Below are 56,931 nucleotides of genomic sequence, written 5' to 3' on the forward strand. Positions count from 1 at the left end.
GTGTCAGTGGAACTTTGGCAGCAGTGCGTGGAGCTTTTGCGCGAAGAGCTGCCAGCCCAACAATTCAACACCTGGATCCGTCCATTACAGGTCGAAGCCGAAGGCGACGAGTTGCGTGTCTACGCACCGAACCGTTTTGTTCTGGACTGGGTCAACGAAAAGTACCTGGGGCGCGTCCTTGAACTGCTGGATGAGCATGGCAACGGCCTGGCGCCGTCGCTCTCCTTATTAATAGGCAGCAAGCGCAGTTCTGCGCCGCGTGCTGCGCCGAACGCGCCGCTGGCTGCGGCCGCTGCATCGCTGGCTCAAGCCAGTTCCGCGCCCGTCAGTGCTCCGGCACCCGCGCCGGCTCCAACCCCGGCCAAGCGCGCGACGCAAAAAACCGAGGAAGTCAGCGAAGAGCCGTCCCGCGACAGCTTCGACCCGATGGCGGGCGCCGCCTCCCAGCAAGCGCCGGTGCGTGCCGAACAGCGCACGGTGCAGGTCGAAGGCGCGCTCAAGCACACCAGCTACCTGAATCGCACCTTTACCTTCGAGAACTTCGTCGAAGGTAAGTCCAACCAGCTCGCCCGTGCGGCGGCCTGGCAAGTGGCGGATAACCCCAAGCACGGCTACAACCCGCTCTTCCTTTATGGTGGCGTGGGTCTGGGTAAGACGCACTTGATGCACGCGGTGGGTAACCACCTGTTAAAGAAGAACCCGAATGCCAAGGTCGTGTACCTGCATTCCGAGCGTTTCGTGGCCGACATGGTCAAGGCGCTGCAACTGAACGCGATCAACGAGTTCAAGCGTTTCTACCGTTCGGTGGACGCCCTGCTGATCGACGACATTCAGTTCTTCGCCCGCAAGGAACGTTCCCAGGAAGAATTTTTCCACACCTTCAACGCCCTGCTTGAAGGTGGCCAGCAGGTCATTCTCACCAGTGACCGCTATCCGAAGGAAATCGAAGGCCTTGAAGAGCGCCTGAAATCCCGCTTCGGCTGGGGCCTGACGGTTGCCGTCGAGCCGCCGGAGCTGGAAACCCGCGTAGCCATCTTGATGAAGAAGGCCGACCAGGCCAAAGTCGAGTTGCCACACGATGCGGCGTTCTTCATTGCGCAGCGCATTCGCTCCAACGTCCGTGAGCTGGAAGGCGCGCTGAAACGCGTGATCGCCCACTCGCACTTCATGGGCCGCGACATCACCATCGAGTTGATTCGCGAATCCCTGAAAGACCTGTTGGCGTTGCAGGACAAACTGGTCTCTGTGGATAACATTCAGCGCACAGTCGCCGAGTACTACAAGATCAAGATTTCCGACTTGCTGTCCAAGCGCCGTTCGCGCTCGGTCGCTCGCCCGCGTCAGGTCGCCATGGCACTGTCCAAGGAACTGACCAACCACAGCCTGCCGGAAATCGGCGATGTGTTTGGCGGTCGCGACCACACGACGGTGTTGCACGCCTGCCGCAAGATCAACGAACTTAAGGAATCCGACGCGGACATCCGCGAGGACTACAAGAACCTGCTGCGTACACTGACCACTTGATGAACACCAGCGCAGCTTATTAAGGCAAGGGACTAGACCATGCATTTCACCATTCAACGCGAAGCCCTGTTGAAACCCCTGCAACTGGTCGCAGGCGTCGTCGAGCGCCGACAGACCTTGCCGGTACTGTCCAACGTGCTGCTGGTCGTCGATGGCCAGCAACTGTCGCTGACCGGTACCGACCTGGAAGTCGAGCTGGTCGGTCGCGTGCAACTCGAGGAGCCGGCTGAAACAGGTTCCATCACTGTGCCTGCGCGCAAGCTGATGGATATCTGCAAAAGCCTGCCGAACGATGCGCTGATCGATATCAAGGTCGACGAGCAGAAACTGGTGGTGAAAGCCGGCCGTAGCCGCTTCACCCTGTCGACCCTGCCGGCCAACGATTTCCCGACTGTGGAAGAAGGCCCGGGTTCGCTGACCACCAGCCTGGATCAAAGCAAGCTGCGTCGCCTGATCGAACGCACCAGTTTCGCCATGGCCCAACAGGACGTGCGTTACTACCTCAACGGCATGTTGCTGGAAGTGTCGACCGGTGTGATCCGTGCCGTGGCCACCGATGGTCACCGTCTGGCAATGTGCTCGATGCAGGCCGACATCGGTCAGCAGGATCGCCATCAAGTGATCGTGCCGCGCAAAGGTATTCTCGAACTGGCGCGTCTGCTCACCGAGCCGGACGGCAACGTCAGCATCGTGCTGGGTCAGCACCACATCCGCGCGACCACCGGCGAATTCACCTTCACCTCGAAACTGGTCGACGGCAAGTTCCCTGACTACGAGCGCGTTCTGCCAAAGGGCGGCGACAAGCTGGTACTGGGTGATCGTCAGGCGCTGCGCGAAGCGTTCAGTCGTACCGCGATTCTGTCCAACGAGAAGTACCGTGGCATCCGTCTGCAACTGGCCAACGGTCAGCTGAAGATCCAGGCGAACAACCCGGAACAGGAAGAAGCGGAAGAAGAAGTAGGCGTGGAATACAACGGCGGCTCCCTGGAAATCGGCTTCAACGTCAGCTATCTGCTCGACGTGCTGGGCGTGATGACCACCGAGCAGGTTCGCTTGATCCTGTCCGACTCCAACAGCAGTGCGCTGGTGCAAGAGTCCGACAATGACGATTCGGCTTACGTTGTCATGCCGATGCGTCTGTAATCAGCTGACTCTGGATGTCGCTAAGTCGCGTCTCGGTCACCGCGGTGCGCAATCTGCACCCGGTGACCTTCTCCCCCTCCCCCCGAATCAACATTCTTTACGGCGCCAACGGCAGCGGCAAAACCAGTGTTCTGGAAGCCATTCACCTGCTGGGGCTTGCCCGTTCGTTTCGCAGCACGCGGCTATTGCCGGTCATCCAGTATGAGCAACTCGCCTGTACCGTATTCGGTCAGGTGGAGCTCGCCGAGGGTGGCCACAGTGCATTGGGGATCTCTCGCGACCGTCAGGGCGAGTTCCAGATCCGCATCGACGGCCAGAATGCTCGCAGCGCCGCGCAACTGGCGGAGATCCTGCCGCTGCAGTTGATCAACCCCGACAGCTTCCGCCTGCTGGAAGGTGCGCCGAAGATTCGCCGGCAGTTCCTCGACTGGGGCGTGTTCCACGTCGAACCGCGGTTCATGGCCACCTGGCAGCGTTTGCAGAAGGCCTTGCGCCAGAGAAACTCCTGGCTGCGGCATGGTACACTTGACGCCGTTTCGCAAGCGGTTTGGGACAGGGAACTGTGCCAGGCCAGCGCTGAAATCGATGAATACCGCCGCGCTTACATCAAAGCCTTGAAACCAGTCTTTGAACAAACCTTGAGCGAACTGGTTGAGCTCGAAGGTTTGACGCTCAGCTATTACCGAGGCTGGGACAAGGACCGGGAATTGAGTGCCGTACTTGCCGGTTCCCTGCAGCGGGACCAGCAAATGGGTCATACCCAGGCCGGACCGCAACGCGCTGACTTGCGTCTTAGATTGGGCGCTCACAATGCCGCGGACATCTTGTCCCGGGGTCAGCAGAAGTTGGTGGTTTGTGCCTTGCGCATTGCCCAGGGGCATCTGGTGAGCCAGGCCCGACGCGGCCAGTGTATTTATCTGGTGGATGACTTGCCGTCCGAGCTGGACGAAAGCCACCGTCGCGCGCTGTGCCGCTTGCTGGAAGACTTACGCTGCCAGGTCTTTATCACCTGTGTAGATCACGAATTATTGAGGGAAGGCTGGCAGACGGAAACGCCAGTCGCTCTGTTCCACGTGGAACAGGGCCGTATCACCCAGACCCACGACCATCGGGAGTGAAGGCATTGAGCGAAGAAAATACGTACGACTCATCGAGCATTAAAGTGCTGAAAGGCCTGGATGCCGTGCGCAAACGTCCCGGTATGTACATTGGTGACACCGACGATGGCAGCGGTCTGCACCACATGGTGTTCGAGGTGGTCGACAACTCGATCGACGAAGCCCTCGCCGGCCATTGCGACGACATCAGCATCATCATCCACCCGGATGAGTCCATCACCGTTAAAGACAACGGCCGTGGCATCCCGGTAGACGTGCACAAAGAGGAAGGCGTTTCCGCCGCCGAGGTCATCATGACCGTCCTCCACGCCGGCGGTAAGTTCGATGACAACTCCTACAAAGTATCCGGCGGTCTGCACGGTGTAGGTGTTTCTGTTGTGAACGCGCTGTCCGAAGAACTGGTCCTGACCGTTCGCCGCAGCGGCAAAATCTGGGAACAGACCTACGTCCACGGCGTACCTCAGGCACCGATGGCGATCGTTGGCGACAGCGAAACTACCGGTACCCAGATTCACTTCAAGGCTTCCAGCGAAACCTTCAAGAACATTCACTTCAGCTGGGACATCCTGGCCAAGCGTATTCGTGAACTGTCCTTCCTCAACTCCGGTGTCGGCATCGTCCTCAAGGACGAGCGCAGCGGCAAGGAAGAGCTGTTCAAGTACGAAGGCGGCCTGCGTGCGTTCGTTGAATACCTGAACACCAACAAGACTGCGGTCAACCAGGTGTTTCACTTCAACATCCAGCGTGAAGACGGCATCGGCGTGGAAATCGCCCTGCAGTGGAACGACAGCTTCAACGAGAACCTGTTGTGCTTCACCAACAACATCCCGCAGCGCGACGGCGGCACTCACCTGGTGGGCTTCCGTTCTGCACTGACGCGTAACCTGAACAACTACATCGAGCAGGAAGGTCTGGCGAAGAAGCACAAAGTCGCCACCACCGGTGACGATGCCCGTGAAGGCCTGACCGCGATCATCTCGGTGAAGGTGCCGGATCCGAAGTTCAGCTCCCAGACCAAAGACAAGCTGGTGTCTTCCGAAGTGAAGACCGCGGTCGAACAGGAAATGGGCAAGTACTTTTCCGACTTCCTGCTGGAAAACCCGAACGAAGCCAAACTGGTTGTCGGCAAGATGATCGACGCCGCCCGTGCCCGTGAAGCGGCGCGCAAGGCTCGTGAGATGACGCGCCGCAAAGGCGCGCTGGACATCGCCGGCCTGCCGGGCAAACTGGCTGACTGCCAGGAAAAAGACCCGGCGCTGTCCGAACTGTACCTCGTGGAAGGTGACTCCGCGGGCGGCTCTGCCAAACAGGGACGTAACCGCAAGACCCAGGCCATCCTGCCGCTGAAGGGCAAGATCCTCAACGTCGAGAAAGCACGTTTCGACAAGATGATCTCGTCCCAGGAAGTGGGCACCCTGATCACCGCGCTGGGCTGCGGTATCGGCCGCGAAGAGTACAACATCGACAAACTGCGCTATCACAACATCATCATCATGACCGATGCTGACGTCGACGGTTCGCACATCCGTACCCTGCTGCTGACCTTCTTCTTCCGTCAGTTGCCGGAGCTGATCGAGCGCGGCTACATCTACATCGCCCAGCCGCCGCTGTACAAGGTCAAGAAAGGCAAGCAAGAGCAATACATCAAAGACGACGACGCCATGGAAGAGTACATGACGCAGTCGGCCCTGGAAGATGCGAGCCTGCACCTGAACGAAGACGCCCCGGGCATTTCCGGCGAAGCGCTGGAACGTCTGGTGAACGACTTCCGCATGGTGATGAAGACCCTCAAGCGTCTGTCGCGCCTGTACCCGCAGGAGCTGACCGAGCACTTCATCTACCTGCCGGCCGTGAGCCTGGAAATGCTCGGCGACCACGCCAAGATGCAAGACTGGCTGGCCCAGTACGAAGTCCGTCTGCGCACCGTCGAGAAGTCCGGCCTGGTCTATAAGGCCAGCCTGCGCGAAGACCGTGAACGTGGCGTGTGGCTGCCGGAGGTCGAACTGATCTCCCACGGCCTGTCGAACTACGTCACCTTCAACCGCGACTTCTTCGGCAGCAACGACTACAAGACCGTCGTCACCCTCGGCGCTCAACTGAGCACCCTGCTCGACGACGGCGCGTACATCCAGCGTGGCGAGCGCAAGAAAGCGGTCACCGAGTTCAAGGAAGCCCTCGACTGGCTGATGGCCGAAAGCACCAAGCGCCACACCATCCAGCGATACAAAGGTCTGGGCGAAATGAACCCGGATCAGCTGTGGGAAACCACCATGGACCCAAGCGTGCGCCGCATGCTGAAAGTCACCATCGAAGACGCCATTGGCGCAGACCAGATCTTCAACACCCTGATGGGTGATGCGGTCGAACCTCGCCGTGACTTCATCGAGAGCAATGCTCTGGCGGTTTCCAACCTGGATTTCTGATCCCGGCCGGCACCAACAAAAAGGCCAACGCATACGCGTTGGCCTTTTTTATTACCTGCTATTCACTCACCCGCCGCCACACTCTCCAACCGATATCCATACCCATAAATCGTCAGCAACTGCCAACCCCGATCCGCTGTCAGCCCGAGCTTGTTGCGCAGGCGATAGATGTGGGTATCCAGCGGTCGTGACGAGGCCATTTCTTCATGGGGCCAGAACCTTTCGTATAAATAGTCCCGTGACAGCGGCCGGCCGAGGTTGCTGAACAGGCAGTGCGCAAGCCGGTACTCACGCTCGGTCATCATGATCGGCTTGCCTTCGCGGGTGACGGTCAGCTCGGCGTCGTCGAACACCAGATCGTTGAAACGCAGAACATTGGCCACGCTCGGGCGTTGATGGCTGTGCCGACGCAGCACGGCGGTGACTCGAGCCTTCAACTCGTTTGGGCGAAAAGGCTTGCTGACGTAATCGTCGGCCCCGGCGTTCAGGGCCTGGACGATATCGCTCTCGCCGTCACGACTGGTGAGCATGATGGCGGCCGGTGGCGCTTCCATGTGCTCTCGGGTCCAGCGCAGCAGCGCCAGGCCGGTGAGGTCGGGCAGTTGCCAGTCGAGGATCAGCAGGTCGAAGGTTTCCCGGCGCAGTTGCCGCAGCAGGTCTTCTCCGCGTTCGAAACTGTGCAGCGACCAGGGCTGTTCGCCGGCCTCGGCCATTTGTTGCAGGGTCTGCTCGACCCGGCGCAGTTCGGCGGGTTCATCGTCCAGTATCGCAACGCGCATACGCGGGATTCCTTGTCGCTTGGGTAATGGGTGGTCGACACCGGCGGTTCGACCAAAGCAGTGAAAGTAAGCGGCACACCATGGGTCGAGCCGCTATGATTCTTCGGGTCTACGTCCTCAGACCTGTCGCCTATGAAACCATTCAACCCGCCCTGCCCTGTTTTCCATGATTAACCGACGCCGCCACGAAAGCCGTGTGCAAAGTCAGGTTCAACGCCTGTTTCGGCAACTGGTGCGCGAGTGGGTGTGGATAAGTCTAGTGCTGTTGCCGCTGACTGCATTGTTGTCGTGGCGTGCGCAGGTCAATCTGCATGACCCGGCGCCCGTCACCGGCGCGATGTTGTCAGTCGCTCTGGTGGCTTGCGTGTTGGGGTTACTGTTGTGGCGACCACGTCTGGCGATCTGGGTGACGCTGGGCGGGATTGCCTGCGTGCTGCTGACCAGTGCCGGCCTGGCTGAAATGCGGCGTTGGTGGTCGCCGACGCCTGCGGCGCTGGGCATGCTGTTCGGCTATCTGATCTGGAACTGGCGGCGCCTGAGTGTGGTGCTCACCTACTTCGGCTGGGAGCTATCGCGGCTGGACAGTGAGCCGAAGGTGTTTCCCGAACGCCGCCGGGCGCCCTTTTCCAGCGCCGACCGTTTGCAGGGACAGATCATGGCCCTTGAACAAGCCATGAGCCGCACCCGCGATACTCGCCGCTTCATCGCCGATGGGTTGGAGTATCTGCCGGTGGCAACGCTGATCAGCGATCCTCGAGGACAGGTCTTGTTGGGCAATCGCAAGGCCCGGAGTCTGTTCGATCATAATCTGGTGGGCGAAGACGTCCTCGATCAGCTGGCAAGCCTGGGTTATCCAGAGTTGTCCACAGAGCCACGCCCGCCGCTATCTGAGCTGCCTCTGCTGGAGTTTCGTGACCACAAGGAGCGCAGCCTGCGCCTCGAACGTGCGGCGTTGTTGCCGGTGGACGGTGACACGCCGATTGGCTGGTTGTTGAGCCTGACCGACCTGAGTGCCGAGCGCGCCGCCGAAGAACAGCGCGGTGTGCTGCTGCGCTTTCTGTCCCATGACTTGCGAGCGCCGCATTCAGCGATCCTCGCCCTGCTCGACGTCCACCGGCATCAGGCTGGAACGGATTCACCGCTGTTCGAGCAGATCGAACGCCAAGTGCGTCGAGCGCTGGAACTCACCGATGGATTCGTTTTACTGGCCCGGGCCGAATCCGAGGCCTATCAGTTCCAGCCGAGTCTGTTTGCGATGCTGGTGATGGACGTACTGGACCAGGCACTGCCCATCGCCCAGCAAAAGCGTATCGAACTGCTGAACGATATGGATGAGCAATCCCAGGAGCGTCTGGTGCTTGCAGATCAGGGGCTGCTGACCCGGGCGCTTTTCAATCTGCTGGAAAACGCGATCAAGTACAGCCCGGCCGGGTCTACGGTCAGGTTGTGCGTTCGATGCCACGATGACTGGCTGCATTGCGAACTGACCGATCAGGGCAAAGGTATCGGGGCTGAAGACCTGCCTGATCTGTTCAGCCAGTACCGCCGTTTTTCTTCGGCTCAAGGCATCGATGGCGTGGGATTGGGGCTGTCGATGGTCAAGGCTGTGGTGGATCACCATGGTGGGCGGATCGAATGCATCAGCGTCATCGATCAGGGCACCACATTCCGCCTTGAGCTGCCGCTGATCGCTGAAGAGCAGGCATAAAAAAACCGGCTATATCAGCCGGTTTTCTTACTTCCGAAAAAAACTTATGCACCTTTTACGGTGATTTATCAGCTTCAGAAATATATAAGTAAATCAGTCACTTAATCTTTGATTTCGACGCTTTTCCAACAATCCGTACACAGGTTATCCACAAAATCTCAGACAACCACCTGATCGTTGGCAGCAGGTGCCTGCGGAGCCGGTGGCAGCGAGCCCATTTCCCGTTGCGCCTGCTCGTTCCACGTTTGCACGCGGTCGTTCAGATCGGCGATGGCACGTGGGCCAGTGCCTTCGGCGTACATCGGCTGACCGATAACCACAGTGATCACACCCGATTTTTTACCCCAACCGATTTTCGGCCAGAACTTGCCGGCATTGTGCGCAATCGGCAGCACCGGAAGCGCCGCATTCACCGCCAACGCGCTGCCACTGCGGGAGAACTTGCCGATGGTGCCGTGGGGAACGCGAGTGCCTTCAGGGAAGATCAGCACCCAGACATTGTCCTTGAGCAGCTCGTCACCTTTCGCAGCGACCTGCTTGAGGGCGGCTTTCGGGTTGTCGCGATCAATCGCGATCGGCCGCAGCATGGCCATGGCCCAGCCGAAGAATGGCACGTACAGCAATTCGCGCTTGAGCACCTGGCTCAAGGGCGAGAAATAAGCGGAGAGAAAGAACGTCTCCCAGGTGCTCTGGTGGTTCGACTGAATCACGCAGGGCCGGTCAGGCACGTTTTCCGCGCCTTTGACTTCGTAGCGGATACCGAGGAACACCTTGGTCAACCACAAGGCGCAACGGCACCAGTACACGTTGATAAAGCGATAGCGCGCCTTGAACGGCAGAAAGGGCGCGATAAAAAAGCTCAGGCTGCACCACAGCAGGGACGTGGTGCCCAGCAGCAGGTAAAAGAGGAAGATTCTGATGGCCTGCAGTATCGACATGGCGACGTTTACCGTTACGGGCGATGCCCGACTGTTCAAGCGCACTCCCGATCAATCCCTGGTCAGGAACTTCAGAAGTACTCTAGTTGTGGATAAGTTCTGCGGCAATCGCCGCCAGATCGTCAAAAATCAGGGTGCCGACCGGCAAGGTCTTGGCCTGAGTCTTTTCGCCTTTCCCGGTCTTTACCAAAACGGGCTGTGAATCGACGGCTTTGGCGGCCTCCAGGTCACCAAGGCTGTCGCCGACGAACCAGACATTCGTCAGCGCCACGTTGTAGTGCTGCGCGATGGTTTTCAACATTCCCGGTTTCGGCTTGCGGCAATCGCAACCCTCGTCCGGCCCATGCGGGCAATACACGATCAGCCCGACTTCACCGCCCTGCTCTGCCACCAGTTCGCGCAGGCGCGCATGCATGGCATCGAGGGTGGCGAGGTCGTAGTAGCCGCGAGCAATGCCCGACTGGTTGGTGGCGACCGCCACCGTCCAGCCGGCCTTGCTCAACTGCGCAATCGCTTCGATCGAGCCGGGCAGCGGAATCCACTCCTCCACCGACTTGATGTAAGCGTCGGAGTCGTAATTGATCACTCCGTCCCGATCGAGAATCAGCAGTTTCAACAGCAATCCCTCAACCCAGCAGCGAAATGTCGGCAACGCCCAGGAACAGGCCACGCAGACGCGCCAGCAGCGCGTAGCGGTTGGCCCGCACATTGGCGTCTTCGGCATTCACCATCACCGCGTCGAAGAACGCGTCCACCGGCTCGCGCAGTGCAGCCAGACGTGCCAGCGATTCGTTGTACTGACGCGCCGCGGCCATTGGCTGTACAGCCTGGTCCGCCTGCTGGATCGCCGAGTACAGCGAGAACTCGTTGGCGTTGTCAAAGTACTTGGCCTGAACGTCGGTTGGCACGGAGCCTTCCACTTTGCTCAGCAGGTTCGACACACGCTTGTTCACTGCCGCCAGCGCTGCCGCTTCCGGCAGTTTGCGGAAGGCCTGAACCGCTTGCACACGCTGGTCGAAGTCCAGCGCCGAACCCGGCTTCAGGGCACGTACCGACAGGTAGGTGGCGACATCCACGCCTTCGTCTTCGTAACGTGCACGCAGACGGTCGAAGATGAATTCCAGCACCGCGTCGTTCAGGCCGGCAGCCTTGACCTTGGCACCGAACGCATTCACGGCGAACGCCACGGCGTCGTTCAGGTCCAGATCCAGTTGTTTCTCGATCAGGATCCGCAGCACACCCAGTGCCGCACGGCGCAGGGCATACGGGTCTTTGCTGCCGGTCGGCAGCATGCCGATGCCGAAGATGCCGACCAGGGTGTCGAGCTTGTCGGCGATGGCCACGGCCGCACCGGTCAGGGTGGCAGGCAGTTCAGCGCCGGCACCGCGTGGCATGTACTGCTCGTTCAGCGCCAGGGCGACGTCTTCCGGCTCGCCGTCATTGAGGGCGTAGTAGTAGCCGGCGACACCTTGCATCTCCGGGAACTCGCCGACCATTTCGGTGGCCAGGTCGCACTTGGACAGCAAACCTGCACGGGCAGCCCACGAAGCGTTGCCGCCGATGCGTGCGGCGATGTACGCGGCCAGTTTCGAAACGCGCTCGGCCTTGTCGTAGACGCTGCCGAGTTTTTCCTGGAACACCACGTTCTGCAGGCGATCGTTGAACGCTTCGAGCTTCTGCTTCTTGTCCTGCTTGAAGAAAAACTCGGCGTCGGTCAGACGTGGGCGAACCACTTTCTCGTTACCGGCGACGATCTGCTGCGGGTCTTTGGATTCAATGTTGGCCACGGTAATGAAACGTGGCAGCAACTTGCCGTCGGCATCCAGCAGGCAGAAGTACTTCTGGTTGTCCTGCATGGTGGTGATCAGCGCTTCCTGCGGCACGTCGAGGAAACGTTCCTCGAACGAGCACACCAGCGGCACCGGCCACTCGACCAGCGCAGTCACTTCGTCGAGCAGCGCCGGCGGCACGATCGCGGTGCCTTCCTGACGGGTCGCCAGTTCTTCGGTGCGCTTGCTGATAATCTCGCGACGCTCGTTGGCGTCGGCCAGCACGTAAGCGGCACGCAGGTCGGCCAGATAGCTCGACGGCGAACCGATGCGCACGTTTTCCGGGTGGTGGAAACGGTGGCCACGGGATTCACGGCCAGCCTTCTGCGCGAGGATCGTGCAGTCGATGACCTGGTCGCCGAGCAGCATCACCAGCCACTGGGTCGGACGCACGAATTCTTCCTTGCGTGCACCCCAACGCATGCGTTTCGGGATCGGCAGGTCGTTCAGCGAGTCTTCGACGATGGTCGGCAGCAGGCTGGCGGTCGGCTTGCCGGCGATGTTCTGGCTGTAGCGCAGTTTCGGACCGCTCTGGTCGATTTCGCTCAGCTCGACGCCGCACTTCTTGGCAAAACCCAGTGCTGCTTGAGTCGGGTTGCCTTCGGCATCGAACGCGGCCTGACGTGGCGGGCCGTCGAGGTTGATGCTGCGATCCGGCTGCTGGGTGGCCAGCGCGGTGATCAGCACAGCCAGACGACGCGGCGCGGCGTAGACAGTCTTGGTCTCGTAGCTCAGGCCGGCCGCTTGCAGGCCCTTGTCGATACCGGCGAGGAACGCTTCGGCCAGGGTGTTCAGGGCTTTGGGTGGCAGTTCTTCGGTGCCCAGTTCAACCAGAAAATCTTGAGCACTCATTGTGCAGCCTCCAGCTTGGCCAGTACTTCGTCACGCAGGTCCGGGGTTGCCATCGGGAAGCCCAGCTTGGCGCGAGCCAGCAGGTAGGCTTGGGCGACGGAACGCGCCAGGGTGCGTACGCGCAGAATGTATTGCTGACGCGCAGTTACCGAGATCGCCCGGCGTGCATCCAGCAGGTTGAAGGTGTGCGAGGCCTTCAGGACCATTTCATAGCTCGGCAACGGCAGCGGCTGGTCGAGTTCGATCAGACGCTTGGCTTCGCTTTCATAGAAGTCGAACAGTTCGAACAGCTTGTCGACGTTGGCGTATTCGAAGTTGTAGGTGGATTGCTCCACTTCGTTCTGGTGGAACACGTCGCCGTAGGTCACTTTGCCGAACGGACCGTCAGCCCAGACCAGGTCGTAGACCGAGTCCACGCCCTGCAGGTACATGGCCAGACGCTCGAGACCGTAGGTGATCTCGCCGGTCACCGGGTAGCACTCGATGCCGCCCGCCTGCTGGAAGTAAGTGAATTGGGTCACTTCCATGCCGTTCAGCCAGACTTCCCAGCCCAGACCCCAGGCGCCGAGGGTCGGCGATTCCCAGTTGTCTTCGACGAAGCGGATGTCGTGGACCAGCGGGTCCAGGCCGACATGCTTGAGGGAGCCCAGGTACAGTTCCTGGAAGTTGTCCGGGTTCGGCTTCAGGACTACCTGGAACTGGTAGTAGTGCTGCAGACGGTTCGGGTTTTCGCCGTAACGGCCGTCAGTCGGACGGCGGCTTGGCTGTACGTAAGCGGCGTTCCAGGTTTCCGGGCCGATGGCACGCAGGAATGTCGCGGTGTGGAAAGTGCCGGCGCCTACTTCCATATCGTAGGGCTGAAGTACCACACAACCTTGCTCGGCCCAGTATTGCTGGAGCGCGAGGATCAAGTCTTGGAAGGTACGCACGGCTGGCGTAGGCTGGCTCACGAAATTCACCTGTTTCTTGGGCTGCGATTTAAAGAGCGGGAGTATACCCGATTCAGTCGCACCTCCACCCCCTGGAGCCTTATGCCACGCTGCTTTTGGTGCAACGAAGATCCGCTGTACATGGCTTACCACGATCAGGAGTGGGGCACGCCGCTACGCGATGCGCAGGGATTGTTCGAGTTGCTTTTGCTCGAAGGGTTCCAGGCCGGGCTTTCGTGGATCACCGTGCTGCGTAAACGCGAGCGGTATCGCGAGGTGTTGTTCGGCTTCGACGTACAGCGCGTGGCGCAGATGAGCGACGCAGAAATCGATGAATTGATGCTCGATCCGGGGATCATCCGCAATCGCCTCAAGCTCAATGCCGCCCGGCGCAATGCCCAGGCGTGGCTGGCGCTGGAGGATCCGGTGGCCTTCCTCTGGTCGTTTGTGGATAACCGGCCGGTGATCAATCATTTCAAGGATCGCAGCGAAGTCCCGGCGATCACCCCGCAAGCCGTGGCCATGAGCAAAGGCCTGAAAAAGGCTGGTTTCACCTTCGTCGGTCCGACCATTTGCTATGCGCTGATGCAGGCCTCGGGGATGGTCATGGATCACACTCAGGACTGCGACCGCTACGCGCAGCTGGTCAACGCCGGTTAGAATGGCCGCCTCGCGCACAGCACAAGATCAGGAGTGACCTGTGGAAAAGTTTAAAGGCGCCATGCTGGTTGGCGCTCTGCGGCTGTTTGCCCTGCTTCCGTGGCGGGCCGTGCAGGCCGTGGGTTCGGCGATCGGCTGGATCATGTGGAAAACCCCCAACCGTTCCCGCGATGTGGTGCGGATCAACCTCGCCAAATGTTTTCCACAGATGGACCCGGCTGAACGTGAGCGTCTGGTCGGCCAGAGCCTGAAAGACATCGGCAAGTCCCTGACCGAAAGCGCCTGCGCCTGGATCTGGCCGGCCCAGCGTTCCATTGACCTGGTGCGCGAAGTCGAGGGCCTCGACATCCTCAAGGACGCATTGGCGTCCGGCAAAGGCGTGGTCGGCATCACCAGCCACCTGGGCAACTGGGAAGTGCTCAACCACTTCTATTGCAGCCAGTGCAAACCGATCATTTTCTATCGTCCGCCGAAGCTCAAGGCTGTGGATGAATTGCTGCGCAAGCAGCGGGTGCAGTTGGGCAACCGCGTGGCGGCGTCGACCAAGGAAGGCATCCTCAGCGTCATCAAGGAAGTGCGCAAGGGCGGTCAGGTGGGGATTCCCGCGGACCCGGAGCCAGCTGAATCCGCCGGGATCTTCGTGCCGTTCTTCGCGACCCAGGCCCTGACCAGCAAGTTCGTGCCGAACATGCTCGCCGGTGGCAAGGCCGTCGGGGTGTTCCTGCATGCCCTGCGTCTGCCGGACGGTTCCGGCTACAAGGTGATTCTGGAAGCAGCGCCGGAAGCGATGTACAGCACCGACACCGAAACCTCCTGCGCAGCGATGAGTCAGGTGGTCGAGCGTTATGTGGCGGCTTATCCGAGCCAGTACATGTGGAGCATGAAACGCTTCAAGAAGCGTCCGCCGGGCGAGGCGCGCTGGTACTGATCGGCGATGTGCAATTGTGGATAACCTGACAACACGGGTTATCCACAGCCGTCACGGCTTCTGCCGATCCAGCTTCTTCAGAAACACCGTCATTTCCTTCTCCGCCTGCTTGTCGCCATGGGCCCGGGCCGCTTCCAGCCCCTGCTCCCACGCCTGCCGCGCAGCCGCCAGATCACCCAGCGCCAGGTGCGCCTTGCCCAACAGTTTCCATGCTGCCGAGTACTTCGGATCGAAGCCGACACAACGCTGCAAATGCTCGGTCGCCTTCGCGTTCTCCCCCAGATCCAGATAGCCCTTGCCCAGGCCGAAGCGCAGCAATGAGTTATCCACACCCTTGGCGAGCATTTTTTCCAGGGATTCGATCATCGGTCTCGCCTCTTGGTCGGTCAGAAGAAGCTCAATCCCACGTGGAACAGCTTCTCCACGTCGCGAATGTGCTTTTTATCCACAAGGAACAGAATCACATGGTCGCCTGCGGCAATCACTGTGTCGTCATGGGCGATGATCACTTCTTCATCACGGATGATCGCGCCGATGGTGGTCCCCGGTGGCAGGGCGATGTTTTCGATGGCCTTGCCGATGACCTTGCTCGACTTCGAATCACCATGGGCCACCGCTTCGATGGCTTCCGCCGCACCCCGGCGCAAGGAGTGCACGCTGACGATATCGCCGCGCCGCACGTGGGCCAGCAAGGTGCCGATGGTCGCCAGTTGCGGGCTGATGGCGATGTCGATGTCACCACCCTGGATCAAGTCGACGTAGGCCGGGTTGTTGATGATCGTCATCACCTTCTTCGCGCCCAGACGCTTGGCCAGCAGCGACGACATGATGTTGGCTTCGTCATCGTTGGTCAGGGCGAGGAAGATGTCCGCGTCGGCGATGTTCTCTTCCAGCAGCAGGTCGCGATCTGAAGCGCTGCCCTGCAACACCACGGTGCTGTCGAGGGTATCGGAGAGATAACGGCAGCGCGCCGGGTTCATCTCGATGATCTTCACCTGGTAACGGCTTTCGATGGCCTCGGCCAGCCGCTCACCGATCTGCCCGCCGCCGGCAATGACGATGCGCTTGTAGGTTTCGTCGAGGCGGCGCATTTCGCTCATCACGGCGCGAATGTTCTCACGGGCGGCGATGAAGAAGACTTCGTCGTCGGCCTCGATCACCGTGTCGCCCTGAGGAAGAATCGGTCGGTCGCGGCGGAAAATCGCCGCCACTCGCGTTTCCACATTCGGCATGTGCTCGCGCAACTGGCGCAGTTGCTGACCCACCAGCGGCCCGCCGTAGTAAGCGCGCACCGCGACCAGTTGCGCCTGGCCCTCGGCGAAGTCGATCACCTGCAAGGCGCCGGGGTGCTGGATCAGACGCTTGATGTAGTTGGTGACCACTTGCTCGGGGCTGATCAGCACGTCGACCGGGATCGCTTCGTTCTGGAACAGTTGTTCCTCGCGGGTCAGGTACGACGCTTCGCGTACCCGGGCGATCTTGGTCGGGGTGTGGAACAGGGTGTGGGCAACTTGGCAGGCGACCATGTTGGTTTCGTCGCTGTTGGTCACCGCCACCAGCATGTCGGCGTCGTCGGCACCGGCCTGACGCAGAATGTTCGGCAACGAGCCACGGCCCTGCACGGTACGGATATCGAGACGGTCGCCGAGGTCGCGCAGACGGTCGCCATCGGTGTCGACCACGGTGATGTCGTTGGCTTCGCTGGCCAGATGTTCAGCCAGCGAACCGCCGACCTGCCCTGCACCGAGGATGATGATTTTCAACCCGTCACTCCATTGAATCCGTTTAGCCGCGCGCGGCAGCGATCTTGATCAGCTTGGCGTAGTAGAACCCGTCATGCCCGCCCTGCTGGGCCAGCAATTGGCGACCATGGGGCTGCTTGATCCCGGCCAGCGTGGCCAGATCCAGTTCCCGGGCACCCGGTGTGCGCTCAAGGAATGCACCGATGACTTCGGTGTTCTCGGTCGGCAAGGTCGAGCAGGTGGCGTAGAGCAGGATGCCGCCCACTTCGAGGGTTTTCCACATGGCGTCGAGCAACTCGCCTTGCAGTTGCGCGAGGGCGGCGATGTCGTCGGCCTGACGGGTCAGCTTGATGTCCGGATGGCGGCGGATCACCCCGGTGGCCGAGCACGGCGCGTCGAGCAGGATGCGCTGGAACGGTTTGCCGTCCCACCATACCGCCGTGTCGCGACCGTCGGCGGCGATCAGTTCGGCGTTCAGGCCGAGGCGTTCGAGGTTTTCCTTCACCCGCACGAGACGCTTGGCTTCCAGGTCCACCGCGACCACGCCGGCCAGCGCCGGTTCGGCTTCGAGGATGTGGCAGGTCTTGCCGCCCGGCGCGCAGCAGGCATCCAGCACTCGCTGACCCGGCGCGAGGTCGAGCAGGTCGGCGGCCAGTTGCGCGGCTTCGTCCTGCACGCTGATCCAGCCCTCGGCGAAACCCGGCAGGCTGCGCACATCAGCGGCGGCGTCGAGGATGATGCCGTCGCGGCTGAAGGTGCACGGCTGCGCGGCGATGCCCGCTTCCGTCAGCAAACCGAGGTAGGCGTCACGGCTGTGATGACGACGGTTGACCCGCAGGATCATCGGCGGATGCGCATTGTTGGCTTCGCAGATGGCTTCCCACTGTTCAGGCCAGAAGGCCTTCAGGGATTTTTGCAGCCAGCGTGGGTGGGCGGTGCGCACCACCGGATCGCGCTCCAGTTCGGCGAAGATCGCCTCATGTTCGCGTTGGGCGTTGCGCAGGACGGCGTTGAGCAGACCTTTGGCCCACGGTTTTTTCAGCTTGTCGGCGCAACCGACGGTTTCGCCAATGGCGGCGTGAGCCGGGACGCGGGTGTAGAGCAACTGATAGAGACCGACCAGCAGCAGCGCCTCGACATCGGCGTCGGCAGCCTTGAACGGCTTCTGCAAAAGTTTTTCCGCCAGCGCCGACAAACGTGGCTGCCAGCGGGCGGTGCCGAACGCCAAGTCCTGAGTGAAGCCGCGATCGCGATCCTCGACCTTGTCCAGTTGCGTCGGCAGGGAGCTGTTGAGCGAAGCCTTGCCGCTCAGGACAGCGGCGAGTGCCTTGGCGGCGGCCAGACGCGGGTTCATTGCGCGTCCACCGCTGCGCCAAGCACCGTGCCGATGGCGAATTTCTCACGACGGCTGTTGAACAGATCGCTGAAGTTCAGCGCCTTGCCGCCGGGCAATTGCAGGCGGGTCAGGCACAGCGCCTGTTCGCCACAGGCGACGAGCAGACCGTCCTTGCTGGCACCGAGGATGGTGCCCGGTGCGCCTTTGCCTTCGGCCAGTGTCGCCGCCAGCACTTTCAGCGCTTCGCCGTTGAGCGTGCTATGGGTGATCGGCCATGGATTGAAGGCGCGGACCAGACGTTCCAGCTCGACGGCCGGACGGCTCCAGTCGATGCGCGCCTCGTCCTTGTTCAGTTTGTGCGCGTAGGTGGCGAGTTCATCGTTCTGCACTTCGCCTTCCAGGGTGCCAGCGGCCAGACCGGCAATCGCTTGCACGACGGCTGGCGGGCCCATCTCGGCGAGGCGGTCGTGGAGGCTGCCGCCGGTGTCTTCGGCGCTGATCGGGGTGACGACCTTGAGCAGCATCGGTCCGGTGTCCAGGCCCGCTTCCATGCGCATCACGGTCACGCCGCTTTCGGCGTCGCCTGCTTCGACGGCGCGCTGGATCGGCGCCGCACCGCGCCAGCGTGGCAGCAGGGAGGCGTGGCTGTTGATGCAGCCCAGGCGCGGAATATCCAGCACCACTTGCGGCAGGATCAGGCCATAGGCGACCACCACCATCAAGTCCGGCTTCAGCGCTGCGAGCTCGGCCTGAGCGTCAGCGTTGCGCAGGGTCGGCGGCTGCAACACCTGGATATTGTTTTCCAGGGCGAGCTGTTTGACCGGGCTCGGCATCAGCTTTTGCCCACGACCGGCCGGACGATCCGGTTGGGTGTAGACCGCAACGATCTCGTAAGGGCTGTCCAGCAGGGCCTTGAGGTGTTCGGCGGCGAATTCCGGGGTGCCGGCAAAAACGATGCGCAGTGGCTCAGTCATGGGGGAGTCTCATAAAAAGAAAAAGGCTTGCCGCAGCAAGCCTTTGGAGAGGGGCATCAAGCGTTCTGGCGGTGCTGCTTTTCCAGTTTCTTCTTGATCCGGTCGCGTTTGAGCGTGGACAGGTAATCGACGAACAACTTGCCGTTGAGGTGGTCGCATTCGTGCTGGATGCACACGGCGAGCAGGCCTTCGGCGATCAGTTCGTAAGGCTTGCCGTCACGATCCAGAGCCTTGATCTTGACCTTCTGCGGGCGGTCGACGTTTTCGTAGAAACCCGGCACCGAGAGGCAGCCTTCCTGGTATTGCTCCATTTCGTCGGTCAGCGATTCGAACTCGGGGTTGATGAACACCCGCGGTTCGGTGCGGTCTTCGGAAAGGTCCATCACGACGATACGTTTGTGCACGTTGACCTGGGTCGCGGCAAGGCCGATGCCCGGCGCTTCATACATTGTTTCAAACATGTCATCGACCAGCTGACGCACTTCGTCGTCCACTACAGCCACAGGTTTGGCGATAGTGCGCAGACGCGGGTCCGGAAATTCGAGGATGTTCAAAATGGCCATAAGCTTGATTGCTGCACGTGTGAGGTAAAGTCGGGTCGATGGCCTGGCGGGTCCGAAGATGCAGGCTACCGTTGTGAAACGTAGCTCCTTGCTTTTAAGCATAGAGCAGGGAGCGAGCCACGGGGGCTCTGGCGTTTCACGCGAACGCACATAATAAAGGGATTCACCGCATGAGGAAATCACTACTCGCCCTGCTGTTTCTGGCCTCGGCCGGCGCCGCGCACGGGCAAGTGCAACTCAAGGAAGGTTTTCCACAGCAATACACGGTGGTTTCAGGGGATACGCTCTGGGACATCTCCGGTAAATATTTGCGCGAACCCTGGCAGTGGCCGCAGCTGTGGCGGGCCAATCCGCAGATCGAAAACCCCAACCTGATCTATCCGGGCGACACGCTGACCCTCAGTTACGTCAACGGCCAGCCCCGCCTGACCCTCAATCGCGGGGCGTCGCGCGGCACCATCAAGCTGTCGCCACGGATCCGCAGCAGCCCGGTGGCCGAAGCGATCCCGAGCATTCCGCTCAAATCCATCAACAGTTTTCTGCTGAGCAACCGCATCGTCGACAAGGTCGAGGACTTCGACAAGGCGCCGTACATCGTTGCCGGCGATGCCGAGCGGGTGCTCAGCGGCACCGGTGACCGGATCTTCGCCCGAGGCCATTTCGATCCGAATCAGCCTGTCTACGGCATCTTCCGCCAGGGCAAGGTCTACACCGATCCGCAGAGCAAGGAGTTCCTGGGGATCAACGCCGACGACATCGGCGGCGGTGAGATCATCGCCACCGAAGGCGACGTCGCCACCCTCGCCCTGCAACGCACGACCCAGGAAGTGCGCCTCGGCGACCGTTTGTTCAGCGGCGAAGAGCGTTCCATCAACTCGACCTTCATGCCCAGCGCTCCCACCACCGACATCAAAGGCCTGATCATCGATGTTCCGCGCGGCGTGACGCAGATCGGCGCGATGGACGTGGTGACCCTGAACAAGGGCAAACGCGATGGTCTGGCCGAAGGCAACGTGCTGGTGGTGATGAAAACAGGGGAAACCGTGCGTGACCGGATCACCGGTCAGCCGTTGAAAATCCCCGATGAACGCGCCGGATTGCTGATGGTGTTCCGCACCTACGACAAACTCAGTTACGGCCTTGTACTCAACGCATCGCGCTCGCTGGCGGTGCTGGACAAGGTGCGAAATCCTTAGCTGGCTTCACAAGTTACCAACAGACTTATCCACAGCTTGTTCCGAAAGGTTCGGGGCTTATAACGATCAAGGATGATCCATGATGATGCCTGTCTGTACGCCGGTTTCCCCTGCGGAACTGGAAGCGCGTTTGCGCCTGCACCGTTTGCCGGAAATCGGCCCGAAACGTTTTGCCCGGTTGCTCGAAGCGTTCGGCTCCGCCTCCAAGGCCATCAGTGCGCCGGCCAGTGCCTGGCGTTCGCTGGGTTTGCCGGTGGCGAGCGCCGAAGCTCGCCGTTGTCCTGAAGTGCGTGACGGCGCGAGCCGCGCATTGGCCTGGCTAGAGCGCCCGGGCCAGCATTTGCTGATGCTCGACCAGCCGGACTACCCGGCATTACTGGCGCAGATTGCCGATCCGCCACCGCTGCTGTTCGTTGCCGGTGACCCGCTGATCCTGGAAAAACCTCAGCTGGCGATGGTCGGCAGTCGCCGCGCCTCACGTCCGGGCATGGACACCGCCACGGCGTTTGCCCGCAGCCTGGCCGGAGCCGGTTTCGTCATCACCAGTGGCCTGGCGTTGGGCATCGATGCCGCCGTGCATCAAGCCGCGCTCGACGTCGGCGGGCAAACCGTCGGGGTGCTGGGCACTGGCCTGGAAAAATTTTATCCACAGCGCAATCGGCGGCTGGCGGACACGATGATTGCCTCTGGCAGTGCGGTGATTTCGGAGTTTCCACTGGACGCCGGGCCGACGGCGAGCAACTTCCCCAGGCGCAACCGGATCATCAGCGGTTTATCCCTCGGCGTACTGGTGGTCGAGGCCAGTGTGGCCAGCGGTTCGTTGATCACCGCGCGACTGGCGGCGGAACAGGGTCGTGAGGTCTATGCGATTCCGGGCTCGATCCATCACCCCGGCGCGCGCGGTTGCCATCAACTGATCCGCGATGGCGCGGTGCTGGTGGAAACCATCGAGCACATCCTCGAGGCCCTGCGTGGCTGGCAGCACTTGTCGGTATCCACGACTACACCGGCTACGGACAATCCGTTGCTGCGCCTGCTGCACGCGGCGCCGCACACCAGCGAGGGCTTGGCCGACAGCAGTGGCTGGGCGTTGCCAAAAGTACTGGCGGCATTGACCGAACTGGAGATGGAGGGCCGCGCCGTGTGCGAAAACGGCCGCTGGTTTGCGCGGGTAAGCTAGGTTTTACATTGAAGATCGGTAAACTGCGCAAAACCTGTTTTCGGAGAGTTTTTCATGGTCAACAGTTGGCGTGTGCAACAAGCCGCACGAGAGATTCGCGCCGGGGCGGTGATTGCCTATCCAACCGAAGCCGTCTGGGGGCTGGGGTGCGATCCATGGAATGAAGAAGCGGTGGATCGCCTGTTGGCGATCAAGAACCGTTCGGTGGACAAGGGGTTGATCCTGGTCGCCGACAACATTCGTCAGTTCGATTTCCTGTTCGAGGATTTCCCCCAGGACTGGATCGATCGCATGGCCAGTACCTGGCCGGGGCCGAACACCTGGCTGGTGCCGCATCAGAACCTGTTGCCGGAGTGGGTGACCGGGGTGCATGACACCGTGGCTTTGCGGGTCAGCGATCATCCTCAAGTGCGGGACTTGTGCTCGCTGGTCGGACCGTTGATCTCGACCTCGGCCAATCCGCAAGGACGGCCGGCGGCGAAGAGTCGCTTGCGGGTCGAGCAGTATTTCCGTGGTCAGGTCGATCTGGTGCTGGGCGGAATGCTCGGTGGGCGCAAGAACCCGAGCCTGATTCGCGATCTGGCGACCGGCAAGGTTGTGCGCCCGTCCTGAGATCCGAAGAGCCTGGTGGCGGGGAGCTTGCTCCCCGCCACCATCGGTTTTATGGCAACAGAACAGTCGAACCCGTCGTGCGCCGCGCCGACAACTCGGTCTGCGCCTTCGCCGCATCCGCCAGTGCGTAACGCTGGCTGATATCCACTTTCAGCTTGCCGCTGGTGATCATCCCGAACAGCTCATCGGCCATCCGTTGCAGGTTCTCGGCGTTGTTGGCGTAGGTCGCCAGCGTTGGCCGGGTCACGTACAGCGAACCTTTCGCCGCCAGAATCCCCAGGTTTACGCCGTCCACCGCGCCGGATGCGTTGCCGAAGCTCACCACCAGGCCACGGGGCGCTGCGCTGTCCAGCGAGGCCGGCCAGGTGTCCTTGCCGACGCCGTCGTAGACCACCGGGACTTTTTTCCCGTCGGTCAATTCCAGCACCCGCTGGGCGACGTTTTCGTGGCTGTAATCGATGGTTGCCCAGGCGCCATGGGCCTTGGCCAGTTCGGCTTTCGCTGGCGAGCTGACGGTGCCGATCAGCTTCACACCCAGCGCTTTCGCCCATTGGCAGGCCAGCAAACCGACGCCGCCGGCCGCTGCGTGGAACAGAATGGTTTCGCCGCCCTGCAGTTCATAAGTCTGACGCAGCAGGTACTGCACGGTCAGGCCTTTGAGCATCACGCCGGCAGCGGTTTCGAAGCTGATGGCGTCCGGCAGGTGCACCAGATTTGCTTCGGGCAAGACATGCACGTCGCTGTAGGCGCCCAGCGGGCCGCTGCCATAAGCCACACGGTCACCAACCTTGAACCGGGTGACGGCGCTGCCCACCGCCTCGACGATGCCGGCACCTTCCGAGCCTACGCCCGACGGCAATGCCGGTGGCGCGTACAGACCGCTGCGGTAGTAGGTGTCGATGAAATTCAGGCCGATGGCCTTGTTGCTCACACGAACCTGCTGCGGGCCGGGCTCGGCAGGTTGATAGTCAACGTACTCGAGCACTTCAGGGCCGCCATGGGCGCGGAACTGGATTCGCTTGGCCATCTGCCTACTCCTTGGGATGTTCTGAAAGGCCCCTATCGAACTCCCATGCTTGATCTTCGTCAACTGCGGCGTGCCGGCCTGCGATGGTATGCTACGCGCCCATTTGCGCGGGGCGCCGCGCAGTTACGCCCCGATCCAAGGTGATGCCATGACGACCCGCACCGACGCCGTAAAGGCCTATCTGCTCGACCTGCAAGACCGCATCTGCGCCGCGCTGGAAACTGAAGACAGCGGCACGCGCTTCGTCGAAGACGCCTGGAACCGTCCGGCCGGCGGTGGCGGTCGCACCCGGGTGATCGAGAACGGCACGGTCATCGAAAAGGGCGGCGTCAACTTTTCCCACGTCTTCGGCAGTGGCCTGCCACCGTCCGCCAGCGCCCATCGACCAGAACTGGCCGGCCGCGGTTTCGAAGCCCTCGGCGTGTCGCTGGTGATCCACCCGCACAACCCGCATGTGCCGACGTCCCACGCCAACGTGCGCTTTTTCATCGCCGAGAAGGAAGGTGAAGAGCCGGTCTGGTGGTTCGGCGGTGGCTTCGACCTGACGCCGTACTATGGCAATGAAGAAGATTGCATCCACTGGCACCGCGTTGCCGAGCAGGCCTGCGCGCCGTTCGGCCCGGACGTCTATCCGCGCTACAAGGCCTGGTGCGACACTTATTTCCACATCAAGCACCGCCACGAACCACGGGGCATCGGCGGTCTGTTCTTCGATGACCTGAACGAGTGGGACTTCGACACCAGCTTCGCCTTCATGCGCGCCATCGGCGATGCATATATCGACGCTTACCTGCCGATCGTGCAGCGCCGCAAGAACGATGCGTTCACCGCCAAGCAGCGCGAGTTCCAGGAATTCCGTCGCGGCCGCTACGTCGAGTTCAACCTGGTTTACGACCGTGGCACCCTGTTCGGTCTGCAATCGGGCGGGCGCACCGAGTCGATCCTCATGTCGCTGCCGCCGCAAGTGCGCTGGGCCTACGACTGGAAAGCCGAGCCGGGCAGCGAAGAAGCGCGCCTGACCGACTACTTCCTGCAAGACCGCGACTGGCTGGCCCAGGCCTGAGGATTTCTGATGGATCGTTACGTCGTTTTCGGTAACCCGATCGGCCACAGCAAGTCGCCGATGATTCACAAGCTGTTCGCCGAACAGACCGGGCAGAGCCTCGACTACAGCACCCTGCTGGCACCGCTGGACGATTTTTCCGGCTGCGCCACGGCGTTTTTCCAGGACGGTCGCGGCGCCAACGTGACCGTGCCGTTCAAGGAAGACGCCTATCGCCTGGCCAACAGCCTGACCGCTCGTGCCCAGCGCGCGGGTGCGGTGAACACCTTGAGCAAACTCGCCGACGGCAGCCTGCTCGGCGATAACACCGACGGTGCCGGACTGGTGCGGGACCTGACGGTCAACGCCGGGTTCAGCCTCACCGGCAAACGCATTCTGCTGCTCGGTGCCGGTGGCGCGGTGCGCGGTGCGCTGGAGCCATTGCTGGCGGAGAAACCGGCCTCGGTGATCATCGCCAACCGCACGGTGGACAAGGCCGAGCTACTGGCCGAACTGTTCTGTGATCTGGGGCCGGTGTCGGCCAGCGGTTTCGACTGGCTGCGCGAGCCCGTGGACGTGATCATCAACGCCACCTCTGCCAGCCTCACCGGCGACGTGCCGCCGATTGCGCCAAGCCTGATCGAGCCGGGCAAGACCCTGTGCTACGACATGATGTACGGCAAGGAACCGACCGCGTTCTGCCGCTGGGCCAGCGAGCACGGCGCGGGCGTGGTGATGGACGGGTTGGGCATGCTGGCCGAGCAGGCGGCGGAGGCGTTCTTCCTGTGGCGCGGAGTGCGTCCGGACACTGCGCCGGTTCTGGCTGAATTGCGTCGGCAGTTGGCGCTGTAAGGCACCTTCAGTCCTCGAAGCGGATCGGGCATTTCTCCGGTCCTTCGAGTTTGCGCAATTCCTCCACCACCTGCGGTCGCGCCTGACGCAAGGTCAGGCTGCGATCCTGGCGCAGCAGGCGCCGGGCCTCCTGATGCAGCATTTCCACACCGGAATAGTCGATGAAGTTGATCTGCTGCGCCTCGATCACCACCCGCGCGCCGTGCATCCGTTGCAGGCGCACTTGCAGGTAGTGGCTGGCGCCGAAAAAGATCGAGCCGCCGACCCGTAGCACATCGTCTTCGCCATCGCGCCAATGCTGCACTCTCGGCTGCGAAGTGCGCTTGAGGTAGAAAAACAGCGAGGCCAGCACGCCGGCATAAATGGCTGTCTGCAATTCCAGCAGCAAGGTGGCGACGCAGGTCAGGCCCATCACCACGAACTCTGCCCGGCTGACCCGCAACAGCGCACGAATGCCGCGATGATCCACCAGTCCCCAGGCGATCAACAGAATGCTGCCGGCCATGGCCGGAATCGGAATGTGCGCGATCAGCCCGGCACCGAAAATCGCGAACAACGCCACCCACAACGCCGAAAACACCCCGGCCAGCGGCGAACAGGCCCCGGCCTCATAGCTCAGCCCGGAACGGGTGAACGAGCCGGCGGACAATGATCCCGAAAAGAACGCCCCGACAATGTTCGAAAGACCCTGAGCGCGGACTTCCTGATTGGCATCGAGCAACTGTTGCGAGCGTGCGGCAATCGAGCGGGCAATCGACAGGCTGGTGACCAACCCGAGCATACCCACCGCCACGGCGCTGGGCAGCAGGCGCAGGACCAGATCCATATCCAGCGGCAACCCGCTGAACGGCGGCAGACGCCCGACAAAAGCGCTGACCAACTGAACATGGCCGAACATCGCCGGCCACAGCCACACCACCAGGCTGCCGAGCACCAAGGTCATCAACAGCGTCGGCCAACGCGGCAGCCATTGTTTGAGCAGCGCACCGATCACCACTGTGGCGACACCGAGGGCCAGTGACGGTTTATCCACAGCCCCGAGATGACGCAGCAAATCCATCAGGCTGGCCAGCGCCGTCGCCTTGGCCGGCAGATCCAGCCCCAGCAGGTTCGGCAACTGGCCGATGGCAATCACCACCGCCGCCCCGAGGGTGAAACCCAGCACCACCGAGTGCGAGACGAAATTCACCAGCGCGCCGAAGCGCAACAGGCCGAGCAACCACTGGAAAATCCCCGCGAGGAAGGTCAGCAGCAGGATAAGGGTGATGTAGTCCTGCGATGCCGGCACGGCCAGTGGGCTGACACTGGCGAACAGCACAATCGAAATCGCCGCCGTCGGCCCGCAGATCAGATGCCACGACGAGCCCCACAGGCAGGCGATCAGTACCGGGATGATCGCGGCATAGAGGCCGTATTCGGGTGGGAGACCGGCGATCAGGGCGTAGGCAATCGACTGGGGCAACGCGAGAATCGCGCCGCTGAGGCCGACGACCAGATCCCGCCCGACGCTGGCGCGGGTCTGCCGGGGCAGCCAGGTCAGGAAGGGAAACAGTGAGCGGCGGCTGGGGAGGGCCATGGATCCTCTCGGGTGAAATTTTGCGCATTGTACGCAGATCGTTCCCACGTCGAGACGTCGAACGCGCCTGGGTAGGAACGATCCGTGTGAGGGCTAGAGTTTCGCTTTGACGGCCGGCAACGCGTCTTTTCCATCCACGGTCTTCACACCATCGAGCCACTTGTCCAACACCGCCGGATTCGCCTTGATCCACGCCTTCACCGCATCGGCATTGCTGACCTTCTTGTTCACCACCTCGGCCATGATGCTGTTCTCCATCTCCTGAGTGAACGAAAGATTGGTCAGCAATTTACCCACATTCGGACAGGCCTCGGCGTAGCCCTTGCGGGTCAGGGTGTAGACGCTGCCGGTGTCGCCGAAGTATTTCTCGCCGCCCTTGAGGTAATGCATTTTCAGCTGCACGTTCATCGGGTGCGGGGTCCAGCCGAGGAAGGTGACGAATTTCTGCTTCTTCACCGCCCGCGAGACTTCAGCGAGCATGGCCTGCTCACTGGACTCGATCAGCTTCCACTGGCCGAGGTCGAAGTCGTTCTTCTTGATGATCTCTTGCAGCGAGATGTTCGCCGGCGCGCCAGAGCCGATGCCGTAGATCTTCTTCTCGAACTTGTCCGCGAATTTGTTCAGGTCGGAAAAGTTATGCACACCCGCATCCCACACGTAATCCGGCACGGCCAGGGTGAATTCGGTGCCGTCGAGGTTCTTCGCCAGTTGCGTGACGTCGCCGGTGGCCACGAACTTGTCGTAGAAGCCCTGCTGCGCCGGCATCCAGTTGCCGAGGAACACGTCGACCTGACCGTCCTTCAAGCCGCCGAAGGTGATCGGCACCGCGAGCGTGTCGACCTTGGCCTTGTAGCCCATGCCATCCAGCAGAAACCCGGTGATGGCGTTGGTCGCGGCGATGTCGCTCCAGCCGGGGTCGGCCATTTTCACCGTGTCGCAGCTCTCGGCGAACGCGGATGCGCTGCCCAGTGCCAGCAGGCTGATCGTCACGATTGTGGATAACTTGACCATGGACTTCCCCTTAACGTTATTGGTTTTGGCAGGGTTGTGGATAACGGGCTTTGCGCTCCAGGTCATCGAGGTCGATGTGGTTGCGCATGTACTGCTGACTGGCATCCACCAGCGGCTGGTGGTCCCAGCTCTTCAGCTTGCCGAGGGTCAGCGCCTCGGCGACGAAGCGCCGGCGCCGCTGGCTTTCGAGCACCTTGCGGTGGATCGCCGGGATGTCCCACTTGGCCCGCGATTCGGCGAGAAAATCGTCGAAAAGCTGGCGATGTTGCGGTGATTGGCTGAGTTCTTCCTGCTCACGTGGATCGTTATCCACATCGAAGAGTAAGCAAGGGTCGGTTTCGCTGTAGATAAATTTGAAGGCGCCACGCCGGATCATCATCAGCGGGCTGACGGTGCCTTCGGCCATGTATTCGCCGAACACTTCGTCATGACCGCCCTGCCCTTGCAGGTGCGACACCAGCGAGCGGCCGTCCAGCGGCAGATTCGCTTCCAGGCTGCCACCCGCCAGTTCCACGAAGGTCGGCAACAGGTCGACGGTGGACACGGCGGCGCCTACACGGCCTGCATTGAACTGACCGGGCGCACTTATCAACAGGGGCACCCGGGCAGCCATTTCGAACCAGTGCATTTTGTACCAGAGGCCTTTTTCCCCAAGCATGTCACCGTGGTCGCCGGAGAACACGATGATGGTGTCGTCCGTCAGCCCGCATTCGTCGAGGGTTTGCAGGAGTTTGCCGACGTTGGCGTCGATATAGCTGCACGCACCGAAGTATGCCCGGCGCGCGTCGCGAATCTTATCCACAGGCAGCGGCTTGTTCCACAGGTCGTAGACCTTGAGCAAACGCTGGGAATGCGGATCGAGTGAATGCTGATCCGGCGTTGTCGGAAGCGGGATATCCGCATCGTCGTACAAATCCCAGAACGCCTTGGGAATCGTGTACGGGTCGTGCGGGTGAGTCATCGACACGGTCAGGCAGAACGGCTGGTCGCCGTCCTCTCGAATGTGATCGAACAGGTACTGCTGAGCCTTGAACACCACCTCTTCGTCGAAATCGAGCTGGTTGGTCCGCACGCACGGCCCGGCCTGCAATACCGAAGACATGTTGTGATACCAGCTCGGCCGCACATCGGGCTCATCCCAGTTCACCGCCCAGCCGTAGTCGGCCGGATAGATGTCGCTGGTCAGGCGCTCTTCGTAGCCGTGCAGTTGATCCGGCCCACAGAAATGCATCTTGCCCGACAGCGCGGTGCGATAGCCGAGGTGGCGCAGGTAATGGGCGTAGGTTGGAATGTCGGCGGGGAAATCGGCGGCATTGTCGTAGGCGCCTATCTTGCTCGGCAACTGGCCACTGACCAGGGTGAAACGCGACGGCGCGCACAGCGGGCTGTTGCAATAAGCGGCGTCGAACACCACGCCTTGTTCGGCGAGGCGGCTGAGATTCGGCAGTTTGATCGGCGACGGGCCGTAGAACGGCAACATTGGCGCGGCCATTTGATCGGCCATGATGAAGAGAATGTTCTTGCGCTTCATGTGATCGCGGCATTCCATAGTGAATATTTATGCGACATTGCTGCGATCGAGCATGGATTCCCCGCAATATCCGGTAAAGCCCGCGCCGGACAATGACTAGGATAAGCACAGCTTATGTATGACGCCCTCGGTGATTTGTCGCTCGACCTGCTGCGCGCCTTCGAGGCAGCAGCCCGTCATCGCAGTTTTACCGCGGCGGCGGTGGAGCTTGGGACCACCCAGCCGGCGATCAGTCAGCAGATCAAACGGCTGGAGGAACAGCTGGGGACGCGGCTGTTCGACCGGATCTACCGAGGCATTGAGTTGACCGAGGTCGGTTCAATTCTTTTCGAGCAAGTCACCCTCGGTTTGCAGAATATCGACGCAGGATTGAGCGCGATCAGCGCGCAACAGCAACATGAGGTGCTGCAGGTCGCCACCGACTTCGCCTTCGCTGCGTACTGGCTGATGCCGCGTCTGCATCGTTTTCACGAAGCCAATCCGCAGGTCGATGTCAGCCTGGTCACCAGCGAGCGCAATCACAATATGCTGCGCCCGGATATCGACGTTGCCGTGCTGTTCGGCGACGGTCGCTTCAAACAGGGTGAAAGTCATTGGCTGTTCAGCGAAGAAGTGTTCCCGGTGTGCAGCCCGCAATTGCTCAAGGATCGCGCCCGGCCCTTGCCGGCCCAGGCTTTGCTGGAGTTTCCGCTGCTGCATCTGCGCGGCGAGAACAGCAGCAACTGGTTCGACTGGAGCGGCCTGTTCCGCGAACTCGGTATCAATACGCCGCCGGCCCCGGGGCAACTGCGTTTCGATAACTACACCTTGCTGATCCAGGCGGCGATTGGCGGTCAGGGTGTGGCCATCGGCTGGCGGCACCTTGTGGATAACTTGCTGGCGCAGGGTCTGTTGTGCCGGCCGATTGCCGAGACCACCCTCTCCCGCCTCGGTTATTACGTGGTGCTGCCGCAGCGCAAACGCCGAGGGGCGTTGATTCAGCAGTTTGTCGATTGGTTGATGGCCGAGCAGGCCAGCAGCGCGCAGTCGCTGACGGGAATGGAGTTGCCTTCGATCGCCGTTTGATCAGGTGTCCGACGCCGCGACAAAACTCAGGTGCACGCCCAGCAGCCGTTCAGCCATCAACGCACTGCCCAGGCTACTCATGGCACCATAGAGCACCACTTTCACCACTGGGGTTTCGGCATTTTTCATGGCTGAGGTCCCTTTGTTTTCCCTTGTAGGGCGTGTGACATACGAGGGTTCGAACCGATTCAGAGGGTTTGCGATGCAGACGATCAAGGGTTATCACGCCCACGTTTATTACGACGCCAGCACGATCGAACAGGCGCGGGCGCTGTGTGAGCAGGCGGCGGCGTTGTTTCCATTGAAGATGGGCCGAGTGCATGAACGCCCGGTCGGCCCGCACCCGGACTGGAGCTGCCAACTGGCCTTCGGCCCGGAGCTGATCGGCGACGTGTTGCCGTGGCTGGCGCTCAACCGCAAGGGGCTGGTGGTGTTTCTGCACCCGGACACCGGCGATGACTTGCTCGATCACACCGAGCACGCGATCTGGATGGGCGCGATGCGGCCGCTGGATCTGTCTATTTTTTAATCAGATGGTTTCTTCAGGCTCGCCAGGTAAATGCTCGTCCAGATGCAGCCACGGCAACTGGTTGTCGGTCCAGATGTGCCGCTCGGCGGCGGCTTGTTCCGGGTGATCCAGCGTGGCGACCGTCAGATCGATGCTCTCGGGGCTGAGCAACGTCACCAGCGCCAGTTGCGCGCCGCAGTTCGGGCAGAAGAACCGTGCGCAACTCGTCGAGGAGTCGTAGCGCGAGGGTGTCCCGGCCAGCCACTGGAAGTTCGCCGCCGGCAGCGTGATCCAGGTGGTGACGATGCCACCGCTGACCCGCCGGCAAATCGAACAATGACAGTGGGCGATGTCCTGCAGCGTTCCGCTGAACTGATAGCGGATATGTCCGCAATGGCAGCCGCCGCTGTGCAATTCACTCATCGTCTCGCCCTCCCGTTCCCGTGTTCATTGACTCTAGTCGTATCCGACGGCCGGTTGACCATTCGCCCAAAGCTTTCAGCGGCGAAAGGTAGCTGAAAGGTTCCCCGATTAGGATCGCCGCCACTACCGGCAACAGACCGGTTGGCCAACGTGTGTGATTGCTCGCACGTCAGGCCCAATTAACAACAACAATGGTGATTCTGATGTCCTCTGTTACCCGCCTCCTCGCTCCAACTCCGCCCGTACGTCTCGTGCTTCCCGTTCTGCGCTGATCTCGCCCGATCCGCTCACTTACCTAGCCGCGCTACGCCTGGAGTATTCCCATGCTGACTTTCCTTGGCTTCGCCATGGTCATCACGTTCATGTTCCTGATCATGACCAAGCGCCTGTCTGCGCTGATCGCTCTGATCATCATCCCGATCCTGTTCGCCCTGTTCGGTGGTTTCGCGCCGAAGATCGGCCCGATGATGCTCGAAGGTATTACCAAGCTTGCGCCGACCGGCGTGATGCTGATGTTCGCCATTCTGTATTTCGCCCTGATGATCGACTCCGGCCTGTTCGACCCGGCCGTGCGCAAGATCCTCAAACTGGTCAAGGGCGACCCGCTGAAAGTTTCGGTCGGCACCGCCGTACTGGCGCTCGTCGTTTCCCTCGATGGTGACGGCGCGACCACTTACATGATCTGCGTGGCCGCCATGCTGCCGCTCTACAGCCGCATCGGCATGAGCCCGCGGATCATGGCCGGTCTGATCATCCTCGCCGGCGGCGTGATGAACATGACCCCCTGGGGCGGCCCGACCGCCCGTGCCGCCAGTGCGCTGCATGTGGACCCGTCGGACATCTTCGTGCCGATGATCCCGGCGATGGCGGCCGGTGTGGTGGCGATCCTGATCATTGCCTACTTCTACGGCAAACGTGAACGTGCGCGTCTGGGTGAACTGCACCTGATCGGCGACGAAATCGATCACAGCGAAATCAGCGTGTCGCAGTTCCCGGATGCCCGCCGTCCGAAGCTGATCTGGTTCAACGGTCTGCTGACCCTGGCGCTGATGTGCACCCTGATCGCCGGCCTGCTGCCGCTGCCGGTGCTGTTCATGGTGGCGTTCAGTATTGCAATGATCGTCAACTACCCTTGCCTGCAACAGCAGAAAGACCGCGTCGCGGCTCACGCCGGCAGCGTGCTGTCGGTGGTCAGTCTGATCTTCGCGGCGGGCATCTTCACCGGTATCCTGTCGGGCACCGGCATGGTCGATGCCATGTCGAAAAGCCTGCTGGCGGTGATCCCTGATTTCCTCGGCCCGTACCTGGCGGTGATCACGGCGCTGGTGAGCATGCCGTTCACGTTCTTCATGTCGAACGACGCGTTCTACTACGGCGTGTTGCCGGTGTTGTCCGAAGCGGCCAGCCATTACGGCATCACTGCGGTGGAAATGGCCCGTGCCTCGATTGTCGGCCAGCCGGTTCACCTGCTGAGCCCACTGGTGCCGTCGACGTATCTGCTGGTCGCACTGGCCGGGATCGAGTTCGGCGATCACCAACGTTTCACCCTGAAGTGGGCAGTGCTGGTTTGCCTGTGCATACTGGTCGCAGCCTTGCTGTTGGGGACTTTCCCGCTGTTCAGCACTTTGTAACGGCATCAACTCAACCAAACGCCAGCTGTCTGCTGGCGTCTTGGTTTAACACACGCTCAAAGGAATACACATGGAATGGCTGACCAACCCTGAGATCTGGGTTGCCTTCTTTACCCTGACCGCCCTGGAAATCGTTCTGGGCATCGATAACATCATCATGATTTCGATCCTGGTCAGCCGCATGCCCAAACACATGCAGCAACGCACCCGGATCTTCGGTCTTGGCCTGGCCATGATCACGCGGATCCTGTTGCTGCTGTCGATCACCTGGGTCATGCGCCTGACCGCCGACCTGTTCGTGGTGTTCGGCCAGGGCATTTCCGGACGTGACCTGATCCTGTTCTTCGGTGGCCTGTTCCTGCTGTGGAAAAGCTCCCAGGAGATGTACCACGCGCTGGAAGGTGAAGACGAAAGCGACGACACGCCTGGCGGCAAGGGCGGCAACTTCTTCTACACCATCATCCAGATCGCGATCATCGACATCGTGTTCTCGCTGGACTCGGTGATCACTGCTGTCGGCATGGTGTCCCATGTGCCGGTCATGGTCGCGGCGATCATCGTGGCGGTGCTGGTGATGATGCTGGCCTCGGGCAAGATCAGCGAGTTCATCGACAAGCACCCGTCGCTGAAAATGCTCGCGCTGTCGTTCCTGCTGGTGGTCGGCACCGTGCTGATCGCCGAAGCGTTCGACGTGCATGTACCGAAGGGCTACGTCTACTTCGCCATGGCGTTCTCGCTGGCGGTCGAAGCGATCAACATCAAGCTGCGCGGCGCGATGGCCAAGAAGAAACAACAGCAGGATCCGGTGAAACTGCGCAAGGATATTCCGGGTCAGTAACCCGAACGCTGCGCAAAAGATCAAAGGGCCTTCGGGCCCTTTTTTCATGGCCGCATGAAGCTGTTTTCATGACGCTTTTGTTTCAATCCGCACTTTAGCTGTGCAATGCTGGCGCCCGGACCGTTAGCCAACTACAGCTTAAGAACAACACGTAGAAACTGCGCGGTATCGTCAACTTGCCCCTTTGGGGCGCTGCAACTACAGGGGGTCTGCATGCTCACCCTGCTCAATTTGCTTTCTGCCGTGGCCCTGCTGATCTGGGGCACGCACATCGTTCGAACCGGCATCCTGCGGGTGTACGGCACCAATCTGCGCCATGTGATCGGCCAGAACATGTCCAGGCGCTGGCTGGCGTTCATCGCCGGTATCCTTGTGACCGCGATGGTGCAGAGCAGCAACGCCACCGCCATGCTCGTGACCTCCTTCGTCGGCCAGGGCCTGATGGCGTTGACTCCGGCCCTGGTGACCATGCTCGGGGCCGATGTCGGTACGGCGCTGATGGCGCGGGTGCTGACGTTCGATCTGTCGTGGCTGTCGCCGCTGCTGATTTTCCTCGGAGTGATTTTCTTTCTGTCGCGCAAGCAGACGCGGCTCGGGCAAATGGGCCGTGTGGCCATCGGGCTGGGGCTGATCATTCTGGCGCTGCAATTGATCGTCGAGGCCGCCGGGCCGATCACGCACGCAAAAGGTGTGAAGGTGATCTTCGCCTCGCTGACCGGCGACATCTTGCTCGACGCCCTGGTCGGCGCGTTGTTCGCGATGATTTCCTACTCAAGCCTCGCCGCCGTGCTGCTGACCGCGACGCTGGCCGGGGCCAATGTGATCAGCCTGCCGGTGGCGATCGGTCTGGTGATTGGCGCCAACATCGGCAGTGGCGTGCTGGCATTCATGAGCACCAGCATGCAGAACGCCGCTGGCCGCCAAGTGGCGCTGGGCAGTCTGTTGTACAAGCTGATCGGCCTGTTGCTGATCATTCCGGTGCTCGACCCGCTGGTGCACTGGATCGACAGCCTAGATTTCAGTCCGCAGGAAATGGTCATCGGCTTCCACCTGCTCTACAACACCGTGCGCTGCCTGATCCTGGTGCCAACCGTCGCGCCCATGGCACGGCTGTGCGCCTGGCTGCTGCCGGAGCGGCCGGAAATCAACGGCACCGCCAAGCCACGTCATCTCGACCCGACAGCGCTGGTCACACCGAGCCTGGCGCTGGCCAACGCCGCCCGGGAAACCCTGCGCATGGGTGATCTGATCGACAACATGCTCGACGCGACCCTCGATGTACTGCGCGGCAAACAGACCGCCGTCACCATGGAAATGCGCAAGCTGACCGATGACGTCGAAGCGCTGTACAGCGCGATCAAGCTGTATCTGGCGCAAATGCCCCGTGAAGATCTTGGCGAGCAGGACAGTCGGCGCTGGGCGGAAATCATCGAGCTGGCGATCAACCTCAAACTTGCCAGCGACCTGATCGAACGCATGTTGCGCAAGGTGCAGCAGCAGAAGACCTCCCAGCGCCGCTCGTTTTCCGAGGACGGGCTGGAGGAGTTGGCGGGCTTGCACCAGCAGTTGATCTCCAATCTGCGGCTGGGGCTGTCGGTGTTCCTCAGCGGTGACAAGGAAAGCGCCCGCCAGTTGCTGCGCGAGAAACGGCGCTTTCGCGCGCAGGAGCGGCGTCTGGCCCATGCGCATGTCAGCCGTTTGCAACGCAAGATCGTGCAAAGTATCGAGACCAGTTCGCTGCACCTGGAGTTGATTGCCGACATGAAACGCTTGAACTCGCTGTTCTGCAGCAGCGCCTACGTGGTGCTGGAAACCGCCGATACCGGAGCGCTCGAGTCCGACGATATGGCGGACATCACGCATTCGCCTTGAACGTCTGGGGCTGTGGTCAGTCAGTAACTCAAGGTTCAGCCTCACGGCCGGACTGACAACACGGATCTCCGATTCAGCTGTATGGAAGCTCGTTATGCGTTGCCTGTTGTTCGCTTGTCTGTTGCTCGGTTCCCTGCCCGCCCTCGCCCTGGATCGCTTTCAGGTCGAAGGCTATGCCCTGCCCAACGGCCTGCAATTGCTGCTCAAGCCCGGCACCGAACGCGGGCATGTGGCGATCAGGCTGGTGGTGGGCGTCGGTCTCGATGACTTCGACTGCAATGAGAAAGAACTGCCGCACCTGCTCGAACACCTGTTGTTCAGCGGCATCGACGCCACTGGCGAAGGTGGCCTCGAAGAGCGCATGCAGGCCCTCGGCGGCGACTGGAACGCCTTTACCAGCAACGCCGACACCACGTTCGTGATCGAAGCCCCGGCGAAAAACCAGCGCAAGGTCCTCGATCTGCTGCTGGATCTGCTGACCCAGACCCGCTTCGACGACAACGCGATCAACGCCGCCAAACGGGTGGTCGAGCGCGAGGACGGCGGGCATTACACCCGCCTGCAACGCTTTCTCGACCGGCAGGACCTGGGCCACACCGCGAGCAATCAACTGGCGGTCGAGCTGGGCCTGAAATGTCCGCAACGGGCCGAGGTCGATGGCCTGACCCGCGCGCAACTGGAGAAGGTGCGCAAAGCTTGGTACGCGCCGAACAACATGACCCTGATCGTCGTCGGTGACCTCGACAAGTTGCTGCCGGCCTATCTGGAGCGGGCGTGGGGCGCGCTGGAAGCGGTCGACCCGAGCGAACACCGGCCTTTGCCGGACATCCGCGCCAGCGCCGCCCATGAACGCACGATCACTCGCGGTTTCATCGGCAACAGCGCCAAGCTGCACTGGCTGGTGCCGGAGCCGGTGCTGGACGATCAGTACGACCAGACCTTCGACCTGCTCAAGGAGTATCTGGAGTGGGCGCTCTACCGCCAGTTGCGCCTGAACCATGGTCTGTCCTACGGGCCGTGGGCCGAGCGTGAGGTGTTCGGTGGCGTCGGTTTCATGAGCCTCAACGCCGATCTGGACCGCAGTGATATCGCTGAAGCCGAGCAAGTGCTGGAAGATCTCAAGGCCGACCTGCTGAAAAACGGCCTCGACGCCGACACCTTCAATCGCCTCAAACAGGCGGCTATCGCCCATCAGGCCTGGGCCGTGCAGGGCAACAGCGCCATGGCCGACTATTACTGGAGCGCCCTGGGCGACTACGAGGACGGCCGTTTCGCCGACCCGGCCCTGGAACTGCAAGGCGTGACGCTGGAAGCGGCGAACAAGGCCATGCGCGAATTGCTGCTGCAGCCGGGATACCTGCGGATCGAGAAGCCCTTGCTCAGTGATGACGAGGTGCTGTGGCTGATTGCGGGCGGGCTGGGTGTACTGCTGCTGATTCTGTTCGGCTGGCGACTGCATCGTCGTCCCCCGGCCAAGCCGTGATCCCGTGGGTTTTTACTGATCGGCAGCCTCGCCACGGGGCCCGGCGGGCGGTACTCTGTCGAGGTTTTTTTCCTCGACTGTCGTGAACCGCCCAAATGCTCAAATTGACCCTCCTGATCCAGCGCATCCTCGAACTGATGAAGCGCTACCCCGGGGTCATTGCGCTCGGTGGTTTCATCTCCGGGGTCGGCAGTTTCATTCTGGTCGACCGGCAACAGGGGCTGGCGAGCTGGATCACCACGATCATGCTGCTGAGCTGGATCTGGCTGATGCTGGAAAACAGCCTGACCGAGCTGTTCACGCGGGTCTTCAAACGGGAAATCCCTCAGCCGCTGCTGCGTTACGCGACGCAGATGATCCATCAGGAAAGCCTGTTTTTCGTACTGCCGTTCTTCTTCATCACCACCACCTGGAACAGCGGCCAACTGGTGTTCACCGGTCTGCTGTGCATCGCCGCGCTGATCTCGATCGTCGATCCGCTCTACTACAAATGGCTGGCGCCCCGGCGCTGGGCGTTCCTCGCGCTGCACACCCTGACCCTGTTCGCCGCCCTGCTCACCGCCTTGCCGGTGATCATGCACCTGACCACGTCGCAGAGCTTCAAATGGGCGCTGGGGATCGCCGTGGTGCTGTCGTTTCCAAGCCTGGCGTCGATCTTTCCGATCCGCACCGTACGCAATGCGCTGGCGATCCTCAGCATCACCATCGGTATCGGCGGCGTCGGTTGGGTCCTGCGTTCGTGGGTGCCGCCGGCAACGCTGTGGATGACTGACGTTGCGATCAGCACCCAGTTGCAGGATCGCACCCCCGGCGCCAGCCTCGAACAAGTCAGCGCCGAGCAGATCCGTGGCGGCGGGCTCTACGCCTACACCGCGATCAACGCACCACGCGGGCTCGATGAGCGGATCTATCACGTGTGGCAGTTCAACGGCAAAGAGGTCGACCGGATCGCCCTCGACATCCACGGCGGGCGCAAGGAAGGCTACCGGGCGTGGACCCACAAGCAGGTTTTCCCTGGCAACCCGGTCGGTGACTGGCAGGTGCGAGTGCTGACCGAAGACGGCCAGGTGATCGGCGTTCTGCGTTTCGAAGTCACGGACAGCACACCGACCAAAGAAAAGTAATCCGGTTCGTGCTATTACGTAGGTTCGCGAATTTAGCCGAACAAGCACGGAGCTTATGACCAGCAGCTCGATGACCGGTAATGCCCGACTGGACACCTCGATCACCCCTGCCCGCCTGCGGGTCACCGGGGACTGGACGCTTGCTCATTACGCCGAGCTCAAGCACCTGAGCGAAACGCTCCGCGGTCAGTACGACGCCAGCACTCCCATCGACCTCAACGGCCTCGGCGCCCTCGACACCGCCGGCGCTTCGCTGCTGGTGGAGCTGCTCGGCTCCGAGCGACTGGGCAAATCCGCCGAACACCCCGATTGCACGATTTCCACTGCCGACCGCGCGTTGCTGCAAACCGTGTATCGCTCGCTGACCGATTTCTGCGTACCGATCAAGGAACCGGAAATCAGCGTCAGCGTGCAGCTGCTGACGCGTATCGGCCGGGCTGTCGATACGGTCTGGCAAGACACCCTGCAACTGCTCGGCTTCGTCGGCCTGATCCTCGAAACCATCGCCCGCAGCCTGTTCCGGCCCAAGCGCTGGCGGATCACGCCGATGATCGCGCACATCGAACAGACCGGCCTCGACGCCGCGCCCATCGTGGCGCTGCTGACCTTTCTGGTCGGCGCCGTGGTGGCGTTCCTTGGGGCGACGGTGCTGGCCAGTTTCGGCGCCAGCGTGTTTACCGTGGATCTGGTGGGTTTCGCCTTCCTGCGCGAATTCGGTGTGTTGCTCACGGCGATCCTGATGGCCGGCCGCACCGCCAGTGCCTTTACCGCACAGATCGGCTCGATGAAGGCCAACGAGGAAATCGACGCCATTCGCACCCTCGGCCTCGACCCCATGGAGTTGTTGGTGGTGCCGCGCGTGCTGGCCTTGCTGGTGGCGCTGCCGATGCTGACCTTTCTGGCGATGATCTGCGGGATCATCGGTGGCGCCGTGGTCTGCGCGGTGTCGCTGGATATCTCGCCGGCGATGTTCCTGTCGCTGCTGCAAAGCGACATAGGGATTCAACATTTCCTGGTTGGCCTGGTCAAAGCTCCGATCTTCGCGTTCCTGATCGCCGCCATCGGTTGTCTGGAAGGCTTCAAGGTCAGCGGCAGCGCCGAATCGGTCGGCGCCCACACCACCTCCAGCGTGGTGCAATCGATCTTTGTGGTGATCGTGCTCGATGCGGTCGCCGCAATGTTCTTCATGGAGATGGGCTGGTGAGTCGTCTACCCCGCATGCCGTCCGAGGCGGTGATCGAAGTCCGTGGCCTGTGCAATCGCTTCGGCAGCCAGAGCGTGCACGAGAACCTCGACCTGGACTTGTACAAAGGCGAGATTCTGGCCGTGGTCGGTGGTTCCGGCAGCGGTAAATCGGTGTTGCTGCGCAGCATCGTCGGCTTGCGCCGGCCCAGCGAAGGCAACGTGAAAGTGTTTGGTCAGAACCTGCCGAGCCTTTCCGAGCACGAGCGGTCGTTGGTCGAAAGGCGTTTTGGCGTGCTGTTCCAGAAAGGCGCGCTGTTCTCCTCGCTGACGGTCACCGAGAACGTCGCCCTGCCCCTGATCGAACACGCCGGCCTGAGCCGCGAAGACGCCGAGCATCTGGCGGCGGTGAAACTGGCGCTGGCCGGGTTGCCGCTGTCGGCGGCGGACAAATACCCATCGTCGCTGTCCGGCGGCATGATCAAGCGGGCGGCGCTGGCCCGGGCGCTGGCGCTGGACCCGGACATCCTGTTTCTCGACGAACCCACCGCCGGCCTCGATCCGATTGGCGCGGCGCAGTTCGATCAATTGATCCTGACCCTGCGCGATGCGCTGGGCTTGAGCGTGTTTCTGGTGACCCACGACCTCGACACGCTCTACACCATCACCGACCGGGTGGCGGTGCTGGCGCAGAAGAAAGTGCTGGTGGCCGGTCCCATCGACGTGGTCTCGGAAACCGACGACGCGTGGATTCACGAATATTTCCACGGCCCTCGCGGCCGCTCGGCGCTGGACGCCGCCAAACTGCTCAACGAGGTCTGACATGGAAACCCGAGCCCATCATGTGTTGATCGGCCTGTTCACGGTGATTGTGGTGGCCGGTGCCCTGCTCTTCGGTCTGTGGCTGGCCAAGTCCAGCGTCGACACCGAGTTCAAGGATTACGAAATCGTCTTCAACGAGGCGGTCAGCGGCCTGTCCCGGGGCAGCCCGGTGCAGTACAGCGGGATCAAGGTCGGCGATGTGGTCAGTCTGCGGCTCGATCCGCAGGACCCGCGCCGGGTGCTGGCGCGGATTCGCCTCGGGGGCGACACGCCGGTCAAGGAAGACACCCTGGCCAAACTGGCGCTGGCCGGGATCACCGGCACGTCGATCATCCAGCTCAGCGGCGGCACGCCAGAGAGCCCGAAACTGCGCGGCAAGGACGGCAACCTGCCGACCATCGTCGCCTCGCCCTCGCCTATCTCGCGGCTGCTCAATGACAGCAATGACCTGATGAGCGGGGTCAGTACGCTGCTGAGCAACGCCAATCAGATGTTCTCCGCCGACAACATCGAGCGCGTGAGCAAAACCCTTGAGCACCTGGAACAGACCACCGGTTCGATCAACGATCAGCGCGGCGATCTGCGCCAGGCGATGCAGCAACTGGCAACCGTCGGCAAGCAGGCCGGCAGCATGCTCGAGCAGACCTCGCTGCTGATGCGCAACGCCAACGGCCTGCTCAACGATCAGGGCAAACAGGCTCTGGGCAGCGCCGAGCAGGCGATGAAGTCGCTGGAACAGAGCAGCGCCACCATCAACGGCTTGCTGAGCAAGAATCAGAATTCCCTCGACAGCGGCATGCAGGGCCTCAACGGCCTGGCGCCTGCAGTGCGCGAACTGCGTGAAACCCTGTCCTCGCTGCGGGCCATTTCCCAACGTCTGGAGGCCAACCCCAGCGGTTACCTGCTGGGCAGTGACAAGAACAAGGAGTTCACGCCATGAAGCTGACTCGTCTCGCCCTCCTCATCGCCGGCCTTTCGCTGATCAGCGCGTGCTCGATCCTGCCCAAGTCCGAACCGCTGGACGTCTACCGTTTGCCGGCCGCACAGGCGCCCGCCTCGGCCAGTTCGGCGGCGACTCAGCACTGGTCGCTGCGTCTGAACAAATTGCAGGCCAGCGAAGCGCTCAATCGGCCGGGCATCGCGGTGATTCCCCAGGGGGACGTGATCAGCAGCTACAAGGCCTCGCGCTGGAGCGATTCGGCACCGGTGCTGGTGCGCAATCGGCTGCTCGATGGTTTCCAGCGTGACGGTCGGGTGTCGCTGTTGAGTACCGATGACAGCAACTTCCAGGCGGACCTGGAACTGGGCGGCAGCCTGCAGGCGTTTCAGACCGAGTATCAGGGCAAACAGGCCAGCGTCGTGGTGCGGGTGGATGCGTTGCTGGTGCGCGGTTATGACCAGAAGATTCTCGCCAGCCGCCGCTTCGAAGAACGCCAGCCGCTGAATGATGTGAAAGTCCCGGCGGTGGTGGCCGGATTCGGTCAGGCCAGTGATCGGCTGACGGCGAAGGTGGTGGCGTGGGCGGTGGAACAAGGCCAGAAGGTCGTGCCGACCGCCCGGCCTTGAGTATCAGCCGAAGAACCAGTAGCAGACGCCGATAGCACCGAGCACACCCGCCAGCTCGGCCAGCAGCGCGCAACCGACGGCATGCCGGGCGCGCTGGATGCCCACCGCGCCGAAGTACACCGCCAGCACGTAGAAGGTGGTCTCGGTGCTGCCCTGAATGGTCGCCGCCACCAGCGCCGGGAAGCTGTCCACGCCCGAGGTCTTCATCGTTTCGATCAGCATCGCCCGGGCGGCGCTGCCGGAGAACGGTTTGACCATCGCGGTCGGCAGCGCATCGACGAAGCGCGTGTCCCACCCTGCCCACTGCACCAGATGACGAATGCCGTCGAGGCCGAAGTCCAGAGCGCCTGACGCGCGTAATACGCCGATCGCACAAAGCATCGCCACCAGATACGGCAGCAGGTTCTTCGCGACGTCGAAACCTTCCTTCGCACCTTCGACGAACGCTTCGTAAACCTTCACCTTGCGCAATGCACCGATCACCAGGAACAGCATGATCAGGCCGAACAGCGTCAAGTTGCCGAGGATCGATGACAGCCCCGCCAGTGCCGTGGCCGACATCGTCGCCAGCAGCGCCATGAAGCCGCCGAGGATCAGCGCGCCGGGAATCAGGTAAGCCAGTACCACCGGGTCCCAGACCCGCAGGCGCTGCATGAACGCCACCGACAGGAAGCCGACGATGGTCGAGCAACTGGTGGCCAAAAGGATCGGCAGGAACACCAGCGTCGGGTCCGGCGCGCCTTGCTGGGCGCGGTACATGAAGATCGTCACCGGCAGCAGGGTCAGGGACGAAGCGTTGAGCACCAGGAACAGGATCTGCGCGTTGCTGGCGATGGTCGAGCTGGGATTGAGCTCCTGCAGCGCCTTCATGGCCTTGAGGCCGATCGGCGTGGCGGCGTTGTCCAGGCCCAGGCCGTTGGCGGCAAAGTTCAGGGTGATCAGGCCGATGGCCGGGTGGCCGGCCGGCACTTCGGGCATCAGCCGCAGGAACAGCGGGCCCAGGGCTTTGGCCAGCCATTCGACGATCCCGGCCTTCTCGGCGATGCGCAGGAAGCCCAGCCACAGGGTCAGCGTGCCGAACAGCAGCACCATGACCTCGACCGACAGCTTGGCCATGGCAAAAATGCTTTCCACCATCGCCGCGAAGATCCCGGCGTTGCCGCCGATCAGCCATTGCCCCAGCGCCGAAACGGCTGCCACGATGAAGAAGCCAAGCCACAGGCCATTAAGCATCAGTCAAATCCCCCGGAAGATGCGGCGAATGATAGCGGGGTCGCCAGAAACGACAAACCCCGGATTTCTCCGGGGTTTGTCAGGGTGCCTTGCGGGCGGGGATCAGTTCTTGGAAACGTCACCGGCCGGCAGTTTTTCCTTGCTGCGCCAGTGCGGCAGCGAGTTCCAGTAGCGCTGGCCTTTCGCGTCGTCGTACATGCCTTCCCAACGGGCAATAACCAGTACCGCGAGGGCGTTGCCGATCACGTTCAGGGCGGTACGCGCCATGTCCATCACACGGTCGACACCGGCGATGAACGCCAGGCCTTCCAGCGGAATACCCACGCTGCCCAGAGTGGCCAGCAGTACTACGAAGGACACGCCCGGTACGCCGGCGATGCCTTTGGAGGTAACCATCAGGGTCAGGACCAGCAGCAGTTGCTGGCTGATCGACAGGTCGATGCCGTACAGCTGGGCAATGAAGATGGCGGCGATGGACTGGTACAGGGTCGAACCGTCGAGGTTGAACGAGTAACCGGTCGGCACCACGAAGCTGCAGATGGCTTTCGGTGCGCCGTAGGCTTCCATCTTCTCGATCACGCGTGGCAGCACGGTTTCCGAGGAAGCGGTGGAGTAAGCCAGGACCAGCTCATCCTTGAAGATGCGCATCAGCTTGATCACCGAGAAACCGAACATCTTGGCGATCAGGCCCAGAATCACGAAGGCGAAGAAGGCGATGGCGACGTAAACCAGGATCACCAGTTTGGCCAGCGGCAGCAGCGAGGCGAAACCGAAGTTGGCTACGGTCACCGCGATCAGAGCGAACACACCAATTGGCGCGTAGTTCATGATCATGTGGGTGACTTTGAACATGCTTTCCGAGACGCCCTGGAACATCTTCACCAGCGGCTCGCGCAGGTCCGACTGCAGGCTCGACAGACCGAGGCCGAACAGCACGGAGAAGAAGATGATCGGCAGCATTTCGCCGCGGGCCATGGCCGCGAAGATGTTCGACGGGATCAGGTTGAGGATGGTCTCGATGAACGCGTGTTCATGCTGTACTTCGGCGGCGGTCGCCTGGTACTTGGAGATATCCACAGTGCCCAGGGTGCTCATGTCGATGCCGGCACCCGGATGGAACAGGTTGGCCAGCAGCAGGCCGACAACGATGGCGATGGTGGTGACGATTTCGAAGTAGATGATGGTCTTCAGGCCGATACGCCCGAGCTTCTTGGCGTCGCCCACACCGGCGATGCCGACGATCAGGGAAGAGATGACGATCGGGATCACGATCATCTTGATCAGACGGATAAAGATATCGCCTGCCGGTTGCAGGACGTTGCTGATCCACCAGGCCTTCTCGGCACTGAAATGGTTGAGCAACGCACCGATTGCAATCCCCAATACCAGACCGATGAGGATCTGCCAGGCGAGGCTAAGCTTTGCCTTCTTCATTATCTTTACCCTTACTTGCGTTTGACTCAGGCACATGCAGGAACTGGAACGCTCTTTAGCGGAAAAGTTTGTGCATCTGCCTCCGTATAAGGTGCCCCGGGCCGCGTGTTTACGGCTCTCCGGCAGGCGAAAAAAGGCGCAACTATTCCGATGCAAGGTTGCGCCGTCTAATGCCGTAAACGCCTACCCTATGCCGAATCGGCATGAGCTTTTTTAAATGAAACTGGCGTCCCAACCGGTTCGAATACGACATTTCAGCAGGCATAAGTGCCGTGAACCGGCCATTACAGCGTAGGTTGGTTATTTTTTGAACGAGTGATTTCGACGAAAAATTTAGGAAAAAGCCTACGTTTGGAAACTAAAAGTCCGACTGGCTCAATCGACTCTTTCTCGATATACGGTCGCGACGAAACACCGCGAAACGCTTTTCGCGCGCAGTGTGAGCGATAAAAAGATGAGCAGAACGCTCTGGATCAATGTTTTGTCACTTTGAAAGCTCAGCGCAAGTCCGTCGAACCACCCCGGGTTGGCGAACTTGCGTCGCAGCTTTTACCCTGACCCGGCCCTCATCGCAGGCACTCCCTGTACCCGTAGGTCACTCCGACCCTGCAACAGTCAGAACGTCCCGGCCCCCTGGTCATGCGCCGGCCTTCCTCGGGCGGGCGCAATGGAAGGCAGCGCGTTGCTGCCCTCATGTTCAATACCAGTTCGGATCTTTCTTCAGCGTTTCCATCAACAGATCCTGCATGCCCTGATCGGGTTTGCCGAGGAAGCGGTAGGTCGCATGTCGCGTTGGCGACTTGTCGGCCGGCAGTCCTTCGGGCACATCGACCAGCATGGCGTAAGCGTGTTTCTTGTCGAAGCTGAACGCGACGATCAAGCGGTGGTTGAGGCACTTGTCCTGGGATTCGCAGAGCGGCCCGACCAGGTACTTGTCGCCGTCTTCAGTGACGGCATTCATCTGTTGGTCCGGCGTACCGGAAAGGTTCATCACCCATTCCGGCAGGCGTTCTTCCTTCTTCACCACGCCTTCCCAGGTTTCCCTGTAGTGCGGGTCCGAACTCAACAGTTCGTTGACCCGCGCCTGGCCATCATTGGCCGCCATCGCCATGGCACTGCCGCCCAGGAGCAGGGCGGCTGCCAGTGTCTTTAAAGCACTCATGGTCAACCTCGGCCGCGACGGCCAAAGAAGAACGAGGCGATGAACATCACCAGGAACACGACAAAGAGAATCTTGGCGATACCCGTGGCGGTGCCCGCGATACCACCGAAGCCCAGTACTGCAGCGATGATGGCAATGATCAGGAATGTGATTGCCCAGCTCAACATGGTGATTCTCCTTGTTTCTATTTAGGGGTGTTGCCGGTCTCGGCGCGGGGGCGCCCAGATTCGTTGATCAGAAAACCCAGCGTTCTTCGCGTGGCATGTCGCCCAAGGGTTGTGGCTGGTCGACATCCATCATCCGCATCGCGCCGTTATCCGCCTGGCTGCTGCTGACGGCGCTGAAGTGCGTTTGTGTCGCGTGCTGCATGGAAATCAATGGCTCAGCTTGCTGACTCTGTTCCCAGCGCAGGTATTGCTGGCAGGCGATCAGGGTGATCAACAGCGCAAGTGCGCCAAACAGGCCCTGCTGTAGATGCAGGGGCGAGATACGCATTTGGGCGGCACGTTGGCGAGTCATCCTGGGTTCCTCACTCTTATTCGGTTAGGGCAGTGCATATCTGCCCGGGCTGAGAGAGGTATTGCAGCCTGCATGCCAGCTTTTTTGTTTGAAAAAAATCAATAAAATCAAATAGTTAAAGATGCGTAGAAAAATCCTGACGACGCATCCTGCACGATGGGTCCGCCACGGTCGTGCGTAATGCACGATTGTTTCGTAGGAGAAATCATTCTTTTTGAATTGAGAGCAGGGTGCGGATGTCAGAAAAGGACGCAGGCAAATGCCTGAAAAACGCTGATTGTTTAAAAATTCAACAAATTCAGTGGATTAGCCGTGAGGGCAGGAGAGAGCTACCCTGCTATGACTGGAATCGATCAGAATCAACCATGCAACTTGCCCGATTTTTCCGGGACTAAACCAAGACATTCACTTATGGAGCGTAGGAAAAATGGAATCAGCCACTGAGCACCAAGGCCGCATTCTGCTGGTGGACGATGAATCCGCCATCCTGCGAACCTTCCGTTATTGCCTCGAAGACGAAGGTTATACCGTCGCCACCGCCAACAGCGCGGCCCAGGCTGACGCGCTGCTGCAGCGTCAAGTGTTCGATCTGTGCTTTCTCGATCTGCGTCTGGGCGAAGACAACGGCCTGGATGTATTGGCGCAGATGCGCATTCAGGCGCCGTGGATGCGGGTGGTGATCGTCACCGCTCATTCGGCCGTCGACACGGCGGTGGACGCGATTCAGGCGGGTGCCGCCGACTATCTGGTCAAGCCGTGCAGCCCTGACCAGTTGCGTCTGGCCACTGCCAAGCAGCTGGAAGTGCGCCAGCTCTCGGCGCGTCTGGAAGCCCTCGAAGGCGAGATCCGCAAACCCAGGGACGGTCTCGATTCCCACAGCCCGGCGATGAAAGTCGTACTGGAAACCGCGCGGCAGGTGGCGAGCACCGACGCCAATATCCTGATCCTTGGCGAGTCCGGCACCGGTAAAGGTGAACTGGCCCGGGCGATCCATGGCTGGAGCAAGCGCGAGAAGAAGTCCTGCGTCACCATCAATTGCCCGTCGCTGACCGCCGAACTGATGGAAAGCGAGCTGTTCGGCCACAGTCGTGGCGCGTTCACCGGTGCCAGTGAAAGCACGCTGGGCCGGGTTAACCAAGCCGATGGCGGTACGCTGTTTCTCGACGAGATCGGCGATTTTCCACTGACCTTGCAGCCAAAGTTGCTGCGATTCATCCAGGACAAGGAATACGAGCGGGTAGGGGATCCGGTTACCCGCCGCGCCGATGTGCGCATTCTCGCGGCCACCAACCTCAACCTTGAAGACATGGTGCGCGACGGACGCTTCCGCGAAGACCTGCTCTATCGCCTGAACGTTATCACCCTGCATTTGCCGCCGTTGCGCGAGCGCGCTGAGGACATTCTGACTCTGGCCGACCGTTTCCTTGCTCGCTTCGTGAAGGAATACGCGCGCCCGGCCCGGGGTTTCAGTGACGAGGCGCGGGAAGCGCTGCTGGGTTACCGCTGGCCCGGCAACATCCGCGAGCTGCGCAACGTGGTAGAGCGGGCGAGCATCATTTGCCCGCAGGAGCGCGTTGAGATAAGCCATCTCGGCATGGCTGAGCAGCCGGCCAACAACGCTCCACGGGTCGGCGCTGCCCTGAGCCTTGATGAACTTGAGAAAGCCCACATCGGCGCGGTACTGGCGACCGCCGGCACCCTGGACCAAGCGGCCAAAACCCTGGGGATCGACGCCTCGACCCTGTATCGCAAGCGCAAGCAGTACAACTTGTGAGCGTGCGCCGATGAAACTGGCGATGAAGTTGCGGACCCGCTTGTTCCTGAGCATTTCCGCGCTGATCACCGTGGCCTTGCTCGGGCTGATGCTCGGGCTGGTCAGCGTGATGCAAATGGCCGGGACTCAGGAGGCGTTGATCCGCAACAACTTCGTCACCCTCGATCTGGGGCTCAAGCTGCGCCAGACCCTGGGCGACCAGTTGATCATGATGCTCGCCGAGAAGCCCGATCCAGCCGCCTTCGAAGCGTCGAAACAGCATTACTTCGAGCTGCTCGACGAGGGTATCGCCCAGGAGCAGAAAGACGACGACCGTCAATACGGATTCAGTCAGGCCAAGGCCGATTACCTGAGCTTTCTTCAGGCGTTCGACGTGTCTCGCAATCCAGGCGCGGCCCTGAGTGGCGGTGGCGACTTGCGCGAGCGCTTCAATACCCTGCGCAACGGTCTGATCGCCGAGCACAAGCACGCACTGGATAACATCAACGCCGTGCAACACGCCGCCCGCGACCGGGCGCTGCTGATCGCCGGTCTGCTCGGGCTGGTGGGGCTGGCGGTGTTGATCATCGGCTTCATCACCGCTCAAGGAATTGCTCGCCGGTTCGGTGCACCGATCGAGGCACTGGCGAAAGCAGCGGACAACATCGGCCAGGGCAATTTCGAAGTGACCTTGCCGGTGTCCTCGGCCATGGAAATCAACCTGCTGACCCGGCGTTTCGGGCTGATGGCCGAAGCGCTACGCGAGCATCAGGCGACCAATGTCGATGAACTGCTGGCCGGCCAGCAACGCTTGCAGGCCGTGCTCGACAGCATCGATGACGGCTTGTTGATGATCGACCGCCAGGGGCATCTGGAACACTTGAACCCGGTGGCCCAGCGGCAACTGGGCTGGGACAGCGACCGGTTTGGCGAGGGCCTTGGCACTGCGCTTCAGCGTCCCGAACTGGATGCGCAGCTGCAACTGGTGTTGCGCGGCGGCACTCTTGAGCGCGCACCGGAAGATTTGAGCATCGAGGTCGACGGCGAGTCGCGACTGCTGACCTACAGCCTGACCCCGGTCAGCCACACCCAGGGGCATATCCTCGGCGCGGTGATGGTGCTGCATGACGTCACCGAACAGCGGGCCTTCGAGCGGGTGCGCAGCGAATTCGTGTTGCGTGCATCACACGAACTGCGCACGCCGGTGACCGGCATGCACATGGCGTTCGGGCTGTTTCGTGAGCGGGCGAAGTTTCCGGCGGAATCCCGGGAGTCCGATCTGCTCGACACCGTCAATGAAGAGATGCAGCGCTTGATGCAGCTGATCAACGATCTGCTGAATTTTTCGCGCTATCAGAGCGGCCTGCAGAAACTCGCGCTGGCGCCGTGCTCCATCGAGGATTTGCTGGCCCAGGCGCAATCGCGTTTTGCCGACTCGGCAGCGCAGAAGGGCGTTGCATTGAACATTGAGGTGCAAGGCCCGCTACCGCGTTTGCAGGCTGACCAGGCCCAACTGGATCGAGTCCTGGACAACCTCATCGACAACGCGTTGCGCCATACCGCCCGCGACGGCCTGATCCGTTTGCAGGCGCGCCGGCATGGCGAGCGGGTGATCATCAGCGTCGAGGACAATGGCGAAGGTATTGCCTATGGCCAGCAAGGGCGGATCTTCGAACCGTTCGTTCAGGTCGGGCGCAAGAAGGGCGGGGCCGGGCTCGGGCTGGCGCTGTGCAAGGAAATCGTCCAGTTGCACGGCGGGCGGATGGGTGTCTATTCGCGACCGGGGCAGGGCACGCAGTTCTACATGGCGCTGGCGGTCTAGGCCTCGTCATCCATCCGGCGGCCGGCGAGACGCCGTCCTCGGGTGATCAGCTCGATGAATTGCACGGCGCTCAAGGCGTGAGCGAACAGCCAGCCCTGGCCGAACTTCACGCCTTCGCTGCTGAGCAGCGCCGCCTGGGACTCATACTCGATCCCTTCGGCGATCACTTTCAGATCCAGTGCCTGGGCCATGTGAATGATGTGCGGCGCCACGCCGCTGCTGGCGGCGTCATGGCCGAGCGCATCGATGAACGCCTTGTCGATTTTCAGGCAATCCACCGGCAGGGTTTGCAGGTAGGCGAGGCTGCAATAGCCGGTGCCGAAATCGTCGATCAGCACCTGATGGCCGACATCGCGCAGCGCTTGCAGGTTTTCCCGGGCCACCACCACATCGATCAGGCCGCGCTCGGTCACTTCAAAGGCGATCTGCCGTGCCGCCACCCGGTGCAGCGTCAACAGCCGCGCCATGACCTGGCCGATACGCGGCACCATCACGTCGCACGCCGCCAGGTTCACCGAGATGTACAACTGCGGATTGGCCCGCAGTAATTGGCCCAGTTGTTCCAGCAGGCGCTGGAGGACGAAGTCGGTCATCTGGCGGATCTGCCCGGTGTTTTCCGCCATCGGGATAAACAGGTCGGGACTGGTCAGCGTGCCGTCCGGCCGGCGCCAGCGCAGCAAGGCTTCGGCGCCGACGCAGTTACGGCTGTCGAGGTCAAAGATCGGTTGATACAGCACCTGCAATTCGCCGCGGCGGATCGCGCCGTGCAGTTCGGCATCCAGTGATTGATGCTGACGCACCAGCCAGAACACGGTGAGCCCGACCAGCACGCCCAGCAGCAGACAGACCGGCACCATCCACCACCAAAGCTCGGGGATGTGCATGCCGGTGCGCGGGGTAATCAGCACCAACTGGTATTCCGGGTTGTCGGTGGGCATGCGATAGATCAGATGGCTCTGGGTGACTTGCAGGGCGTCCAGACTCTTTGGAGGCCATGGCTCGGTGGGCGGCCATGTCTGTGGCACGCCGAGCACGGGAATCGCCCGGCTGCCATGGTCCAGCACCACCAGCAGGCTGCTGCCGGGGGACAGGTCGACCATGTCGGTCAGGTGCCCGCGTGAGGTGGCCACGCGAAAGTTGCCGCGCCCGAGCATCAGCGCCGCGCGATTTTCATCGGGTTCGGTGGTGGTGTTCAGCCAGTAGCTGTAGGTCGGGCCCTTGATGTCGGGCGGGCGCACGACCGACAGGCCTTCCTGACGCGGGCGGTTGGAGCAGATCCGCGAGGCGTCCATATAGGCAGCTTCATAGACGAAGCGATAGTTGAAGGTCACTTGCTGCAGCGTGGCGATCATCTCGTCGTCGCAGCTGCGCAGGGGCTGGGCCTCGAGGTCGTCGAGGCTTTCACGCAACTGGCCGAACAACTGTTCCAGTCGGGCCAGGAAGCGCTCGCCCTGGGCGTTCATTTCCTGGCTTTCGCTTTGTTCGACCTGATGCACGGCCACGAACAACCCGCCGGTGATCAGCAGACTCGCACTGAGGACAGCCGCCAGCATCGCCAGAAACCAGGGGCGATAAAACCAGCTACGCAGCGTCTCTCGGGTAGCAACCATCATGGATATCCGAAGAATTACCAATGAGTTATAGCTGCTGATTGCACTTTCGCCCTGACCGTCGGGCGGGCGTCATTATTTTGTCTGATTCAGCACCAGCAGCAAGGCTGCCGTTTGCGCATCCGGGGTGCCGTCGAAGCGGGAAGGGCGGAAGTGCATCTGGAAGGCTGCGAGTACATGGCGGGTCGCCACGTCCAGCTCGCCGTTCTGCGGCGTTGCGTAGCCCAGGCGTGCCAGTTGCGCCTGGAACCAACTGATGCTCGGTAACTCGACGTCGAACCTTACTTGCTGGCGGGCTACGGCGTGTTCATCGGGCCACAAGCCAAGACCTTCGGCGGCCAGGCGCTTCCACGGGAACAACGGGCCCGGATCAAGCTTGCGCAACGGTGCGATGTCGCTGTGACCGATGATGTGGTCCGGGCTGATGCCGTTGCGTTTGCTGATGTCTTTGAGCAGCACGATCAGCGACTGCACCTGGGCTTCACTGTACGGGTACCAAATGCGTCCGGTCGGAGTGTCCTTGAAGCCAGGGTTGACGATTTCGATGCCGATCGAGCTTGAGTTGAGCCAGGTACGACCCTGCCATTCGCTTTCGCCGGCATGCCAGGCGCGCAGGTTTTCGTCCATCAGCTTGTAGATCGTGCCGTTCTTGTCGTCGCCGATCAGGTAGTGGCTGCTGACTTCACCGTGGGTCAGCAGTTGTAGCGAACGCTCGAGGGAGGCGGAGGTGTAATGCACGATCACGAACTGCGCGCGGCTGTCGTGATTGGCAGAAGGGTGGCTGGTGTCGTAGCGCGGGCCGCTGGCACAACCGGCCAGAACGAGCAGCGACGCGATGAGAGCAAGGAATTTCATGGCAGTACACGCAAGTCGATAATGCAACAGTGTAACGTACTGACTTGCGTGCGAACGGCAAAAGGGCTGATTTAAATGAAATGGAACAATTGTCTTCAGCCCAGCTCCACCCGGTTGCGGCCTGCGTTTTTGGCCCGGTACAACGCCTGATCGGCTCTTTTGAGCACCAGATCGCTGTGTTCTCCCGGCCTGAACGCCGCCAGCCCCATGGAAATAGTGATCGTGACTCGCTCACCCTTGAAGTGGAACGGGCAGGCCTCGATGGAGGCGCGCAGGGTTTCCAGCAGTTTGGCGCCGACGGCCGGCGGGGTGGCCGGCAGCAGCAGGACGAACTCCTCACCGCCGAAGCGCGCAATGAAATCGCTGCCGCGCAGGCGCTTGCGCAGCACCGTGGCGATGATCTTCAACACCTTGTCGCCGGCCAGATGCCCGTAGTTGTCGTTGATGCGTTTGAAGTGATCGAGGTCGAGCATCGCCAAACTGAGGGTGTTGCCGTGCTGCTGCCATTGGGCGATTTCGTGGTCGAGTCGCTCGCTCCAGGCGGCGCGGTTGGGCAGGCCGGTGAGCGGATCGATCAGGGCTTTCTGGCGCTGCTCTTCAAGGTGCTCGCGGTAACCAAGGGCTTCCTGTTCCATGTGCGCTACGCGCTCGGCCAGGCTTTTCAGGCGCCCAGCCACTTCCTGTTCACGGGCGTCACGCTGTTTCTGGTGCTGGTCCATCGTGCCGAGCAGGCCTTCGAGATGGTTTTCCAGTACCTGCTTGAGGTCGTTCAGATCCGCCGCTTCCTGCACGCTGTTCTGCAGGCCATCGACCTGTTCACGGATCTGCGTGTCCATCGCCCGCGCCGCGGAGCTGTTGTCGGCATGACCTTCGCTGGCGGCCTGCAGGTTGCTCTGGAACGCCTCGAGGCGTTCGTTGAGTTGTTGCAGATAGGCTTCAAACTCGTGCTGGCCGCTGTCGGTGATGGCCAGCATCAAGGTCGCCAGATCGTCGAGGATCGGTAGCAATTCGTACCAATTGAGCCCATGTTTCAGCCGATCGCGCATGGCCTCGGCTTGCGGGCGATGGCGTTCCGGCAAGGTCAGATCGTCCAGCAGGCCGATCAGCGTGTCTTCGATGTGTTTGGCCACCGAGCTGTAGGACGGTTCGGGCGAGTCCGGTAACGCGTAGAGAATGTCCTGCTCGGACTGCTCCGGATCGATGGCCGCCAATGCCTGCGCGATTGGTTCGGGCAAGGGCAGGGTGTCGAGGATGACCGGGAGCGGGTTGTCGCCGGGGTGGATCAGTTCGTCGGGGTTGAAGGCCGCCGGTATTGCTGGCGCGAAGACCGGAGGTGGCGTGAAGGCTTGCGGCTCGGGTTCTGGCTCGGCGGGTTCCGGTTCGCTGGGAGCGGTGACGACTTCTGTAATGATCCGGGCAGGCTCGAAGGCAACCACTTCCGGCTCTGCAACAGGCTCGGGTGTTGATAGTGGTGCAGGTGCTGAAGCTTGCAGTGGCGCGACCAGAGGTGCGGCGACCGGTGCTTCACTGACGGTCGCAATGGCTGCCGGTTCGACGACTGCGACAGGCGCTTCTGGCATTGGCGTGCTTTCAGGTGCAGCGGGTGGTTGCTCTGGCTGAGCGGCTGGAGAAGCCACGGCAGGCTGAGCCACAGGTGCAGGCGTTTCCTCGCTGTCGCGGCTGCCGAACAGGCGCTGCAACAGTCCCGGACGTCCCGGTTCCGCCGGAGTCTCCAGTTGGCTCAGGGCCTTGCCCTGCAAGCCGCTGAGTTCGCTGAGCAGCAGCGGCATTTCCCGCGCCTGACTGACCCGGCCATCCAGCTGCTTGGCGAATTTCTTCAGTGGCTGGGCGACTTCCCGGGGCAGGGGCAGCGATTGCAGCTGAGTCACCAGTGAGTTCAGGGCCGTGCTGACTTGATTGATCCGGGTTTCACGACGCTGTTCGGAGTCGAGCACGGCTTTTTCAAGGCGCGGCAACAGGGCGGCGAGGCCGGCATCCATGTCGTCGGTGCGCACCACGTCGCGCATTTCTTTCATGCATTGATCGACCACGCGGTCGGTGCCTTCCGCCGCCAGCGTGCTGCGCACCAGGCCGCGGCGCAGCAGGTCGAGCCGGGCGTCCCATCGACGTTCGAGCTTTTCCTGTTGTTCGATGCTTTTGAGGTATTTCTCTTTCCAGCGCTGGGCTTCGTCGCTCATTCAGGCGTTCCGCGAGGGGCAGGACTCAACGCGGGCAATGCATCGGCCGTGAGCGAACCCGGCAGACGAATCTCTACCGCGACGGGCAGGTGATCGGAAATCGGTTGTGCCAGCACTTCGACCTTTTCCAGGGTCAGGGTCGGGCTGAGCAGAATATGGTCCAGGCAGCGCTGCGGGCGCCAGCTGGGGAACGTCGCTTCGAGTTGCGGGGCCAGCAGGCCGAGGTCGCGCAAGGGCGAGTGCTGGAGCAGGTCGCTGGCATGGGTGTTCATGTCACCCATCAGGACCTGATGCTTGTAGCCGCCGATCAGTTCGCGAATGTAGGCCAGTTGCATCGTGCGTACCCGGGCGCCGAGCGCCAGGTGCATCATCACCACCACCAGCGCCTCGGGACCTTCGCCGAAACGTACCAGAATCGCCCCGCGACCTTTCGGCCCCGGCAGCGGGTGGTCTTCGATCGCCCACGGACGCAGGCGACTGAGCACGCCGTTGCTGTGCTGGGCCAGCCGGCCGAGGTTGCGATTGAGTTGTTGATACCAGTAGGGGAAGGCGCCGAGGTGGGCCAGGTGTTCGACCTGATTGACGTAGCCTGAGCGCAGGCTGCCGCCATCGGCTTCCTGCAAGGCGACCAGGTCGAAGTCGCCGAGCAGATTGCCGATCTTTTGCAGATTGCCGGAGCGCCCGGGGTGCGGCAGCAGATGCTGCCAGCTGCGGGTCAGGTAGTGCCGATAACGCTCGGTACTGATGCCGACCTGGATGTTGAAGCTGAGCAGACGCAAACGGCTGTCTGCGGGCAGGCCCGTGGATTCCAGGTGATGCTCGTTGACCTGCGGATCATGCAGGCCAACGAGACGTTCGGCTCCCCAGCGGCGCATGGCGATTGCCGCGCTTAGTTGGCGGCTGCCTTGTTGGTCGCTCGCTCTTTGGCGACCAGTTGGTCAGCCAGCTTCAGAGCTTCTTCGGCACCACCGGCGGAGCCGATGTCGAAACGGTATTTGCCGTTGACGATCATGGTTGGAACGCCGGAGATTTCATACTTCTTGGCCAGTTCGCGAGCCTTGATGATCTGGCCCTTGATGGCGAAGGAGTCGAAGGTGGCCAGGAACTTGTCCTTGTCTACGCCTTGAGTGGCGAGGAAGTCGGCCATGTCGTTCTTGTCGGTCAGCTTCTTGTGTTCTTTCTGGATCGCGTTGAACACGGCTGCGTGAACACTGTGCTCGACGCCCATGGCTTCCAGGGTCAGGAACATTTGACCGTGAGCGTCCCACGGGCCGCCGAACATGGCAGGAATGCGCACGAAGTTGACGTCGGAAGGCAGTTTTTCAACCCACGGATTGATCACGGGTTCGAAGGCGTAGCAGTGCGGGCAGCCGTACCAGAACAGCTCCACCACTTCGATCTTGCCAGGCACGGCAACCGGCACCGGGTTGCTCAGTTCGACGTACGGGGCGGCAGGTGCTTCGGCGGCCTGGGCCGTCACGCCGAACAGGCTGGCAGCGACGAGGGCGGCGCTGATGATCAGATTACGCATGCTTTACTCCTGGGCAAATTGGTCGCCTCGCGCGACCTGTTTTCAGACAGATCCTGGCGGGCATGAGTTCTGTAGTGTAACGGCAGCGGCCACAAAAAAGGGCGGCCAAAGCCACCCTTTTTATACTTCATGCAACGGATTAATCGAGCGTTAACGTGGCAGGCGTTGTCCTTCGCACGCAACGCTCGAATCACCATCGCAGGCCCGGCCTTAGTGCAGGCCCTGGATGTAGCTGGAGACCGCGGCGATGTCTTCATCGCTGAGCTTGCGAGCGATGGTGCGCATGGTCATGGCATCGCCGTCGTTGCTGCGGCCGGCTTCTTCCTTGCGGAAATCGGTCAGTTGCTTGGCGATGTATTGAGCGTGTTGGCCACCCAGATGCGGGAAACCGGCGGCTGCGTTGCCGGCGCCGTTCGGCGAGTGGCAACCGGTGCAGGCTGGCAGGCCTTTTTCCAGGTTGCCGCCACGGAACAGGGCTTCACCGCGAGCGACGATCTTCGGATCGGCGGCGCCGACGCTGCCTTTCTGGCTGGCGAAGTAGGCGGCGATGTCGGACAGGTCCTGATCGCTCAGGTTGGTCAGCAGCCCGGTCATTTCCAGAACGGTGCGCTTGCCCGACTTGATGTCGTGCAACTGCTTGGTCAGGTAGCGTTCACCCTGTCCGGCCAGTTTTGGAAAGTTTGGCGCCATGCTGTTGCCATCCGGGCCATGGCAGGCCCCGCAAACGGCGGCTTTCGCCTGGCCTGCGGCGGCATCACCGGCAGCATGGGCGAAGCCTGAGATTCCCACGGTCAACAGCAGACTCACGATCAATTTGTTCATCAGCT

At 61.5% G+C, this 56,931-nt stretch carries 51 protein-coding genes and 1 pseudogene; 25 read left to right on the forward strand and 27 right to left on the reverse strand.

The window, feature by feature from the left end:
- The 4 genes from dnaA to gyrB are packed head-to-tail and all read left to right on the forward strand — an operon-like array spanning position 1 to position 6,208.
- Positions 1-1,524 (forward strand): chromosomal replication initiator protein DnaA, encoded by a 1,524-nt coding sequence (gene dnaA, locus IF199_RS00005; RefSeq protein WP_096822383.1) that lies wholly within the window; start codon positions 1-3, stop codon positions 1,522-1,524.
- A 39-nt stretch (positions 1,525-1,563) separates the two neighbouring features.
- The gene (gene dnaN / locus IF199_RS00010) at positions 1,564-2,667 is read left to right on the forward strand and encodes a DNA polymerase III subunit beta (protein ID WP_096822384.1); all 1,104 of its coding nucleotides are present in this window, start codon (positions 1,564-1,566) and stop codon (positions 2,665-2,667) included.
- A gap of 14 nt (positions 2,668-2,681) precedes the next feature.
- Entirely contained in the window at positions 2,682-3,785 is a 1,104-nt protein-coding gene (gene recF, locus IF199_RS00015) for a DNA replication/repair protein RecF (protein WP_007911886.1), read from the forward strand.
- 5 nt (positions 3,786-3,790) lie between these two features.
- Positions 3,791-6,208 carry a DNA topoisomerase (ATP-hydrolyzing) subunit B gene (gene gyrB / locus IF199_RS00020; protein WP_007954129.1) on the forward strand — a complete coding sequence of 806 codons (2,418 nt, stop codon included), beginning with the start codon at positions 3,791-3,793 and terminating at the stop codon, positions 6,206-6,208.
- A 62-nt stretch (positions 6,209-6,270) separates the two neighbouring features.
- On the opposite strand, the gene IF199_RS00025 is transcribed toward gyrB, so the two are convergent.
- Positions 6,271-6,987: a response regulator transcription factor gene (locus IF199_RS00025; RefSeq protein WP_192559383.1), complete on the reverse strand. Its 717-nt coding sequence runs from the start codon at positions 6,985-6,987 to the stop codon at positions 6,271-6,273.
- A 166-nt stretch (positions 6,988-7,153) separates the two neighbouring features.
- Here IF199_RS00025 and IF199_RS00030 point away from each other — a divergent pair, with 166 nt between their 5' ends.
- Positions 7,154-8,695: a sensor histidine kinase gene (locus tag IF199_RS00030; RefSeq protein ID WP_192559384.1), complete on the forward strand. Its 1,542-nt coding sequence runs from the start codon at positions 7,154-7,156 to the stop codon at positions 8,693-8,695.
- Positions 8,696-8,853: 158 nt separating this feature from the next.
- Here the strand turns inward: IF199_RS00030 and IF199_RS00035 are convergent, their stop codons facing one another.
- The 4 genes from IF199_RS00035 to glyQ all read right to left on the reverse strand — a co-directional run bounded on the left by IF199_RS00035 (position 8,854) and on the right by glyQ (position 13,264).
- Complete coding sequence (locus tag IF199_RS00035) at positions 8,854-9,633, reverse strand: lysophospholipid acyltransferase family protein (protein WP_192559385.1); 780 nt, start codon at positions 9,631-9,633, stop codon at positions 8,854-8,856.
- A gap of 82 nt (positions 9,634-9,715) precedes the next feature.
- Positions 9,716-10,255 (reverse strand): D-glycero-beta-D-manno-heptose 1,7-bisphosphate 7-phosphatase, encoded by a 540-nt coding sequence (gene gmhB, locus IF199_RS00040; RefSeq protein ID WP_164872121.1) that lies wholly within the window; start codon positions 10,253-10,255, stop codon positions 9,716-9,718.
- A gap of 4 nt (positions 10,256-10,259) precedes the next feature.
- Entirely contained in the window at positions 10,260-12,314 is a 2,055-nt protein-coding gene (gene glyS, locus IF199_RS00045; RefSeq protein WP_096822388.1) for a glycine--tRNA ligase subunit beta, read from the reverse strand.
- Positions 12,311-13,264, reverse strand: a complete 954-nt coding sequence (gene glyQ, locus IF199_RS00050) for a glycine--tRNA ligase subunit alpha (protein WP_115488318.1) — start codon at positions 13,262-13,264, stop codon at positions 12,311-12,313. The genes glyS and glyQ overlap by 4 nt, the downstream gene beginning before the upstream one ends.
- 81 nt (positions 13,265-13,345) lie before the next feature.
- Here glyQ and tag point away from each other — a divergent pair, with 81 nt between their 5' ends.
- Entirely contained in the window at positions 13,346-13,903 is a 558-nt protein-coding gene (gene tag, locus IF199_RS00055; RefSeq protein WP_007954111.1) for a DNA-3-methyladenine glycosylase I, read from the forward strand.
- A 40-nt stretch (positions 13,904-13,943) separates the two neighbouring features.
- On the forward strand, positions 13,944-14,831 hold the full coding sequence (locus IF199_RS00060) for a lysophospholipid acyltransferase (protein ID WP_085713088.1): 888 nt from the start codon (positions 13,944-13,946) through the stop codon (positions 14,829-14,831).
- A 51-nt stretch (positions 14,832-14,882) separates the two neighbouring features.
- Here IF199_RS00060 and IF199_RS00065 read toward each other — a convergent pair whose 3' ends face one another.
- The 5 genes from IF199_RS00065 to def are packed head-to-tail and all read right to left on the reverse strand — an operon-like array spanning position 14,883 to position 19,446.
- Positions 14,883-15,197 (reverse strand): tetratricopeptide repeat protein, encoded by a 315-nt coding sequence (locus tag IF199_RS00065; RefSeq protein WP_192559386.1) that lies wholly within the window; start codon positions 15,195-15,197, stop codon positions 14,883-14,885.
- 20 nt (positions 15,198-15,217) lie between these two features.
- Positions 15,218-16,594 carry a Trk system potassium transporter TrkA gene (gene trkA, locus IF199_RS00070; RefSeq protein WP_007954108.1) on the reverse strand — a complete coding sequence of 459 codons (1,377 nt, stop codon included), beginning with the start codon at positions 16,592-16,594 and terminating at the stop codon, positions 15,218-15,220.
- Positions 16,595-16,616: 22 nt separating this feature from the next.
- Positions 16,617-17,927 carry a 16S rRNA (cytosine(967)-C(5))-methyltransferase RsmB gene (gene rsmB / locus IF199_RS00075; RefSeq protein WP_192559387.1) on the reverse strand — a complete coding sequence of 437 codons (1,311 nt, stop codon included), beginning with the start codon at positions 17,925-17,927 and terminating at the stop codon, positions 16,617-16,619.
- The gene (gene fmt, locus IF199_RS00080; protein WP_192559388.1) at positions 17,924-18,883 is read right to left on the reverse strand and encodes a methionyl-tRNA formyltransferase; all 960 of its coding nucleotides are present in this window, start codon (positions 18,881-18,883) and stop codon (positions 17,924-17,926) included. The genes rsmB and fmt overlap by 4 nt, the downstream gene beginning before the upstream one ends.
- A 56-nt stretch (positions 18,884-18,939) precedes the next feature.
- A complete protein-coding gene (gene def, locus IF199_RS00085; protein ID WP_007954104.1) occupies positions 18,940-19,446 on the reverse strand; it encodes a peptide deformylase in 507 nt (168 codons plus the stop codon).
- Between the two features lie 170 nt (positions 19,447-19,616).
- Between def and IF199_RS00090 the strand changes: the two genes are divergently transcribed.
- From IF199_RS00090 to tsaC, 3 genes are all read left to right on the forward strand, one after another.
- Positions 19,617-20,642, forward strand: a complete 1,026-nt coding sequence (locus IF199_RS00090) for a LysM peptidoglycan-binding domain-containing protein (protein WP_096822392.1) — start codon at positions 19,617-19,619, stop codon at positions 20,640-20,642.
- A gap of 79 nt (positions 20,643-20,721) precedes the next feature.
- Positions 20,722-21,822: a DNA-processing protein DprA gene (gene dprA / locus IF199_RS00095; protein WP_192559389.1), complete on the forward strand. Its 1,101-nt coding sequence runs from the start codon at positions 20,722-20,724 to the stop codon at positions 21,820-21,822.
- A 54-nt stretch (positions 21,823-21,876) separates the two neighbouring features.
- Positions 21,877-22,434 (forward strand): L-threonylcarbamoyladenylate synthase type 1 TsaC, encoded by a 558-nt coding sequence (gene tsaC / locus IF199_RS00100; protein ID WP_096822394.1) that lies wholly within the window; start codon positions 21,877-21,879, stop codon positions 22,432-22,434.
- Between the two features lie 49 nt (positions 22,435-22,483).
- Here the strand turns inward: tsaC and IF199_RS00105 are convergent, their stop codons facing one another.
- Entirely contained in the window at positions 22,484-23,461 is a 978-nt protein-coding gene (locus tag IF199_RS00105; protein WP_192559390.1) for an NADPH:quinone reductase, read from the reverse strand.
- Between the two features lie 148 nt (positions 23,462-23,609).
- Between IF199_RS00105 and hemF the strand changes: the two genes are divergently transcribed.
- Together hemF and aroE are read left to right on the forward strand one after the other, a co-directional pair.
- Positions 23,610-24,524 carry an oxygen-dependent coproporphyrinogen oxidase gene (gene hemF, locus IF199_RS00110; protein WP_096822465.1) on the forward strand — a complete coding sequence of 305 codons (915 nt, stop codon included), beginning with the start codon at positions 23,610-23,612 and terminating at the stop codon, positions 24,522-24,524.
- Between the two features lie 9 nt (positions 24,525-24,533).
- Positions 24,534-25,355: a shikimate dehydrogenase gene (gene aroE, locus IF199_RS00115; protein WP_192559391.1), complete on the forward strand. Its 822-nt coding sequence runs from the start codon at positions 24,534-24,536 to the stop codon at positions 25,353-25,355.
- Between the two features lie 7 nt (positions 25,356-25,362).
- Here aroE and IF199_RS00120 read toward each other — a convergent pair whose 3' ends face one another.
- The 3 genes from IF199_RS00120 to betC all read right to left on the reverse strand — a co-directional run bounded on the left by IF199_RS00120 (position 25,363) and on the right by betC (position 29,473).
- On the reverse strand, positions 25,363-26,931 hold the full coding sequence (locus IF199_RS00120; RefSeq protein ID WP_096822397.1) for a SulP family inorganic anion transporter: 1,569 nt from the start codon (positions 26,929-26,931) through the stop codon (positions 25,363-25,365).
- Positions 26,932-27,024: 93 nt separating this feature from the next.
- Complete coding sequence (gene choX, locus IF199_RS00125; RefSeq protein ID WP_192559392.1) at positions 27,025-27,942, reverse strand: choline ABC transporter substrate-binding protein; 918 nt, start codon at positions 27,940-27,942, stop codon at positions 27,025-27,027.
- Positions 27,943-27,958: 16 nt separating this feature from the next.
- Positions 27,959-29,473: a choline-sulfatase gene (gene betC / locus IF199_RS00130; RefSeq protein WP_192559393.1), complete on the reverse strand. Its 1,515-nt coding sequence runs from the start codon at positions 29,471-29,473 to the stop codon at positions 27,959-27,961.
- 114 nt (positions 29,474-29,587) lie between these two features.
- Here betC and IF199_RS00135 point away from each other — a divergent pair, with 114 nt between their 5' ends.
- On the forward strand, positions 29,588-30,538 hold the full coding sequence (locus tag IF199_RS00135) for a choline sulfate utilization transcriptional regulator (RefSeq protein WP_102621175.1): 951 nt from the start codon (positions 29,588-29,590) through the stop codon (positions 30,536-30,538).
- A gap of 30 nt (positions 30,539-30,568) precedes the next feature.
- Here the strand turns inward: IF199_RS00135 and IF199_RS00140 are convergent.
- Positions 30,569-30,667 (reverse strand): annotated as a pseudogene (locus IF199_RS00140) (NADH-flavin reductase); the annotation flags it as partial.
- A gap of 73 nt (positions 30,668-30,740) precedes the next feature.
- Here IF199_RS00140 and IF199_RS00145 point away from each other — a divergent pair.
- Entirely contained in the window at positions 30,741-31,067 is a 327-nt protein-coding gene (locus tag IF199_RS00145; RefSeq protein ID WP_096822401.1) for a DOPA 4,5-dioxygenase family protein, read from the forward strand.
- Here IF199_RS00145 and IF199_RS00150 read toward each other — a convergent pair whose 3' ends face one another.
- A complete protein-coding gene (locus IF199_RS00150) occupies positions 31,068-31,469 on the reverse strand; it encodes a GFA family protein (protein WP_192559394.1) in 402 nt (133 codons plus the stop codon).
- A 323-nt stretch (positions 31,470-31,792) separates the two neighbouring features.
- Between IF199_RS00150 and IF199_RS00155 the strand changes: the two genes are divergently transcribed.
- From IF199_RS00155 to IF199_RS00195, 9 genes are all read left to right on the forward strand, one after another.
- Positions 31,793-33,100, forward strand: coding sequence for a CitMHS family transporter (locus IF199_RS00155; protein WP_096822403.1), 1,308 nt, complete (start codon positions 31,793-31,795; stop codon positions 33,098-33,100).
- 70 nt (positions 33,101-33,170) lie between these two features.
- Positions 33,171-33,938, forward strand: a complete 768-nt coding sequence (locus IF199_RS00160; RefSeq protein WP_192559395.1) for a TerC family protein — start codon at positions 33,171-33,173, stop codon at positions 33,936-33,938.
- 213 nt (positions 33,939-34,151) lie between these two features.
- Positions 34,152-35,810 carry a Na/Pi cotransporter family protein gene (locus IF199_RS00165; RefSeq protein ID WP_192559396.1) on the forward strand — a complete coding sequence of 553 codons (1,659 nt, stop codon included), beginning with the start codon at positions 34,152-34,154 and terminating at the stop codon, positions 35,808-35,810.
- Between the two features lie 94 nt (positions 35,811-35,904).
- The gene (locus IF199_RS00170) at positions 35,905-37,293 is read left to right on the forward strand and encodes a M16 family metallopeptidase (RefSeq protein ID WP_096822406.1); all 1,389 of its coding nucleotides are present in this window, start codon (positions 35,905-35,907) and stop codon (positions 37,291-37,293) included.
- A gap of 95 nt (positions 37,294-37,388) precedes the next feature.
- A complete protein-coding gene (locus IF199_RS00175; RefSeq protein ID WP_192559397.1) occupies positions 37,389-38,417 on the forward strand; it encodes a DUF5924 family protein in 1,029 nt (342 codons plus the stop codon).
- A gap of 55 nt (positions 38,418-38,472) precedes the next feature.
- Positions 38,473-39,621, forward strand: coding sequence for an ABC transporter permease (locus IF199_RS00180; RefSeq protein WP_192559398.1), 1,149 nt, complete (start codon positions 38,473-38,475; stop codon positions 39,619-39,621).
- Positions 39,622-39,635: 14 nt separating this feature from the next.
- Positions 39,636-40,421 (forward strand): ABC transporter ATP-binding protein, encoded by a 786-nt coding sequence (locus IF199_RS00185; protein WP_173861375.1) that lies wholly within the window; start codon positions 39,636-39,638, stop codon positions 40,419-40,421.
- 1 nt (position 40,422) lies between these two features.
- Positions 40,423-41,361, forward strand: coding sequence for an MlaD family protein (locus tag IF199_RS00190; protein ID WP_192559399.1), 939 nt, complete (start codon positions 40,423-40,425; stop codon positions 41,359-41,361).
- Positions 41,358-41,987: an ABC-type transport auxiliary lipoprotein family protein gene (locus tag IF199_RS00195; protein ID WP_192559400.1), complete on the forward strand. Its 630-nt coding sequence runs from the start codon at positions 41,358-41,360 to the stop codon at positions 41,985-41,987. Before IF199_RS00190 ends, IF199_RS00195 begins: the two co-directional genes overlap by 4 nt.
- Before the next feature lie 3 nt (positions 41,988-41,990).
- Here the strand turns inward: IF199_RS00195 and IF199_RS00200 are convergent, their stop codons facing one another.
- The 5 genes from IF199_RS00200 to IF199_RS00220 all read right to left on the reverse strand — a co-directional run bounded on the left by IF199_RS00200 (position 41,991) and on the right by IF199_RS00220 (position 46,335).
- The gene (locus tag IF199_RS00200; protein WP_192559401.1) at positions 41,991-43,220 is read right to left on the reverse strand and encodes a nucleoside recognition domain-containing protein; all 1,230 of its coding nucleotides are present in this window, start codon (positions 43,218-43,220) and stop codon (positions 41,991-41,993) included.
- A gap of 102 nt (positions 43,221-43,322) precedes the next feature.
- The gene (gltP, locus tag IF199_RS00205; protein WP_011331769.1) at positions 43,323-44,654 is read right to left on the reverse strand and encodes a glutamate/aspartate:proton symporter GltP; all 1,332 of its coding nucleotides are present in this window, start codon (positions 44,652-44,654) and stop codon (positions 43,323-43,325) included.
- Positions 44,655-45,351: 697 nt separating this feature from the next.
- A complete protein-coding gene (locus tag IF199_RS00210) occupies positions 45,352-45,816 on the reverse strand; it encodes an inhibitor of vertebrate lysozyme family protein (protein ID WP_096822412.1) in 465 nt (154 codons plus the stop codon).
- 2 nt (positions 45,817-45,818) lie between these two features.
- Positions 45,819-45,983 carry a DUF1328 domain-containing protein gene (locus IF199_RS00215; protein ID WP_003177151.1) on the reverse strand — a complete coding sequence of 55 codons (165 nt, stop codon included), beginning with the start codon at positions 45,981-45,983 and terminating at the stop codon, positions 45,819-45,821.
- 67 nt (positions 45,984-46,050) lie between these two features.
- Positions 46,051-46,335, reverse strand: a complete 285-nt coding sequence (locus IF199_RS00220) for a hypothetical protein (protein ID WP_096822413.1) — start codon at positions 46,333-46,335, stop codon at positions 46,051-46,053.
- A gap of 427 nt (positions 46,336-46,762) precedes the next feature.
- On the opposite strand from IF199_RS00220, the gene algB reads away from it, so the two are divergent.
- A complete protein-coding gene (algB, locus tag IF199_RS00225; RefSeq protein ID WP_096822414.1) occupies positions 46,763-48,109 on the forward strand; it encodes a sigma-54-dependent response regulator transcription factor AlgB in 1,347 nt (448 codons plus the stop codon).
- Positions 48,110-48,119: 10 nt separating this feature from the next.
- Positions 48,120-49,910: a KinB sensor domain-containing domain gene (locus IF199_RS00230; RefSeq protein ID WP_096822415.1), complete on the forward strand. Its 1,791-nt coding sequence runs from the start codon at positions 48,120-48,122 to the stop codon at positions 49,908-49,910.
- Here IF199_RS00230 and IF199_RS00235 read toward each other — a convergent pair.
- The 6 genes from IF199_RS00235 to IF199_RS00260 all read right to left on the reverse strand — a co-directional run bounded on the left by IF199_RS00235 (position 49,907) and on the right by IF199_RS00260 (position 56,926).
- On the reverse strand, positions 49,907-51,523 hold the full coding sequence (locus IF199_RS00235) for an EAL domain-containing protein (protein ID WP_096822416.1): 1,617 nt from the start codon (positions 51,521-51,523) through the stop codon (positions 49,907-49,909). The genes IF199_RS00230 and IF199_RS00235 overlap by 4 nt on opposite strands.
- Positions 51,524-51,595: 72 nt before the next feature.
- A complete protein-coding gene (locus tag IF199_RS00240) occupies positions 51,596-52,375 on the reverse strand; it encodes an N-acetylmuramoyl-L-alanine amidase (protein WP_102621166.1) in 780 nt (259 codons plus the stop codon).
- A gap of 95 nt (positions 52,376-52,470) precedes the next feature.
- Positions 52,471-54,573 (reverse strand): diguanylate cyclase, encoded by a 2,103-nt coding sequence (locus tag IF199_RS00245; protein ID WP_192559402.1) that lies wholly within the window; start codon positions 54,571-54,573, stop codon positions 52,471-52,473.
- Positions 54,570-55,448: an endonuclease/exonuclease/phosphatase family protein gene (locus IF199_RS00250; protein WP_096822419.1), complete on the reverse strand. Its 879-nt coding sequence runs from the start codon at positions 55,446-55,448 to the stop codon at positions 54,570-54,572. The genes IF199_RS00245 and IF199_RS00250 overlap by 4 nt, the downstream gene beginning before the upstream one ends.
- A 14-nt stretch (positions 55,449-55,462) precedes the next feature.
- Positions 55,463-56,104: a thiol:disulfide interchange protein DsbA/DsbL gene (locus IF199_RS00255; RefSeq protein WP_096822420.1), complete on the reverse strand. Its 642-nt coding sequence runs from the start codon at positions 56,102-56,104 to the stop codon at positions 55,463-55,465.
- Between the two features lie 210 nt (positions 56,105-56,314).
- Positions 56,315-56,926, reverse strand: a complete 612-nt coding sequence (locus IF199_RS00260) for a c-type cytochrome (protein ID WP_169428253.1) — start codon at positions 56,924-56,926, stop codon at positions 56,315-56,317.
- Positions 56,927-56,931 lie beyond the last annotated feature (5 nt).

It is taken from the genome of Pseudomonas allokribbensis, assembly GCF_014863605.1.
In the GTDB taxonomy this organism is placed as follows: Bacteria; Pseudomonadota; Gammaproteobacteria; order Pseudomonadales; family Pseudomonadaceae; genus Aquipseudomonas; species Aquipseudomonas allokribbensis.

Bases quoted from the DNA above. Each gene is read 5' to 3' on its own strand.
- IF199_RS00025 (WP_192559383.1), bottom strand. From the start codon at position 6,987: ATGCGCGTTGCGATACTGGACGATGAACCCGCCGAACTGCGCCGGGTC.
- IF199_RS00135 (WP_102621175.1), top strand. From the start codon at position 29,588: ATGTATGACGCCCTCGGTGATTTGTCGCTCGACCTGCTGCGCGCCTTC.
- hemF (WP_096822465.1), top strand. From the start codon at position 23,610: ATGACGACCCGCACCGACGCCGTAAAGGCCTATCTGCTCGACCTGCAA.
- IF199_RS00260 (WP_169428253.1), bottom strand. From the start codon at position 56,926: ATGAACAAATTGATCGTGAGTCTGCTGTTGACCGTGGGAATCTCAGGC.
- IF199_RS00235 (WP_096822416.1), bottom strand. From the start codon at position 51,523: ATGATGGTTGCTACCCGAGAGACGCTGCGTAGCTGGTTTTATCGCCCC.
- IF199_RS00195 (WP_192559400.1), top strand. From the start codon at position 41,358: ATGAAGCTGACTCGTCTCGCCCTCCTCATCGCCGGCCTTTCGCTGATC.
- IF199_RS00170 (WP_096822406.1), top strand. From the start codon at position 35,905: ATGCGTTGCCTGTTGTTCGCTTGTCTGTTGCTCGGTTCCCTGCCCGCC.
- IF199_RS00230 (WP_096822415.1), top strand. From the start codon at position 48,120: ATGAAACTGGCGATGAAGTTGCGGACCCGCTTGTTCCTGAGCATTTCC.
- IF199_RS00160 (WP_192559395.1), top strand. From the start codon at position 33,171: ATGGAATGGCTGACCAACCCTGAGATCTGGGTTGCCTTCTTTACCCTG.
- aroE (WP_192559391.1), top strand. From the start codon at position 24,534: ATGGATCGTTACGTCGTTTTCGGTAACCCGATCGGCCACAGCAAGTCG.
- IF199_RS00165 (WP_192559396.1), top strand. From the start codon at position 34,152: ATGCTCACCCTGCTCAATTTGCTTTCTGCCGTGGCCCTGCTGATCTGG.
- IF199_RS00240 (WP_102621166.1), bottom strand. From the start codon at position 52,375: ATGAAATTCCTTGCTCTCATCGCGTCGCTGCTCGTTCTGGCCGGTTGT.
- IF199_RS00145 (WP_096822401.1), top strand. From the start codon at position 30,741: ATGCAGACGATCAAGGGTTATCACGCCCACGTTTATTACGACGCCAGC.
- IF199_RS00210 (WP_096822412.1), bottom strand. From the start codon at position 45,816: ATGAGTGCTTTAAAGACACTGGCAGCCGCCCTGCTCCTGGGCGGCAGT.
- IF199_RS00030 (WP_192559384.1), top strand. From the start codon at position 7,154: ATGATTAACCGACGCCGCCACGAAAGCCGTGTGCAAAGTCAGGTTCAA.
- tsaC (WP_096822394.1), top strand. From the start codon at position 21,877: ATGGTCAACAGTTGGCGTGTGCAACAAGCCGCACGAGAGATTCGCGCC.
- IF199_RS00105 (WP_192559390.1), bottom strand. From the start codon at position 23,461: ATGGCCAAGCGAATCCAGTTCCGCGCCCATGGCGGCCCTGAAGTGCTC.
- gltP (WP_011331769.1), bottom strand. From the start codon at position 44,654: ATGAAGAAGGCAAAGCTTAGCCTCGCCTGGCAGATCCTCATCGGTCTG.
- choX (WP_192559392.1), bottom strand. From the start codon at position 27,942: ATGGTCAAGTTATCCACAATCGTGACGATCAGCCTGCTGGCACTGGGC.
- IF199_RS00175 (WP_192559397.1), top strand. From the start codon at position 37,389: ATGCTCAAATTGACCCTCCTGATCCAGCGCATCCTCGAACTGATGAAG.
- tag (WP_007954111.1), top strand. From the start codon at position 13,346: ATGCCACGCTGCTTTTGGTGCAACGAAGATCCGCTGTACATGGCTTAC.
- IF199_RS00180 (WP_192559398.1), top strand. From the start codon at position 38,473: ATGACCAGCAGCTCGATGACCGGTAATGCCCGACTGGACACCTCGATC.
- dnaN (WP_096822384.1), top strand. From the start codon at position 1,564: ATGCATTTCACCATTCAACGCGAAGCCCTGTTGAAACCCCTGCAACTG.
- fmt (WP_192559388.1), bottom strand. From the start codon at position 18,883: ATGACTGAGCCACTGCGCATCGTTTTTGCCGGCACCCCGGAATTCGCC.
- IF199_RS00035 (WP_192559385.1), bottom strand. From the start codon at position 9,633: ATGTCGATACTGCAGGCCATCAGAATCTTCCTCTTTTACCTGCTGCTG.
- IF199_RS00120 (WP_096822397.1), bottom strand. From the start codon at position 26,931: ATGGCCCTCCCCAGCCGCCGCTCACTGTTTCCCTTCCTGACCTGGCTG.
- IF199_RS00090 (WP_096822392.1), top strand. From the start codon at position 19,617: ATGAGGAAATCACTACTCGCCCTGCTGTTTCTGGCCTCGGCCGGCGCC.
- betC (WP_192559393.1), bottom strand. From the start codon at position 29,473: ATGAAGCGCAAGAACATTCTCTTCATCATGGCCGATCAAATGGCCGCG.
- IF199_RS00190 (WP_192559399.1), top strand. From the start codon at position 40,423: ATGGAAACCCGAGCCCATCATGTGTTGATCGGCCTGTTCACGGTGATT.
- IF199_RS00185 (WP_173861375.1), top strand. From the start codon at position 39,636: ATGCCGTCCGAGGCGGTGATCGAAGTCCGTGGCCTGTGCAATCGCTTC.
- recF (WP_007911886.1), top strand. From the start codon at position 2,682: ATGTCGCTAAGTCGCGTCTCGGTCACCGCGGTGCGCAATCTGCACCCG.
- def (WP_007954104.1), bottom strand. From the start codon at position 19,446: ATGGCCATTTTGAACATCCTCGAATTTCCGGACCCGCGTCTGCGCACT.
- IF199_RS00220 (WP_096822413.1), bottom strand. From the start codon at position 46,335: ATGACTCGCCAACGTGCCGCCCAAATGCGTATCTCGCCCCTGCATCTA.
- IF199_RS00250 (WP_096822419.1), bottom strand. From the start codon at position 55,448: ATGCGCCGCTGGGGAGCCGAACGTCTCGTTGGCCTGCATGATCCGCAG.
- glyS (WP_096822388.1), bottom strand. From the start codon at position 12,314: ATGAGTGCTCAAGATTTTCTGGTTGAACTGGGCACCGAAGAACTGCCA.
- algB (WP_096822414.1), top strand. From the start codon at position 46,763: ATGGAATCAGCCACTGAGCACCAAGGCCGCATTCTGCTGGTGGACGAT.
- IF199_RS00155 (WP_096822403.1), top strand. From the start codon at position 31,793: ATGCTGACTTTCCTTGGCTTCGCCATGGTCATCACGTTCATGTTCCTG.
- dprA (WP_192559389.1), top strand. From the start codon at position 20,722: ATGATGATGCCTGTCTGTACGCCGGTTTCCCCTGCGGAACTGGAAGCG.
- IF199_RS00245 (WP_192559402.1), bottom strand. From the start codon at position 54,573: ATGAGCGACGAAGCCCAGCGCTGGAAAGAGAAATACCTCAAAAGCATC.
- IF199_RS00200 (WP_192559401.1), bottom strand. From the start codon at position 43,220: ATGCTTAATGGCCTGTGGCTTGGCTTCTTCATCGTGGCAGCCGTTTCG.
- rsmB (WP_192559387.1), bottom strand. From the start codon at position 17,927: ATGAACCCGCGTCTGGCCGCCGCCAAGGCACTCGCCGCTGTCCTGAGC.
- IF199_RS00065 (WP_192559386.1), bottom strand. From the start codon at position 15,197: ATGATCGAATCCCTGGAAAAAATGCTCGCCAAGGGTGTGGATAACTCA.
- IF199_RS00215 (WP_003177151.1), bottom strand. From the start codon at position 45,983: ATGTTGAGCTGGGCAATCACATTCCTGATCATTGCCATCATCGCTGCA.
- IF199_RS00255 (WP_096822420.1), bottom strand. From the start codon at position 56,104: ATGCGTAATCTGATCATCAGCGCCGCCCTCGTCGCTGCCAGCCTGTTC.
- IF199_RS00150 (WP_192559394.1), bottom strand. From the start codon at position 31,469: ATGAGTGAATTGCACAGCGGCGGCTGCCATTGCGGACATATCCGCTAT.